We start from the raw sequence: 43,359 nt of genomic DNA on the forward strand, positions 1-43,359 counted from the left end.
CCGTCCTTGATGAAGGCCGCTTCCCCGAGCACGGAGCCGTACGAGATGACCAGGTCGCGATCGTCGCGCAACCGGTCCTCGAGGTCCTTCTTCGGGCGCTTTTCCATCAGGACGAAACGCAGGAAGTCGCGGTCATCCGCCAGGGGCAGCACGAACTTCTCGTTGACGCCGAAGGCCGCGGTGAACATCACGCCCTGCGTCGCGTCCACCATCCGGTTCGCGTACCACTGCAGCATCCCCGCCGTGTGCCGCGGCGAGAACACCGGCGTGATCGAACCTTCCTTCGGCTCCTCGACCGGATGGGGGCTCACCTTGGTCGACGCCTCCTTCGACGGGAAGGACTTCGGATTCTTCGAGATCGCCTCCCAGTATTCCAGGAATTTCGCGGCCAGCTTCGGGTGGCGGTTGATCCGGTGGCCGACGTTCGACTGGCCGAGGAAGCCGGACGAGGTGATGTTGGTCGAGCCGGTCCAGATCGACTGCGGCTGGCCCCGCTTGTCGAGGCGCACCATGAACTTGTTGTGCGGGATCTTCGGCACCGTGCGCTCGAAGAGGACCTGCACGTTGCCCACCTTCTTGCGCAGCTCGGCGGCCGCCACCGCCTTGCGGTTGACTTCGGTGCCATGGAAGCAGATGCGCACATCGACGCCGCGGTCGATCGCCGCCTTGAGGGCGTTGAGAACCGGCTTGTACGTGAACTCGTACAGGCAGCACCGGAGCCCCTCGCCCTCGGGAATCTCGTTGATGAAGTCGAGGCATGCCTCGGCCAGCCCGCGCGAGAGCCACTTCGTCACGGGCTGGGTGAGGTCCTCCAGCTGCTGCGAGCTCGGCTCCACGTCGCCGAACTCCCTGGCGAAATGCTGGCTCGCGATCGCGCCGCGATTGAACCAGACGCCATGGCCTCGCGGGTCGTTCTCGAGTTCGGTCGTGACGGAGATCGTGATCTCGTCGTCCGCCTCGTGCCTCAGCGCTCCGGGCCGGCCGTACGCCGGCACGATCCGGAATTCGTAGGTCGCGCCCGGCTCCGCCGTGTAGTCGCCCCAGAGGAAACTCTGAACCGGATGGTCCGCTGTGGTGAAGACCGGCGGCCGACCGTTGACCTTCTTCCTCGGATTCGGCACGAGCGACTTGAATACCTTCTGCGAGCGCAGCCACTTGCCGGAGTTGGCGGCTCCCTGGCGCGCGCGGTAGAAGGAGAAACCAAGCAGCCCCTCACGCCGCGCCTCGTCGCAGTCCAGCGCCATCAACACGGTCCGCGTGCCGGCGACCACCTTCAGGCGGAACTGGCCATTGTTCGAAGCAGCTGTCTGTCGCATGCGTGCCTCCTCGTCGAGCCCCGGCGCAAGGGAGACACCAGTGCGGCGACGCCGCCGGCTGCGGCCGCACTTCCCGAGCGGGCGCAGGATAGCGCTTCGCCTCCTGCGTGTAAACGGGCGGCCGCATGGCGGCTCCGGCGTCGCGGCGCCGTCGGCCGGGCAGGGCCCCCCGCATCGGCCCGCGCTGGCGCGCAGGAACGCGCCGGCCCGTTGTGGCTTGCGGGGTTCGGGCGCGCTCAGGTCGCGCTGATGCCCTTCTCCCTGACCACCTTGCTCCAGCGCGCGTGGTCGGCGACCAGCCGCTTCTGCATCGCGTCCCCGGGCTGGTACGCCGCGATCGCGCCGGCCGAGAGCAGCTTGGCCTGGATCTCCTTGTCCTCGGCCAGGATGGCCGCCACTTCCTTGCTCACCCGCGCGACCACGGCCGCGGGGGTGCCCGCCGGCGCGATCAAGCCGCCCCAGGAGTCGAAGTCGAAGCTCGGGAAGCCCTGCTCGGAAACGGTCTTCACGCCCGGCAGCATGGCCGCGGCCTTCGGCGAGCTCAAGGCGATGGCGCGCAACTTGCCGGCCTTGATGTGCGGCAGCGCCGCGACCAGGTCGGCGAACATGACGCCCACCTGGCCGCCCAGCAGGTCCGCCACGGCGGGCGCGCTGCCGCGGTACGGCACGTGCTGCATCTCGAAGCTGCCCAGGTCCTTGAGCTGCTCCATCGCCAGGTGCCCAAAGCTGCCGGCGCCGGAGCTGGTGTAGTTCATGGGCACCTTGGATGCCTTGGCGCGCGCCACCAGTGCCTTGAGGGAGTCCACCTCTGGCAGCAGCGAGGGGTTGACCACGATGCCCATGGGCAGGTCGTACACGGTGGCAACGCTCTCGCTCTGGAAGTCCTTCGTCGGATCGTAGGCCGTCGTCTTGTAGAGGATGGGCGCGAGCAAGGCGGGCATGCCGAACATCGACAAGGTGTAACCATCCGCGGGCGACTTGATGAAAGCCGCGGTGCCGATCGAGCCGGAAGCGCCGGGCTTGTTCTCCACAACGATCGAGACGCCGAGACGCTCGGCGAGCTTCTGCGACACGATGCGGGCCGCGGTGTCGGTGGGGCCGCCGGCGGGGAAGGCCACCACCATCTTGATGACGCGGCTCGGCCAGGCGTCGGCGAACGCGGGCAGGCCCAGCGTGGACAGGATGCCGGCGCTGCCGGCGGCGAGACAGTGGCGGCGGGTGATGCGAGTTTGGGTCATGCGGTACTCCGGAGGAATCGTCGGGGGCCGGAGTCTACAGGGCCGGCCCCGCCGGAGGCATTCCGTCGGGGGCCAGGCGCGGGCACGGTCAGACCGTGCCGCGATACGCATCACAGCGTCAGAACACCACGCGGGCCATCGCCAGCCCCGTGGCCACCGCGACGCCGGTGGCGACGATGCCGGGAACCATGAAGGAGTGGTTCAGCACGTACTTGCCGATGCGTGTCGTCCCCGAGAGGTCGAAGTTGATGGCGGCGATCAGCGAGCCGTAGGTGGGGATGAAGAAGTAGCCGTTGACCGCCGGGAACATGCCGATCAGGAACTGAGGCGGCAGGCCAAGCGCCACGCCCAGCGGCATCAGCGCACGGGTGGTCGCTGCCTGGCTGTACAGCAGCACCGACGCGAAGAACAGGCCCAGGGCGAAGGTCCATGGCGCGACCTTCGCCCACTCGCCGATGGCGGGCACGATGACTTCCTTGTTGGCGGCGATGAAGCTGTCGCCCAGCCAGGCCAGGCCGAAGATGCCGATCGTCGCCACGACGCCCGCGCGCAGCGTCGCCGTCTTCGGCACCTCGTCCACCGCCACCCGGCTGGCCAGCAGCATCACGGCGGCGACCGACAGCATCACCAGTTCGATCACGATCGGCATCGCCAGCGCCGACTTGGCGCCCGGCAGCGTGCGCAGCGACGGGAAGAAGCCGAGCAGCACGACCAGCGCCACGCCGGCCAGGAAGATCAGTGCGGAGCGCTTGGCGGCCGGCTTGAGCGGCGCGCGCGCCCCGGGCGCCTGCGGCGGCGGGATGAGGCCGGCCTTCAGGCGGTCCTGGTAGACCAGGTCGTTCTTCAGGTCCTTGCCCATGAACATCGAGACGATGGCGGCGACCACCACCCCGGCCAGGGTCGACGGGACACAGATCATCAGGATCTGCGCCAGGCCCCAGTCCGTCATGCCCTTCTCGGCGAACAGGCCGATCATCGCGGCGGTGGCAGCTGCCACCGGGCTGGCCGTGATCGCCTGCTGCGACGCGATGGTTGCCACGGCCATCGGGCGCTCGGGCCGGATGCCGTTCTGGTGCGCCGTCTCGTAGATCACCGGCAGCAGCGGATAGACGATGTGGCCGGTGCCCGCGAGGAACGTGAAGGTCCACGTGGTCAGCGGCGCCACGATGGTCACGTACTTCGGGTTCGCGCGGATGATGCGTTCGGCGACGCGCACCAGGAAGTCGATGCCGCCGGCGGCGTCCATCACCGAGGCGGCCATGATCACCGCGAGGATGATCAGCATCACGTCGACCGGCGGCGAGGTCGGGTTGACGCCGAAGGTCACGACCAGCACCAGCAGGCCGACCGCGCCCCACAGGCCGAGGCCGACGCCGGCCGAGCGGGCGCCGAGCCAGATGGCGCCCAGCACGACGGCGAATTGAAGAAGGATGGCGAGTGTCATTGTTCCGCTCCTGTCTTCACTTCGCGAATGCGGGTCTGATCAGGTTGTCGAAGGAAAAGACCTGGTCCCACTCCGCTTGTGTGAGCAGCCGGCGCTCGCTCACCACGATGTCGTGCAGCGACTTGCCGGTGTTGAAGCCTTCGCGGGCGATCTCGGCGCACAGCTTGTAGCCGAGCCTGGGCTTCAGGACGGTCACGATGCCCAGCGAGTTGAGCACCATGTCGCGCGTGCGCTCGGCGTTGGCGGTGATGCCTTCGACGCAGTTCAGGCGCAAGCTGTTGACCGCGTTCTCCATCGTCGAGATCGACGTGAAGAGGGCGTAGGTGATCACCGGCTCCATCACGTTGAGCTGCAACTGGCCGGCCGAGGCGGCCAGGGTCACCGTCAGGTCGAGGCCGATCACGAGGAAGCCCACCTGGTTGACCACTTCGGGGATCACCGGGTTGACCTTGCCCGGCATGATCGAGGAGCCCGGCTGCATCTGCGGCAGGTTGATCTCGTTGAACCCGCACCGCGGGCCCGAGGCCAGCAGGCGCAGGTCGTTGCAGATCTTGGTGAGCTTGGAGGAGGTGCGCTTGAGCACGCCGGACAGCAGCACGTAGGCGCCCGTGTCCGAGGTGGCCTCGACCAGGTCGCCCGCCAGGATGAATTTCAGGCCAGTGAGTTCGGACAGGTAGCGGGTGGCCAGTTCCGGATAGCCCGGCGCGGCGGTGACCATGGTGCCGATCGCAGTAGCCCCCAGGTTGATCTCGTGCAGCAGCTGCCGCACTTCCGCGATCCGCTGCACCTCCTCGCCGAGGGTGGTGCCCCAGCCGTGGAATTCCTGGCCGAGCGACATCGGCACGGCGTCCTGCAGGTGCGTGCGCCCCATCTTCAGCACCCGCTCGAATTCCGTGGCCTTGGCGAAGAATGCCTGCTGCAGGCGCGTCAGCGCGTCCGTGTAGCTCGCCAGCCTCAGGATCAGCGCGAGGCGGAATGCGGTCGGGTACACGTCGTTGGTCGACTGGCCGAAGTTGACGTGGTCGTTCGGGCTGACGAACTGGTACTGGCCCTTTTCGTGGCCCAGGTGTTCCAGCGCCAAGTTGGCGATGACCTCGTTGGCGTTCATGTTGGTCGAGGTGCCGGCCCCGCCCTGGATGAAGTCGGTCAGGAACTGATCGCGCATCTCGCCGGCGATGAGACGGTCGCAGCCCGCCACGATCGCGTCGGCGATGGCGGGTTCGAGCGCGCCCAGATCGCGGTTGGCGAGCGCCGCCGCCTTCTTGACATAGCCGAAGGCGCGCACGAATTCGGGTTCGGCCGACATCGGCACGCCGGTGATGCGGAAGTTGTCCATGCCGCGCTGCGTCTGCACGCCGTAGTAGGCGCCCCCGGGAATTGCGCGCTCGCCCAGGAAGTCTCGTTCGGTCCTCACGTTGCCCTTTCGTTGTGTCCTTGTCCTGATTCTTGGAGGGCTGGTTTGCTGGCCGTTTGCTTTGCCTCAAGCGCCCAAACGCTGCGCGCAGCCGGTTCGGCATGGCCCGATGTTTTCTGCGCATGCCGGCGCGGGCTCACCGCAGCGATCCACCCGTCTCACCGGCGGTCCGGCTCCGGCAGGAAAGGCAGCGCGCCGGCCGCGACCGCTTTGGCTGGCGAGGACCGGGAGCCCGCCGGCGAGCCCCGAGAGCGCGTGACCGAGAACAGCCGCGGTGCGCTACTCGAACCAGCCCGCCGCCGTCATCCGCTGCATGGCGAACCGGGCGTAGAGCCGGTAGCCCAGCGGCGACGGATGGACCTCATCGGCATACAGGTAGCCGCTGGTGTCCCCGGTCACCGTGCTGTCCTTCGTGCATCCGAGCGATGAGTTCCCCAACGGATTTCTTGGGGACGTGATGCACGCCGGCGTCGTGGCATTGGCAATGCCGTACTTCGCGGGGTTGGCCGCCTGGTCGCGGCTCTGCGCGAAGGCGTCGAGCACGAGCACCGGCGTGCCTGCCAGGCCGGCCTGCAACTCGGTATTGAACGCCGTCACCAGCGCGGCAACGAGTTGCCGCGTGCCGGCATCGGTGGCCATGGCGAATGGCGTCTGCGCGGCGTCGCCCAGGTTCAGCACCAGGACGTAGCGCGCGCCCTTGTCGAGAACCTGCGTCCTGATGAGCGATGCCAGTTCGGCCCCGGTCCGCCCCATCGCGGCGAAAGCGGCGGCAGTGGCGGCCTGCACCGCGGCTGGCCCGCCGGCGGCGACGGCCGCCTGCACCGGCTGGTCCCAGCCAGCAGCGATCGCCGCGCCGGCGGCCGCCGAACCGCCGCTGGCCGCGGCCGCGATGCCGTAGAAATTCATGAACAGGTCGTTGCCGCCCACGGTGAGGGTGACCAGTTCCGAGCCGCGGTAGGCGCCGCCGGCCCTGGCCAGATGCGTTTGCATCTGGGTGCTGACGGGCGTGGCGAGCAGGCCGATGTTGACCTGGTTGAAGGGCGGCGCCTGGAGCGCGGCGGCACTGGGACTGCCGAACGGGTTGCTCACGCGGGCGCTGCCCTGCGCGTAGTTGGTGCACTCGCCGTGATTGCTGACGGGCGCTCCCGCGAAACCGGGCACGTTCGGCAGCAGGCCGGTTTGCGCCGGACAAGGAGCGGCGATGCCGCTCTCGGCGGCCACGATTTCGGTCCAGATCCTGGCATCCGGGCCGTTCACGGTCCACTTGCCGCCGCCGGCGGCCGCAATCGTGCCCACCTGGTAGGTCCCGACGTCGCTGAGGCTGTCGCCGAAGGACACGATCGAGTCGAAGACACGGCCCGAGTCGCCGCCACCGCAGGCGACCAGCACCAAGGCGGCGCCGAGGGCGGCAAGTTGGAACTTCATCGATTTCATGTTGAGTTTCCCCACGGTCTGCATGAGCCTGGCACTGACGCGCCCTTCCCCTATAGGACGCGCGCCGCGCAGCGCCATGACGCCGGTCAAAGGGACGGCCCGGTCCGGCTCGGCCTCCTGTCGTCCCGTAAGAGTCGTCACAAAGGTCGCCGGCCTCGTCGCTTCCTGACACACATCATGCGGTGCGCGCGCGACTGGTGGACAGTGGGCGGGCACCGGAGGTCACGCCATGGCCAATCGTCGCATCTTCCTCCAATCCGCCGCCGCGGTCGGCGCGGCGTTTCTCGCCGGCGTGCCGCGCCGCGTGCGGGCGTCCGAGGGCGTACGCCTCGCGAAGTTCGTGCAAGCGCTGCGCGAATTCGGCGCCGCCGGCGGCATTCCGCTGGCCGCCAGCGACGGGCTGCGCCGCTGGGGCGGCGCGCCGGTGCAGCACTATGCGATCGCACTGGAGCAGTTCGAGGACCAGTTGCATCCGCAACTGCCCGCCGCCACGCGCCTGTGGGGATACCGGCCGGCCAATGTCGCCGCCGGCGGCAATCTGCACCTGGCCGGCGCGATCGTGGCCGAGCGCGGCACCGCCGTGCAGATCACGGTGACGAACAACCTGCCGGCCCGTCACATCCTGCCCGTCGACGCCAGCGTGCTGGGCGCGGAGCGGGGCCAGGGCGCGAACCACGCGTCGCTGCACCTGCACGGCGGGCTGACGCCGTGGATCAGCGATGGCGGGCCGCATGCGTGGTTCGATCCGGCCGGCCGCTACGGTGACAGCGCCACCGATCCCGCGACCGGCGCCGCCATCTTCCGCGTCCTCAACCCGGCGCTGCGCCCCGGGCAGGCCGAGTACTTCTACCCGAACCAGCAGGGGGCGCGGATGCTGTGGTACCACGATCACGCGCTGGGCATCACGCGTCTGAACGCGTATGCGGGGCTGGCCTCCGCCTACGTGATCACCGACGACTACGAGCGCGACACCATGGGCGTCGGGTACCGGTTGCCGGGCCCGCTCGATCCGCGCACCAAATACCTGGTGTTCCAGGACAAGAGCTTCGTCTCGACCCGCACCGGCAGCGACGATCCCGCGTGGAGCGCGCTGCTGCCCGCCTCGCGGCCGGGCGACCTCTGGTATGCGCACGAGGCCGAAGTCGAACCGGTCCGCGGCCTCGCCTGGCCCGCCCCGCCGCAGCCCTCGTGCGTTCCCGAATTCTTCGGCGGCACGATCCTCGTGAACGGCACGGTCGCACCGTTCCTGGCCGTGGAACAGCGTCAATACCGGCTGCGGATGCTCAATGCGTGCAACGCGCGTTTCCTGAATCCCCGGCTGGTGTATGCGATGGGCACGAGCGGCATCGAGGCCACGGAGCCGCGCGCCGGCCGGGACGGGCCGGCCTTCGTGCAGATCGGCACCGAGGGCGGCTTCCTGCCCGCGCCGGTGATGCTGGGCGGACCGCGCCAGCCGCGGTTGCTGCTCGCGCCGGCCGAACGCGCGGATCTCATCGTCGACTTCCGTGACGTTCCCGCCGGTTCGGTGCTGATCCTCTACAACGACGCACCGGCGCCTTTCCCCCACGGCAGTGCCGAAGAGGACTACCACCCGGGCAACCCGCGCACGCCCGACTCGGTGCCGGGCGCCGCGCCCAACACCCGCACGCTCCTGCAGATCCGCGTCGCCGCCCGCCGCGGCAGCGCCGACGCGCCGATCGCGCTGCCGCCCGGGGGCATGCACAACCCGCTGGACGGACCGTTCCTGGTCGTGCAGCAACCCGGCGTGCCCACGTCCGTGCCGCCCGGCGTGCCGGTGCGGCGGCTGACGCTCAACGAAGGCATCGATGGATTCGGGCGACTGGTGCAAACGATCGGCACCGCCGACCCGGCAAGCCTTGCCGGCAAGCACCAGGCGATGTTCGGGCGCGCCTACGCCGATGCACCGACCGAGGTGGTCGACAACGGCATGGTCGAGGTCTGGGAGATCCTCAATCTCACCGCCGACACCCATCCCGTCCACTTCCACCTCGCCAACGTCCAGCTGCTGTCGCGCCAGGCGTTCAACGTGAATGGCTACGCGGGCGGCGCGCCGCGCTGGGAAGGCCTGCCGACGGCGCCCGATGCCAACGAACTGGGCTGGAAGGACACGGTGCGGATGAACCCGGGCGAGGCCACCCGCGTGATCATGCGGCTGGAATTGCCGCAGGCGCCCTTCGTCGTGCCGCCGAGTCCGCGCACGGGCGGCAACGAATACGTATGGCATTGCCACATCCTCGAGCACGAGGAGCACGACATGATGCGGCCGCTGGTCGTGCGCTGACAGCGCGTCCGCGCAGCCGCGCGCTGCACAATGACGGCATGAACCCGCTGGCACTCCGGATTCCGCCGCTCGCCGTCGTGGCGGTCGCGGCGCTCGCCATCATCGGCGCGGCGCGAGCGGCGCCGGCACTCGCCTTCCGCGTCCCGGGGCAGCCTGTCGCCGCGGCGATCCTGGTGCTGGCGGGCGGTGCCGTCGCGGCCGCCGGCGTGGCGAGCTTCCGGCATCTGCGCACCACCGTGAATCCGATGAGCCCGGAGCGTGCGTCGGCGCTGGCGACCGGCGGCATCTACCGGTATTCGCGCAACCCGATGTACCTGGGCCTGCTCGCCGCGCTCGCGGGGCTGGCGCTGTGGGTGGGTAACGCGCTGTCGCTGGCCGTGCTGCCGGCCTTCGTGGCGTACATGAACCAGTTCCAGATCAAGCCGGAGGAGACGGCCCTCCTGTCGCGCTTCGGCGAGCCCTATGCGCGCTATCGCGCCAGCGTGCGCCGCTGGATCTGACGCGGTCCGGGCCCGGCCGCCGGCGCGCGGTCGGCGGGCGCCGCGAAGCGCGGCTGGCATCGCACGAGAACCTCTTTCTGCATGGCAACCTCCGACAGCGTCGTGGGCGCTTCGCCGACCGCCGTCCCGCTCGAGCGGGAGCACAGTGGCGGCTCCAAAGCGAAAGGATGTTTTCATGAAGCAGAGCAAGACCCGTCTCCTGTGGCCGGCACTGGCCGTCGCCGTTTCCGCGCTGGCGGTGCAAGCCCAGGCGCAGACCAGCAGCGCCGAACGTGACCGCGGCGTTCCCGGCGTCAATGTCGACGTCGGCAAGAATGCCTCGGACAAGGGCCTGCCCGGCGTGGAAGCGGACGTCGGCAAGGACGGTGACCAGAAGAACCTGCCCCGGGCCGACGTCGATACCGGCAAGAATGCCCGCACCGCCCGCGGAGCCGACGTCGACACCCGCGCCTCCGGTGCCTCCGGCACGGGCACGATGCGCAGCGCGCGCGCGGACCGCAACTGATTCCGCTGCCCCGGGGCGCCTGTCCACGGCGCCGCCCGCGCGCCATCTGTGAGAGTGCGGCCCGCACCGGGGCGGGGGCACCTGCCATCCTGCCCCGGCCGCGGTTCGCGCGCCGGCCACCCGCGGTGGCCGGCTGCTTCACTTCCCTGGCCGGCCCCGGCGGGACCCTTTCGTCGGCCTGGCCGGGCTGGGGGCCGAGAGCTCGCGGGCGCCATCGAGCCACTGCAAGGATTCCACCTGGGACAGGAACCGCCTCAAGTAGTCGGGCGACAGCTCGCGCATCAGGTCCAGCGACTGCAGCACCAAGGTGTGGGAGTTGAGCGGGCCGGCATTGGCCGGGCGGCGGGCGGCCGCCAGGTCCACCTGCTGCCGGGCGCGGTGGCGCGACCAGGTTTGCCTGAAGCGGCGCGCGCTCGCCAGCTCGACCCGCTCCGGCGCCGCGCCGTCATAGGCGGTCGCGCCGTCATAGGCGGTCGCGGCGGCACCGCGGATGGACTGATTCAGCAGCGCCAGCGGCGGGCAGGTCGCGGCCGCGCGGGTCGCTGCGAGGCGGTGCACGCCGCGCAGGTCGCCCGCGTCCTGCAGACGTTGCAGCTCGCGGGCCAGTCCGGGCCGCTCGGCGGCCAGGCGCGCCGCCGCCGCGGCCGCCGCCTGCCGGGCGTCGGCCAGGCGCCCGGCGTAGTCGGCCAGCGCGGCCTGCAGCTTGGCGTGCAGCAGCCGGCGCACAGCAAGCGGCTGACCCGGCAGGCGCCGCGCCAGCGCCTCCATGGTGTGGAAGCGCGCCGGGTCCAGCCGCCAGCCGCCGTCGCTGCGCCAGCCTTCGAGCTGTGTCCGCAGCGGCTGCGGGTCGTCCGGCGGCGGGGAGTGCTCGCTCATGGCCGCTTGGGCGCGCCGGCGGACTTGGGACCGGCCGAGCGAGGGACGGGCGCCATCTCCACCCGCCGGTTCAGCGCGCGCCCGCTTTCGCTGGCATTGGAGGCCACCGGCTGCTCGGCGCCGAAGGCGGCGGCGAACACCTGGGACGAGGCCATGCCCTCCTCGATCAGCGCCCGCGTCACCGTCAGGGCCCGCTGCGCCGACAGCTCCAGGTTGTCGGCGAAGCGCTGGTTGCCCTCCTGGATGCGCTTGTCGTCAGTGAAGCCGCTGACCATCAGCATCTCGTTGCGCTCGCCCAGGTAGACCCGCAGCGGATGCACCAGGCTTCGCAGCAGTTGCCGGCCTTCGGGCCGCAGCTGGTCCGAGTTGACCGGAAACAGCACGCTGCCGCTGATGCCGATGCGGCCGTCGTTCAACGTGACCCGGCCCGACGCCAGCGGGACGGCCAGCGCCTGCTCCAGGGCCATGCGCCGCTTTTCCTCGATCTGGCGCTTCTCGACTTCGGCCTGCAGGCTGGCGACCAGATCCATCTGCGCCACCAGCACGCCCAGCAGGATCAGCACGAACGCGCCGAGCAGTCCTGACATCAGGTCGGCGAAGACGGCCCACACCGGCGCGACCTGCTGGCCGGCCGCGTCGCCGTCGTCCAGATCGATCATCCGCGGGCCCCCTCGGCCAGCGCCGGCGCCCGGTCCTGCAGTTGCCGCATGTTCTCGACCAGGCCGTGCTGCGAGGCGATGCTCAGGTCGATGACCTCGCGCGCCTGGGCCACGTAGTAGGCCAGTTGCTCGTCGCTGCGGGCGGTGGACCGGGTGAGCGAGGCCTCGATCCGCTGCAGGCATTCCATCAGCTGCCCGTTGGCGGCCTGGAACAGCTGCACGCCCTGGCCGAAGGCCTCGCCCAGGCTCGACAGCTCCAGCGCGCTGGCCGTCACCTGGGTCGCCATGTCGGCGGCCTGGCCGGCGTGCTCTTGCACCACCTGGCCGAACTGCCCGCCGGCCTCTTTCAGCATCGAGGAGGCGGCGTCCACCAGGGCCTCGATCGCCGCGCGCTGTTCGCCCGCGGCGAGGTTCACGCCCTGCAGCAGGGCCCCGAGTTGTTCCAGCAGCACGCTGCGCTCTTGCAGGGCCAGGTTGTCCCGCTCGGCGATCCGGCTCATTTCCTGCCGCAGCTGGGCGATCACGCCGGCCGCGGCCTGGGGCACCTCGGAAGCGGTGTCCAGCAGACGGGTGATGGGCGCCTCGAGCGCCGCGCCCAGCGTCGCCAGGTGCTGCGCCACGGCCGCCTGCAGTTCGCCCAACCGCTGGACGGCCGCGTCGCCCCGCTGGGTTTCGTCCTGCCGCAGGGCGGCCAGTTCCGTGCGCCACAGGCCCGCCAGTTCGTCCATGCGCTGGCGGTGCTGGCCGACCCACTGCAGCTCGGTGTGGAGCCGCGACTGGACCAGCGCCTCGGACCGGGCGACCAGCCGCGCCACTTCGTCCAGCGTGCGTCCCGCCTGGGCACCGGTGCGTGCCGCCACTTGGCCGGCGCTGTCCTCCAGCGCCAGGCACACCGCCCGTTGCTGCGCGACGGTCTGCTCGCCCACGCGCCTCCACTCGCCCTGCAGCTCGGCGGCCATGGCCTGCAGCGCCTGCGTCCAGGCCTGCAGCCGCTCCTGCTCGGCCGCGGCCTGCGCCGTCTGCGACCGGCCCAGTTGCTCGTGGACCGTGGCCAGCAACGAGCTGCTGCGCTGCTCGAAGCTGTCGGTGAAGGAGGCGAGGCTGCGCCGCAGGTCGCCGCTCAAGGCTTGGTTGGTGCGCGCGTGGTCGTCGAGGGCGGCGGCCCAGGTGTCGGCGACGCGGCGGGCGGTGGCGCCGAACTGCGCCGACAGCGCGTCCACCTGCGCCTGCGCCGCCTCCCCCAGGCGCTCGCGCAGGTGCTGGGACTCCTGCACCACCTGGGCCATCGCGGACGCCACCACCGGCGCGATGCCCTCGCCGGCCGCCTTCGCGCCGGCCGCCAGGCTGTCCTGCAGCGAAGCGCCGACGGTGTGCGCCAGGCCGGTGTAGGCCCGCGTCATTTCGTCATGGAACCGGGCCTGCCGTCCCAGCAGCTGCTCGTCGAGCCGGCGGCTGCGTTCGTCGATCCGCGCCAGCAGCGCGTCGAGCTTGTCGACCACGACCGGCAGCGCGTGGGCCTGCAGCTGGAGCGCCTTGAAGGTTTCCTGGCGCTGGTGGACGAGCGAGAACGGCCGCAAGACCGAGGCGATGCGCCCGTCCAGCTGGCGCGCCAGCTCCAGCCGCTCGCGGCGGGCGATGGCCGACATCAGGCCCAGCATGGCGGAGGCGGCCACGCCGGCGACGGAGGTGCCGAACGCCAGGCCCAGTCCCTTGATGGGTTCGGCCAGCGCCGAGCGGATGGCCTGCAAGTCGGCCGAACCTTCCAGCGCGAACACCGCGCCCTTGAAGGTGACGACCATGCCCAGGAAGGTTCCCAGCATGCCCAGCATGACCAGCAGCCCCACCAGGTAGGGCGTGAGCGCGGGGCCGGGCAGGCCGCCGCCGGCGCCTTCGACGCGCGAGCGCACCGCATCGCGCAGCGTCGGCGGCACCCGGGCCAGCCACTGGTCCAGGCTGGCCCCAGACTGGGGGCTGTCCGCCAGCGCCGCCGCGAGGGCGGCGTTGGCCAGCCGGAACTGCCGCAGCTCGAATGCGCCGAACAGGTAGACCGCCGCGATCACCGCCGTCATGGCCAGCGCCAGCCAGCTCGAACCGGCAAAGCCCAGGCCGACCCAGGCCGGGACCGCCAGGCCGACGGCGAAGGCCGCCGCGAAAAAACGCTTGCTCATGGTCGATGCTTCATTTCGTTGCCCAGGGCCTCGATCAGGCCCACCACCGGCTCCAGGCGCAGGTCCAGCTCGGCCCGCAGCGCGCCGCGCCAATCCGCTTCGAAAGCCGCGCGCCAGCCGCCGGCCTGCTGCCGGGCCGGCGCCTGCTGCGGCGGCCCGGCCGCCTCGGCTTCCTGCCCATGGGCCAGCCGCAGCTGCTGGAAGCGCCGCTCCAGCAGGGCGCCGATGGCCGGCAGCACCCGCTGCTCGCGTGGGCCGAGCAGGTGTTCGTACACGGCATCGAGCGTCGCGAGCTGCCGCAGCCGTGGCGACACGGCACGCAGCGCGCGGCGGACCTGCTCGCGCAGCGGACCGATCATCTGTTCCATGCGCCGCTGCAGTTCCTGGTGGCGCTGCTGGTACGCGGCATAGCCATCCGGCGCAGCGGCCGGCTCGGCGGGGCCACGCGGCACGACGGCCTGCGCGATGGCACTGGCGAGCGCACCGCGCACCTGCTCGACATCGCGTTCGAGCGCCTGCGCCAGGGCGGGCCCCCGGTCCGCGGGCCGACCCGGCGCCGCCGCCGTGATCGACCGGATCGACTGGTGCGCCGCCTGCAATCCGATGGCGTCGAACGCGTTGAGCCACAGGCTCAGACGTTCGGCGAAGTCCATCGCCGGCGCCTGTGCCTCCATGGGGGCCCACTCGCCGAGCATGCGAACGAGCGCTGAGCTGCTGAAAGTGCTGCGCAAAAAACAATCCTCTGCACCGCGCCGGTGCAATCCAGGTCTTTCGTCAGGGGTGGGACGGTGACGGCCGTCGCGCGCTGTCCGGCGGAGCACTGCACGGGCCCATCGCGGGCAACCGCAGGGCATGGCGGCCCTGCCAGCCGCTCGAATGCGCCCGGCGCGCAGTGGACAGGTGGTGCCGGCAGCGGATGCGGCCGGCGCCCTGGTCACGACCGCTATTAGAAACGATCCGAAGGACGATCCCGGACCGCGTCGCCCGCCGCGGAGGCTGGCGCGCGGGGCAGTTGCGCGGGCGCAGCGCGCTCGCCACTTATTCGACGGTTGCCCGCCGCGGGGACCGGGCCCGCTGCAGCGTGTCCTTCGGCCGGCGGCGCGGCGGGTTCAGCCGGCCCGGGCGTGCGCGGCGCGCAGGTCCGCCATCACGCGCGAGTCCGAGAGTGCGAGTTCCCACATGATCCGGTCCTGCACGGCGCGGGCGTGGGCTTCGGCCCAGCGCCGGGTCGCGGCAGCCAGCACCAGCGACAGCCTTTCCACCGGCTTGGCCAGCAGCACGATGCTGGCGAAGGCGATGGCCCACATCAGGATCGAGGCAACCACGTGATCGCCGGTCAGGCGCTCGATGAGCGCGTGCCCGACCAGCACGAACGCGGAGACGATGGCCGCCAGGAGCACCGTGGCCTTGGTGCGATTGGCGTCGAACAGGCGCGGCTGCAGCGCGCCACCGTGCAGGGCGGAGTGGAGGGTCGGCTGGTCCGCGCGGGCGAGGGTGCTCATGATGTTCCCGGTCTGCGCACCGGAACTGACGAGTGCGCACCTCGAATCCTAGGGTTTGCACTGATATTTGACGAATCAATTTTGCTGATTTCATCCATTCACGTTGGTGATGTATTGGCGCGTCACCCGGAGGGCCGGCCCGGCGAGCCGCGCGAACGCCGCCGGCGCAAGCTCGGCCGGTGGCGGGCAGCCGCATCCGGCGCGCCATTGCCACCGATGAGCACTCCGGCGCTTACCATCTCGCGTTCGATTTCCCCATGCGCGCCCTGCCTGTTCCCGAACACAGCGACCCCGACCGGCCGCACCCCGTGCGGCGCGATTGGACCGGCTCGCACCTGTGGCCGGTGGCGGTGCTGGCCCTGGCGCTGGCCGCGACCCTGGCGGCCACGCTGGGCGTGAACCGGCTGCTGCAAGCGCGCCATGCCGGCGCGGTGGCGGCGGCGGTCGAGGACGAGACGGCCCAGGTGGAAGGACGGCTGGGCACCTACCTGGCGCTGCTGCGGGCGACGCGCGCCTTCGTCACCGCCGAGGGCGCGGCGCTGTCGCGCGAATCGTTCCGCGCTTTCGTGACCGGCATCGAGGTGGCGCGCCACTATCCGGGCATCCAGGGCATCGGCTACAGCCCGCGGGTCGATCCGCAGGGCGTTGGTGCCTTCGAGGAAGCGGCCCGGCGCGGCGGGGCGGCCGGCTTCCATCTCTTCCCGCCCGGGCCGCGCGAGCCGATGTTCAGCATCCTGTATCTGGAGCCGCTGGACGAGCGCAATCGCGCCGCGCTCGGCTTCGACATGTTTTCGGAGCCGGTGCGGGCGCAGGCGATGGCGGCGGCGCGCGACCAGGGCGCGGCGGCGATGACCAGCCGCGTCATCCTCAAGCAGGAGATCGACGAGCACAAGGCGGCCGGCTTCCTGTTGTACGTGCCGTATTACGGCGCCGGCCCGGAGCCGCGCACGGTGGCCGAGCGCCGCCAGCGGCTGGTCGCCTTCCTGTACGCGCCGTTCCGCGCGCCCGACTTCTTCGGCAGCGCGCCGCGGCGGGGCGCCGCCTTGGCGAGCCTGCAGCGCGTCTATGCGGCGCCCGCCCCGCAGCGCGAGCTGCTGCTGTACGAGGCGCCGGGGGCGCGCCCCGACACCTCGCGGCTGTTGCGGACGTTGGCCGTGCCCGGCCAGACCTGGACGCTGGAATTCGCCGCCCAGCGGTTGCCGCGCGGCGAGCGGATCCAGGTGCTGGCGACCGCGGCCAGCGGGCTCGTGATCAGCCTGCTGCTGTTTTTCTTCGTGCGCTCGCTGCGGCGGGCCCGCGCGGCGACCGAGCAGCAGGCGCGTGCCGAGCGGGGCCAGCGCGAACTGGCCGAATCGCTGCTCGCCAGCGAACGGGCAGCCCGCCAGAGCGCCGAGGAGCAGCACGCGCTGATGGGCCGGCAGGTCCAGTTCGGCGAGATGCTGGTGGGCATCGTCTCGCACGATCTGCGCAATCCGCTCAACGTGATCATGCTCAACGCCGAAGTGCTCAGGCGCCATTCCCTGCCGGGGCCGCTGGCGCGCTCGGTGGAGCGCATCCAGGAGGGCTGCCGGATGTCGCTGGCGCTGATCCGCGACCTGCTCGATTTCACGCAGGCGCGGCTCGGCTCGGGCATCCCGGTGACGCGGGTCGCTGCCGACGTGACCGCGATCGTCGAACGGGCGGTGGACCAGCTGCGGACGATGCATCCGGACCGCACGCTGCTGCTGCACACCAGCGGCAGCGGCGAGGGCGAGTGGGACGCCGATCGGCTGACGCAGGTGGTGGTCAACCTCGTGACCAACGCCCTGGTGTATGGCCGGCCCGACATGCCCGTGACCGTCGCCGTCTCGGGAACGGCGCAGCGCGTGGCGATCACGGTGCACAACGACGGCGAGCCGATTCCGCCGGAACTGCAGTCCGCGATCTTCGAGCCGCTGCGCCAGGGCGGCGGCCGCCAGGGCGCCAATGCGCGCAACATCGGTCTGGGCCTGTACATCGTGCGCCAGGTGGTGCAGGCGCACGGCGGCGCGGTGGGGGTGGTGTCGAGCGCCGACGGCGGCACGACCTTCCGGATGGAGCTGCCGCGCAGCGACGCGGCGCGCCGGGCCGCAGACGGCGCCTGAAGCCGCGCGGCGCTTCAGGCGACCAGGTCCTCGATCAGCGGCAGCGCCTGGGTGGCCGCGCGTTCGCCTTCGGCAATGGCGTTGGCCCCGCGGTGATAGTCCATCGCGGCGATCCCGGCCAGCCGCGGCCGGATCATGACGTCGGCCGGCTCGCCGGCCAGGCGGCTCTGGGTGATGCGCACCTGCATGATGTTGAGGCTGGTGGTGAGCACGTCCAGCATCGACGGCATGGCCGCGCCGCCGGGGATGCCTGGCGCGCGCAGCCGGGCCAGCATCGCCTCGACGAGGCCGCCGCCGGCACCGCTGGCCGTCGTCTTGACGTCCTCGGCGGCCTGCTTGCGCCGGCCCATCAGGTCCCAGTTGAGGTCCACCGCGATCACCAGTTCCGCCCCCATCGCCCGGCACAGCGACACCGGCACCGGGTTCACCAGCCCGCCGTCGACCAGCAGGCGACCGTCGCGCGGCACCGGGGTGAGCAGGCCGGGCAGGGCGATCGAGGCGCGCACGGCATCGATCACGGAGCCTTCGCGCAGCCACACCTCGCGCCCGCTGACGAGGTCGGTCGCCACGCACCCGTAGGCTTTCGCCAGGCGGGCGATGCCTTCGTCGGCATGGTGCGCCCGGAAGAACTCGACCAGCCTGGCGCCCTCGATCAAGCCGCCGCTCACGCGCACGTCGAGCAGGCCCACCACTGCCTGCCAGGTCAGTCCCCTGACCCAGGGTTCGAAACGATCGAGCGCGCCGGCGGCGTAGGCCGCGCCGACCAGCGCACCGACCGACGTGCCGCAGACGATTTCGGGGGCGATGCCGGCGCGCTCCAGCGCCCGGATCACCCCGATGTGCGCCCAGCCGCGCGCCGAGCCGCTGCCCAGCGCCAGGCCGATCCGCGGACGCCGCTGTGCCACCGCTCGCTCCTCGCAAAGATGAGCACCCACCATACCACCGCTGGCCCGCGGCGGCGAGGTGGCGCGGCCGCGGCGTCGCCGGTCCACAGGCGGGGCGCGTCGTGTTCGAGCCGTGCGGCTATGCTGCGCTGCCGATGCCCACCATCCCCATGTCACCGCTGCGAATCCTGCACCTCGATGGCGATCTGGTGGCCATCGACAAGCCGCCGGGGCTGCTGGTCCATCCCAGCCGGCTGGACGCGCATGAAGCGCAGACGGCGCTGGGGCTGCTGCGCGACCAGCTGGGCGAGCGGCTGTGGCCGTTGCACCGCCTCGACAAGGCCACCAGCGGCGTGCTGCTGTTCGCGCGCCACGCCGACGCCGCGCGCAGCCTCGGCATCGCCTTCGAGACCGGGCAGGTGCGCAAGGGCTATCTGGCCCTGGTGCGCGGCTGGACCGCCGCGGCCGGCACGATCGACTACCCGCTGGCGCGCGACCCGGAACTGCCGTCGGCCGGCCAGCCACGGGTGGCCGCCAGCACCAGCTACGAGCGGCTGGCGCTGTTCGAATGGCCGATGCGGGTTGACCCCAGGCACGAGACCAGCCGCTACGCGCTGGTGGCGGTGCAGCCGCTGACCGGCCGGCGGCACCAGATCCGGCGCCACTTCAAGCACCTCGCGCATCCGCTGATCGGCGACACGACCCACGGCAAGGGCGCGCACAACCGCGCGGTGGCGGCCTGGCTCGGCGTCGAGCGGCTGTGGCTGCATGCGCACTGGATCGAGCTGCCCGCCGGGGCCGGCAACCGGCGCATCGGCGCGCCGCCCGGCGCCGAATGGGGCGCGCTGATCGGCGCCCTGCCTGCGGGTCATAAGGAACATGCCTAGCCGGCGATAGGAGGATTGCCAGTCCGCGCCGCGCGGCGCCGTGATGTGATCGGTGAGGGATCAAGCAGTACCCTGGGGACGGAAGATGAGCGCGGTTTCTGGTCTGGGCGCATTGGCTTCGGCCGCCGGCGGCAGTTCGCAGGCGGACGCGGCAGGGGTGCATCCGGCCGGTGTGGACGGGCCCCGCCATCGCATGTGCGTGGCCGGGGAGAAGTTGCGCCAGGCCGCGCGCTGCCGCGCCCAGCCGCTGGGGATGCTGGTCGTCCAGATCCATGACCTGCGCGAACTGGAGCTGCTGTTCGGCAGCGGCGCGGGCGCCGAAGCGGCCCGTCTCGCGCTCGCCGAGCTCACGCGGCTGGGCGGTCGCACCGGGCTCGCGCTGCGCACCGCCGCCGACACCTTCACCCTGCTGATGCCCGATGCCTGTGCCGAGGACCTGGTGGAGGCGATCGAGGCGCGGCTGGGGAAGGTCTATGCCATCGAGTTCGAGCTCGGCGCCCACGAGATCATCCTGGTGCCGGACGTGCTCGCGCGCCGCGTCCGCTCGACCGAGAGCGTGGCCGAGGCCTACGCCACGCTCTGCAGCGACATCGTGCAGGCCCGGTCCTGCGAGCAGCGACGCCAGGAATTCCTGCGCCGCGAGCGCGAGTCGCACAGCATGCCGGCCTCGCTCACGGCCGCCGTTGCGCCGCGCCTTCAGCCCGCCTGAGCTTTCCGAGGCGCGCCGCACGCCGAGCGCCCGCGTGATTGAATAGCGCGATGGGGATCATCGAACCGAAATGCTTCGCCGGCGAGCAGCCGGGCACCCGGCTGATCGTGCTGGGCGCCGTCCACGGCAACGAGACCTGCGGCACCCGCGCGATCGAGCGGGTGACCGCCGAGCTGGCCGGCGGCCAGTTGCGCATCGTCCGCGGGCGCGCCACCTTCGTGCCGGTCACCAACCGCCTGGCCTACCAACGCGGCACCCGCGGTGGCGACCGCAACCTCAACCGGCATCTGGCGCCGACGGCAGCGCCGGCGGACAACGAGGACCGCATCGCCAACGCGCTGTGCCCGCTGCTGGCGGACCACGACGTGCTGCTGGACCTGCATTCCTTCCGCTCCGCGGGCTCGCCGTTCGTGATGGTCGGGCCCGAAGACAACGCCGGCGACCTGCAGCCGTTCTCGCAGGCGGCGCGCGAGCGGGCGCTGGCGCTGCGGCTGGGCGTAGCCCGCGCGCTGGACGGCTGGCTCGACACCTACGCCGCGGGCGCGGCCCGGCGCGGCGGCAGCGCGGCGTATGGGGTGGGCACCACGGAATACATGCGGGCGGCCGGCGGCTGCGCCCTGACCCTGGAGTGCGGGCAGCACGAGGACCCGCAGGCGCCGCAGGTGGCCTACCGCGCCATCCTCCGCACGCTGGCCCACCTGCGCCTGATCGATGCGCCCGATCCACCGCCGGCCGCGCGGATGGAGGGGCTGCGGCTGCGCGAAGTGGTCGACCGCGCGCATCCGGACGACCGCTTCGAGCGCGCCTGGACCAGCTTCGACCCGGTGCGCCGCGGCCAGCGCATCGGCGTCCGGCACGACGGCGCGGCGGTGCTGGCGCCGTTCGACGGCGCGGTGGTGTTCCCGGACGCGACCGCGGCGCCCGGCGCCGAATGGTTCTACTGCGCGCAGCCCCACCCGCGGCTCAGCCGCTGAGCCGCGCCGCCCGCGTCAGCCGGCGCGGCGGCCGGCCGTCGCCTGCGCGATCTCGGGCGGCAGGAACTTGAGCAGCCAGCGGATGGCGAGCGGCACCAGCACCAGGTCGTCGACGACGCCGATCACCGGCAGCACGTCCGGGATGATGTCCAGCGGCGAGATCACGTAGAGGGCCAGCAGGGCGGTGCCGAGCTTCAGCCAGACCGGCGCGCCCGGATGGCGCAGCGCGAACCACAGCTGCCGCGCGTCGCCGCGCACCAGGGTCCAGAGCAAGGTCACACGTTTCCACATGGGCTTTCCTGCGAAGCGGCCCGCCATCGGGCCGTCCGCCGTACATGGCGGCCGCGGCGCTCAGCACAAGAGTCGCTCGCGCAACGTTACATTCCCCGCCCGCAGCGCTGCCGTTTATGCTCGCGCCATGTCGTCCAAGCCGGCCACTGTGCTCCTGAACCTCGGCCACGCCGTGGATCACATGTTCCTGCTGATCTTCGCGACGGCCGTCGCCCCGATCGCCGCCGAGTTCGGGCTGGCGCGCTGGGAAGACCTGATGCCCTACGGCGCGGGCGCCTTCCTGATGTTCGGCCTGGGCGCGCTGCCGGCGGGCCGGCTGGGCGACGTCTGGGGCCGCCGTTCCATGATGGTGCTGTTCTTCTTCGGCATGGGCGTGTCGTCGCTGCTGTGCGCCGCGACGCGCTCGCCCTGGGAGCTGGCCGGCGCGCTGGCCCTGATCGGCGCCTTTGCCTCGATCTACCATCCGGTGGGCATCCCGATGCTGCTGCAGCACGCGCGGCGGCCCGGCGCCACCATCGGCCTGAACGGCCTGTCGGGCAACCTGGGGATCGCCGTGGCCGCGCTGCTGACCGGCCTGCTCACCAACTGGCTGGGCTGGCGCGCGGCCTTCGCCGTGCCCGGACTGGCCTGCATCGCCCTGGGGCTGGCGTTCGCATGGGCCGTGCCGCCCGAGCCCGAGGCGCCGGCGCGGCGCAAGACCGGCGCCGCCAGCGTGCGCCTGACTCCGGCCCTGCTGGCGCGCGCACTGGCGGTCATGACCGCGGCGTCGATCACCGGCAGCATGCTGTTCAACTTCACGACCAACGGCAACGCGCAGCTGCTGGCCGAGCGCTTCCGCGGGATCGTGGAGGAGCCGGCCCTGCTCGGCGCGCTGCTGGCGGCGGTCTACGCCACCGCCTCGCTCGCGCAGGTGGTCGTCGGAGCGCTGATCGACCGCTTCGCGCTCAAGCCGCTGTATCTGGCGGTCACCGCGGCGCAGGTGCCGGTGCTGCTGCTGGCCGCGCACGCCCAGGGCTGGACCTTCTACGCGCTGCTGCTCGGCGCGATGATCTTCATCTTCGGCGCCATCCCGTTCACCGACTCCATGATCGTGCGTTACGTCGACGATCGCATGCGTTCCAGCGTCGCCGGCATGCGCTTCACCATTTCGCTGGGCGTGAGCTCGCTGGCGGTGTGGCTCCTCGGTCCGGTGGTCAAGGGCAGCGGATTCGGCACACTGTTCACCGGCATGGCCGTGATCGCGCTGTGCACCTCCTGCTCGGTGCTGCTGCTGCCCTCGGACCGGCCGCGCGCGGCGAAGAGCGAACCCGCCCGGGCGGCCGGCGCCGCTGCCGAGTGAGCGGCCGCGGCCGGGGCGGTCAGCGGCGCGGCAGGACGCGCGCCGGCGGCGCCCGCCGGTGGCGCGTCCCCTGCTCGTAGGACCAGGCGAGCTGCAGCAGCTTGCCCTCGGACCACGCCGTGCCGACGAACGAAATCCCCACCGGCAAGCCGTGGGCGGCGCCCATCGTCACCGTGATGCTGGGATAACCGGCCACCGCCGCCGGGGATGAACTCGAGCCCTGGTACGCGTCGCCGTTGACGAGATCGGTGAGCCAGGCCGGGCCGCCGGTCGGCGCCACGATGGCGTCGAGCCGATGCCGGGCCAGCACGTCGTCGATGCCGGCGCGCGCCAGCCGGCGCGCCGTCTCGGCCGCCCGCGCGTAGGCCGCGTCGGTGAGCGGCCCGCGCGCCTGCGCCTTGAACAACAGGTCCTGGCCGAACCAGCGCAATTCCCGCGGCGCATGGGCCCGGTTGAACGCGATGACGTCGTCCAGCGACCGCACCGCCACGCCGCCGCGGCGCGCCAGGTAGCTGTTCAGCCCCGCCTTGAACTCGTACAGCAGCACCTCGAGTTCGTCGTCGTCGTACTCGCCGAGCGAGCCGAAGTCCGCCGGATCGACGAGCTCGGCGCCGAGTCTTCGGAGGTCGGCCAGGGCCTGCTCGAACAAGGCATCGGTGTGCGGGTTGTAGCCGGTGACCTTTTTGCGCGCCACCCCGATGCGGGTGCCGCGAAGACCGCCGGGCGTGAGGAAAGCCGTGTAGTCGGCAGCGACATGGCCCTCGGCCGGCAGCGTCGCCGGGTCCTGCGGGTCGACGCCCGCAATGGCCGAAAGCACCGCCGCCGCATCGGCCACGCCACGGGCCATCGGACCCGCGCTGTCCTGCGAATGGGCGATCGGGATGATGCCGGCGCGGCTGACCAGGCCGACGGTGGGCTTGATGCCGACCAGGCCGGCCACGCTGCTGGGACACATGATCGAGCCGTCGGTCTCGGTGCCCAGCCCGACGACGGCGAAGCTGGCCGCGATCGCGGCGCCGGTGCCGGAACTGGAGCCGCACGGGTTGCGGCCGGGGCCGTACGGATTCCTGGTCTGCCCGCCGCGCGCGCTCCAGCCACTGGTGGACTTGCTCGAACGGAAGTTGGCCCACTCCGAAAGGTTGGTCTTGCCGATGATCACGGCGCCGGCGGCACGCAGCCGCTGCACGACGAACGCGTCCCGCGGCGCCGGCGCTCCGGCCAGGGCGAGCGAGCCGGCGGTGGTGAGCATCCGGTCGCCGGTGTCGATGTTGTCCTTGATCAGCACCGGAATCCCGTGCAGCGGGCCGCGCAGGTGGCCGGCGCGCCGCTCGCGGTCGAGCGCGGCGGCGATCGCCGGCGCGTCGGGGTTGAGCTCGATGACCGCATGGAGGCCCGCGCCACCGCGGTCCAAGCGGCGGATCCGCGCCAGGCTGGCATGCGTGAGCGACTGCGCCGTCGCGCGACCGGACGCCATGGCCTGCTGCAGCCCGGCGACCGAAGCCTCGACGATCGCCGGCCGGCCGGCGGCTGCCTGTGCCTGCGCGCCCGACGCCGCGAGCAGCGCGAGCGCGACCAGCGGTCGGCGCGTGAACCATCCCATGCAGCACTCCTGCGGCGCCCCGGTGCGCGGCGGTCAGGGATTATCGGCGAGCGCGCGCCGGCTGCACTTCACGGATCCGGCGCCAGTGAGGCACCGGCTGTATGGACGGCACAACATCGGGCCGCTCAAATGGCTGAGCTGGTCGGCACTTCGCTCAAAATCGAAAGCACACCATGAGAACAGTGGAGAGCCAGGAGTGACGATCGAGCAGGGCGCGGGGCGCCGCGGGGCATCCGGGGAACGGACATGAACGGCGCGCCGGGTTTCGTGCGCACCTCGCAGGCCTGGTACGCCGCGACGGCGCTGGGGCCGTGCGTCGAGCGCGTCTGCATTTCGATGGACGGCGGCCAGCAGCCGGCGCGGCGCGGCGAACTGGTGCTGGAGTGGCGCGCCGCCGGCGAGCGCCCCGAATTGCGCGTCGGCCAGGACGGCTGGGACCTGCTGGCCAGGGATTTCTCGGGACTGCTGCGGCACATGCTGCGCCTGGACGGCGGCGTCTCGCCCGACGAGTTCTGCGCGCTGCTGCTGCGCCTGGGATTCGCCGACCGCACGGTGGAAAGCAAGCCGGCCAACGTCGAGCGCCTGCCGCTCGGGCGCTGAACGGCCGTGCCGCGGCGGGTGCTGCGCCCGCCGGCTGCCCGTGGATGCGGTCGCTGCTGACACGCGGGCGCCCAGGCGCCGTGTATCTTGCGGCATGGCCCTCGACTTCGCCCGCATCCGCGCGCTGTGCTTCGACGTGGATGGCACCATCGCCGATACCGACGACCACCTGGTGGCGCAGCTGTCCGCGGTGCTCGATCGGGTGCCGCTGGTGAGCGGCCGGCGCGCCGAGCGGCTGGCACGGCAGACCGTGATGGGGGCCGAAACGCCCGTCAACAATGCCTACGCGCTGCTCGACCGGCTGGGCCTGGACGTTCCGCTCGCGCGGCTGCGCGCCCGCATCCGCGAGACGCGCCGGCGCCTGGCGGATCCGGCCGACACGCGCAACCCGCAGGCGGTCGACGAAGTGCCGCACGAGATGATGGCCGGCGTGCAGGAGATGATCGGCATGTTGGCCGGGCGCTATCCGATGTCGACGATCTCGACCGGCACGGCGCTGCGGGTCGAGCGCTTCCTGAAGCACTACGACGTGTTCGAATGCTTCGCGGCCGTGGTCGGCTCGGAGACGACGCCGCGCATGAAGCCGCATCCGGACCCGCTGGTGTTCGCCGCCACGACGATGGGGGTCGATCCGGCCGCCTGCCTGATGATCGGCGACACCACGGTGGACATCCGCACCGGCGTGGCCGCCGGCGCACAGACGGTCGGTGTGCTGTGCGGCTTCGGCACCGAAGACGAACTGCGCGCGGCCGGGGCCGACCTGATCCTGGCGACCACCTCCGACCTGCTGGCCCTGCTGGCGCCGGCGCAGGACACGCTGGGCCGCACGGCCAGCCCCCGCCCCACCGGCGACAGGTAGCCCGGCACGCCGGCCGCGCCGCCGTGGCCTTCCGCTGATGCGCGTCAACGACGGGCGCCGTCGAACGCAAGAAGATGGTCCGGCGCGCCTTGCGCTGGAGTTCGAACGGAATGCGGATCACGGTCGAGATGCACGGCGAACTGCAGCGGTTCGGTCCGGCCGGCGGGCGACCCGCCCGGCTGGAAGTCGCGCCCGGCGCGACCGTGCGCGACGTGCTCGTGCGCCTGGGCATGGACCTGGACGAACCGTGGAACGCGGCGCTGGACGGCCGGCTGGCCGCGGCCGACGACGAAGTCCGTGACGGCTCGCGGCTGATCGTCTTCGCGCCGATTGCCGGCGGTTGAGACGACGGTGCTTCCTTTTTTTCTGGAGCAACGAGATGGTGCAAGGCCTGGCGAACAAGGTGCTGCGGGTCGATCTGAGCGACGGCCGGATCTGGACCGAGCAACCGGACGAGCGCTTCTATCGCCGCTACCTGGGCGGCGCCGGCTTCGTCGGCTACTACCTGCTCAAGGAAGTGCCGGCGGGCACCGACCCGCTGGCGCCGGAAAACCGGCTGGTGTTTGCCGCCGGGCCGATCACGGGAACGCCGATGCCAGGTGGTTCGCGCCTGTGCGTCGGCGCCAAATCGCCCCTGAGCGGCGGGATCGCGAAGTGCGAGGCGGGCGGGCACTTCGGCTACGAGCTCAAGCGCGCCGGCTTCGATGCGCTGGTGGTGCAGGGCAGGGCCGCGCGGCCGGTGTACCTGTGGATCCAGGACGGCGAGGCGCAGTTGAAGGACGCCGGCGCGCTGTGGGGCAGGACGGTGCTCGAGACCCACGAGGCGGTCGAGGGCGAGCTGGGCGAGCGGCGGGTGCGCACCGCGGCGATCGGCCCGGCCGGCGAACGGCTGGCGGCGATCTCCTGCGTGATGACGGACGTGCGCAACGCGGCCGGCCGCGGCGGCCTGGGCGCGGTGATGGGCTCCAAGAACCTGAAGTGCGTGGCCGTGAAGGGATCGACCATTCCGCAGGCCGCCGATCGCGAGCGCTACCGCGAGCTCGCGCGCTGGATGAACAACAACTACCAGACGCTGGGCAACGCGGCCGCCTTCCACGCGCTGGGCACCGGCGCCGGCATGGTCGGCGGCCACGCGATCGGCAACCTGCCGGTGCGCAACTGGAGCGACGGCAGCTTCGACGGCGTCGAGCAGATCACGGCCGACGCGGTGCGCGACAGCTGCCGGGTCGCGATGGATGGTTGTCCCGGCTGCCAGATCCGCTGCAAGAAGGTCGTGGAACTGGAAAACGAGCGGTTCCGCGTCGACCGCCGCAACGGCGGACCCGAATACGAGACGCTGGCTTCGTTCGGCTCGTTCATGGGCATCGCCGACCTGGCGGCGATCTGCCGCGCCAACGAGCTGTGTTCCCTGTACTCCCTCGACACGATTTCCACCGGGGGCACGATCGCGTTCGCGATGGAGTGCTTCGAGCGGGGGATCCTGACGGCGGCCGACACCGGCGGGATCGAACTGCGCTTCGGCAACGCCGAGGCCATGCTGCGCACGATCGAGCTGATCGCCAGGCGCGAGGGACTGGGCGACCTGCTGGCCGATGGCAGCCGTGCGGCCGCGCGGCGGCTCGGCCGGGGCGCGCAGGCGCTGGCGATGCAGGTGAAGGGGGTCGAATTCGGCATGCACGAGCCGCGCCTGAAACAGGGGCTGGGCCTCGTCTACGCCATCGCGGCCAATGGCGCCGACCACATGGCCGGGGCGCACGACACCTCCTTCATGCACGAGGGTCGCGCCATGGAGGCGGTGCGCAGTCTCGACAGCCCGGCGCCGCTGCCGGCGAGCGACCTCGGGGCCGAGAAGGTCGACCGGGTCAGGAACCAGCACCTGTGGCGCAATTTCAGCGATTCGATGGTGATGTGCCACTTCGTGCCGTGGACCCTGCGCCAGCAGGTGGACCTGCTGCGGGCGCAGACCGGCTGGGACTACACCGATTTCGAGGCCGTGCGGCAGGGCGAGCGCGTCGCGACGATGGCCCGGGTGTTCAACCTGCGCGAGGGCCTCACGGCGGCCGACGACTGCCTGCCCGCGCGGTTCCATGCACCGACGCCGCGCGGCGCGTTGCAGCACACGGCGATCGATCCGGCCGCGTTCGCGCAGGCCAAGCGCCACTTCTACAGCCTGATGGGATGGGATCCGGTCACCGGCGTCCCCGAGCCGGTGCGGCTGGAGGCGCTGGGGCTCGGCTGGGCCGCGGCGACCACCTGAGCGCCGGATCGCTTCCCAGCGCCGAAGCCTCGCTACCTGGGATGTTCGCCAGCGGCCCGCGCCGTGCGCCGCGGCTGCTTCGGCTTGGCCGCTCGGGGCGGTGTCCGGGTCGCGGTCGCGACCGGGCCGTCGGTCCGCAGCGCCGAGGTGCGGATCAGGCGGTCGGCCATCGCCGGCGCCATCGCGAAGGCGTGCAGGATCGAGTCGACGTTCTCCTGCACCTGGACCGTGTACTGGCGGCGCGCCGGCGACGCGGCGGCCGCCAGGCTGAGCTCGAGGAACCGCTGGGTCCCATGGACGAACATGCCGAGCGTGCCCCGCATGACGCTCAGCTGCAGCTGCAGCAGGTGGCCAGGATCGTAGGCGGGGCCGGCACGTTCGTTCATCGTTGCTCCTGAGGGTCGGCGGCCAGGCGAGGCCGGGGCCGCAATGTACCGCCCGGACCGGCCGCGGGATTGGCGGCCGTCAAATCGCGCAACGAATTCGACTGCCTCCTACGGGTCCGTGAGCATCCGTCCTACAGGGGTGGCACCCGCCATGCGGCGCCCGCGCCCGCGCTCCCGCGCGAGCACAATCAGACGCAATGGAGAGACCGCCATGAGGTTGCTGCATTGCTGCCTGGCACTGTCCCTGGCATGGCCCGCGCTGGCCGGCGCCGAGTCGCTGCGCTGCGAGGGCGGCACCGTGAGCGAGGGCGACTCGCGGCTGTCGCTGGCGTACAAGTGCGGCGAGCCCAAGCTGCGGGACGCCTACTGCTCGCCGGTGTACTACCCGGGCACGCTCGAAGTGATGCCCGACAGCTACGCGCTGCGGGTGGTGCCCTGCCTGGAGGTCGAGGAGTGGCTGTACGAGCGCGGCCCGGGACGGCTGGTGGTGACGGTCGTCCTGCGCTCGGGCGTCGTCCGGGCCATCAGCTACGGGCGCGTGCCGCAGTAGCGGCGCGCCGCAGCTTCACTGCTTGCCGGCGACGTTCTCGCCCGGCGCGACCCAGGTGCCGCCGGTCAGGACCCATTTGCCGTCGGCGCGCTGCACCCACTTGTGCTGGCGGTATTCCATGCCCGGCTTGCTCAGGACCCATTCGCCCGCCTTCCAGGCGTAGCGGCCGTCCTTCCATTCGTAGTAGCCGGCCGACCAGACGTAGCCTTCGGCGGGCGGCGGCGTGGCTTCCCAGCTGCCCGATGGCGGCGGCACGTCCACCGCGGTCTCCACCGCGGGCTTGGCCTGGGCCTTGGCCGGGGCCGGCTTCTTCGCGTTCGCGTCGACGGCCAGCGTGGCGGCCGTCGCGATCGCCAACGCCAGCGCGATCTTGCGTTTCATGGGGTGACTCCTTCGTCCAGCCGAGCCTCGGCGAAGGGCAGCGGCGGCGCTGCCGGACGGCGGCGCGAGCGCGCGTCGGACGCGTCCGGCCAAGGGCGTTGGCGCCGCCGGTCAGGCGATTTCGACCGCGACCGGTTGGTGGTCTGACACCTTGGTCGCGCTGTCGATGCGCAGCTCGCGGACCTTGTCCTTGAGTCCGTCGCTGACGAACACGAAATCGCACGCCACCGGCTCCGGCCCGTAGGTGCGGTCGTAGAGCCGGAAGGTGGGCGGATGCGGCTGCGAGCCGTGGCGCAGCCGCCAGCTGTCCCAGAGCTGCCCGTGGGCGAAGGGCTGGGTGAGCTGCGCGTATTCCGGCTCGCAGGCTTCCAGGTTGAAGTCGCCGCACAGGATGGCGTTGGGCGTGTGGACCTTGGTCTGGAACGGCGAGCCGTCGTCGCTCGGCTGCGGTGGCGCGGCGGCCTGCGCGCAGGCCTGCGCATGCAGCTCGCGCAACGCGATCGCCTGCGCCATGCGCTGGCGCTTCGAATAGAACTCCAGGTGCGTGGTCATCACCCGCAGCGGACCCAGCACCGGATCGAGCAGGGTCACCACCGTGCACACCCGCGGCATGCTGCGCACGCCGCCATCGGCGGGGTAGGGCAGCAGATGGTGCTGCACCTGGGTCACCGGCAGCCGGGTGGCGATCAGGTTGCCGAACCGGCGATGCTCGCCGTCCGACCACTCGTCCACGGCGGCGCCGAAGAACACCTGGAAGCCGGGCAGCAGCCGGCGCAGGCGGGCCGGCTGGTCATGGCCGGCATGGCCCGCCAGGCCCGGGTAATTGACGGCGATCTCCTGCAGGCACAGGACGTCGAAGTCGGCCAGGGCGCGCGCGCCGTCGACGATGCGTCGGGGGCTGACGACGCCGTCGAGGCCGCAGCACCACTGGGTGTTCCAGGTGACGAGTCTCATGGGTTCACTTGATGCCGGCGCGCATGAAGCTCTGCACGAACTGGCGCTGGAACAGCAGGAAGCCGACCAGCAGCGGCGCCGCCGTCATCAGCGTCGCCGCCGTGATCACCGACCAGTCGACGCCCTGGTCGACCGACGAGAACACCTGCAGGCCGACGGTGAGCGGGCGCGCCTTGACGCTGTTGGTGATGATCAGCGGCCACAGGAAGTTGTTCCAGTGGAAGCTCACCGAGACCAGCGCGAAAGCGGTGTAGACCGGCCGCGCCAGCGGCACGTACACGCGCCACAGCACCTGCATGGCGCTGGCGCCCTCCACCCGCGCCGCCTCGTCGAGTTCCTTCGGGATGCCCATGAAGGTCTGGCGCAGCAGGAAGATGGCGAAGGCCGATGCGAAGTAGGGCAGGCCGATCGCCACCAGCGTGTCGACCAGCCCCAGCTGCGACATCGTCTTGTAGTTCTCCACCAGCAGGATGTCCGGCATGATCATCAGCTGCACCAGCACCAGGGCGAAGGCCAGGTTCTTGCCGCGGAACGCGAACCGCGCGAACGCATAGGCGGCCAGCGTCGCCAGCACCAGCTGCACCGCGAGGATCATCGCCACCAGCAGCGCCGTGTTGAGGAAGTAGCGGGCGAACGGCGCCGCGTCCCAGGCCCGCCGGAAGTTGTCGAGCGTGAGCGGCGCCAGCAGCACGAAGCGCGTGGAGAACTCGCCCGGATGGAAGGCGGTCCAGACGGCGTACAGCAGCGGCAGGATCCACAGCAGCGCGAGCAGCCAGGCGGCGGCGGCGTCGAGCCAGGTGGGGTCGTTGTAGGCGAGGCGGCGGGCGCGCTCGGCCGGGCGGGAGGCGACGGTCATTTGTAATGCACCCGCCTGTCGAGCACGAAGAACTGGAACAGCGCGACGCTGGCCAGCACCACGACCAGCACCACCGTGATGGCAGAGGCGTAGGCCGTGTCCCAGAACTTGAAACCCACTTCGTACAGGTGGTACAGCAAGAGCGTGGACGCGTTGTCCGGTCCGCCGCGCGTGAGCACGAAGACGTGGTCGACCATGCGAAAACCGTTGATCACGGCGTTGACCAGCACGAACAGCGTGGTCGGCATCAGCAGCGGCCACTGCACGCGGCGGAAGAAGTACCAGCGGCTCGCGCCTTCGATGGCTGCGGCTTCGCGCAGGCTCGGATTGAGTGTCTGCAGCGCCGCCAGGTAGAAGATCATGAAGAAGCCGGCTTCCTTCCAGACCGCGACCACGGTGATGCAGGCCAGCGCCGTGCGCTGGTCGCCGAGCCAGTTGTGCGAGGGCAGGCCGAGCAGGCCGGTGAACTGCTCCAGCAGTCCGTACTGCGGCGTGTAGAAGAACAGCCAGATGTTGGCCACCGCGATCATCGGCAGCACCGTGGGCGTGAAGTAGGCCATGCGCAGGAAGGTGCGCCCGGCGATCCGCTCGTTGACCCACAGCGCCATCACCAGCGCCAGGCCGATCGACAGCGGAATCGTGGCTCCGGCGAACCAGAGGTTGTTGCGCACCGCCTGCCAGAACACCGGGTCGTCGACCATCGCCTGGTAGTTCTCCAGTCCGACCCACACCCCGGGGCGGCTGCCCTTGGGCGTCGAGTGGAAGCTGTCGATGAAGGTCGAGACCGCCGGCCAGTGCGTGAACGCCACCAGCAGCGCCAGGGCCGGCAGCAACAGCAGCCAGGCGTGAACGGCCGTGCGGCCGTCCGCCACGGCCGCTGTACCGACGGAACGGGTCACTTGGCCGAACGCAACAGCCGGTCCGCCTCGCGCTGGGCGTCCTTCATCGCCTGCGCCGGCGTCTTGGTGCCGGTCAGCGCCGCCTGCAGGCCGTCGTTCAGGGCCTTGGTGACGCGCTGGTTGTCGTGCGTCGAGAACTCCGCCACCGAGACCGGCAGCTGGTCGCGCGCGACCAGGGCGGCCGGGAAGTCGCGGCCGTACTTGCGCAAGGCGTCGGTGGCGTAGGCGGCCTCGGACACCGCGACGTAGCCGGTGTCCATGCTCCACAGCGCGGCGCGCTCGGGCTGCGTGACCCACTTGATGAACTTGAACGCGGCTTCCTGCTGCGCCGGGCTCGACTTCTTGAAGATGTAGAAGTTGCCGCCGCCGGTCGGCGAGCCCTTGCGCTTGTTGGCCGGGATCATCGCCACGCCGAAGTCGAACTTCGCGTTCGCCTTCACGTTGGTCAGGTTGCCGGTGGTGGTGTACATGATCGCGACCTTCTTCTCGAAGAAGTCCTTCGGCGTGGTGCCCCACTCGACGACGCCGGGCGGATGGACGCCGGCCTTGCCCAGGTCGACCCAGTACTGCAGCGCCTCGACGACCTTCGGGTCGTCGAACTTCACCGCGTTGCCCGCTTCGTTGGCGAGGATCGCGTCGTTGGTCGTCGTCAGCGTCTGGAACAGCCAGTACGGGAAGCCGCTCGACGGGATCTGCACGCCCCACTGCGTCACCTTGCCGCCGGCGTCCTTCTTCGTCAGCTTGGTGGCGGCCTGTTTCAGCTCGGCCCAGGTCGTCGGCGGCTTGTTCGGGTCGAGCCCGGCTTCCTTGAACAGTTCCTTGTTGTAGTACATGACGACGGTGGAACGCTGGAACGGCACGCCCCAGGTCTTGCCGCCGGTCTGGCTGTTCATCATGAACGCCTTGTAGAAGCCGTTCAGCCAGGCCTTGTCGTCGGCGGTCTTCACGAAGTTGTCGATCGGCACGATCGCGTCCTCGTCGATCAGCGTGAACATGTCGGTGGACAGCAGCACCGAGGTCACCGGCGCCTGCCCCGCCTTGTGGGCGGTCAGCGCCTTGACCAGCGTTTCCTGGTACGTGCCCGCGTAGATCGGGTTCACCTTGATGCCGGGATTGGCCTTGGCGAAGTCGCTGGCGAAGCCGTCGATGATCTTGGCGATCGGGCCGCCCACGGCGACCGGATAAAAGAACGAGATCTCGGTTGTCTGCGCCTGCGCCGGGCCCCAGCCCAGGGCCGCGGCGCCGGCCGCGGCGAGCAGGAATCGGTGGAAGGTCTTGCGTTGCATGTCGTCGGTGCTCCTCGTTGTGGTCAGTGAATCCGCCGGCCTTCGGCGTCGAAGTAATGCAAGGCCGTGTCCGGCCAGTCCAGCAGGACTTCGCTGCCGGTGGCCAGTTCGGCCTGGCCGCCGGTGCGGACGGTGAGCGATTCGCTGCCCACGCCGCAATGAAGGATCAGGTCCGCGCCCAGGTATTCGACGCTGCGCACGCGCGCCGGCACGCGCCCGCCCAGCGTCACCGACTCGGGGCGCAAGCCCAGCCAGTCGGCGGTGCGTCCGGCGGCCACGTCGCTGCCGGCGATCCGGCCGTCGGCGACGCGCAGCAGGTTCATCGCCGGGGTGCCGATGAAACTGGCGGCAAACGTCGTTGCCGGCGCGGCATAGAGCGAGCGCGGCGTCGCGGCCTGCTCGACGCGGCCGCGATTGAGCAGCACCACCTGGTCGGCCATGCTCATCGCCTCGGCCTGGTCGTGCGTCACGTACACCACCGTCAGGCCCAGGCGCTGCTGCAGCTGGCGCAACTCGGCGCGCATCTCCTGGCGCAGCTGCGCGTCGAGGTTCGACAGCGGCTCGTCCATCAGGCAGACCTTCGCCTGCGCCACCAGCGCCCGCGCCAGCGCGACGCGCTGCTGCTGGCCGCCCGACAGCTGCGACGGCTTGCGGGCGAGCAGGGCGGTCAGACCCAGGAGTTCGGCCGTTTCGGCCAGCCGCTTCGACGCCTCCGCGGCTGCCATCCTGCGCACCGACAGGCCGAAGGTGATGTTGTCGGCCACGGTGAGGTGCGGGAACAGCGCGTAGTTCTGGAACACCATCGCGATGCCGCGCTCGGCCGGCGGCAGGTCGGTGACGTCGCGGCCGTCGATCAGGACCCGGCCGCTGCTGGCCGTCTCGAGGCCCGCGATGATGCGCAACGTGGTGGACTTGCCGCAGCCGGAGGGTCCCAGCAGCACGCAGAAGCTGCCGGACGCGATCTCCAGGTCGATCCCCTCCAGCGCCGTGGTGCTGTCCCAGCGCTTGGCCACGTCAACAAGCTGAATTGATGACATCGGGCGAGTATATGGAGCGGCCGTTGCGGTCCGCCCTCCCGGGCCAGGCAATCTCTTCGGTGTTTCTCCCGTGGTGGCGCGCCGCGCCGCGGGTTAGCGTGTCTTGCAGCCGGCGGCCGACGCGCGGCGCCGTGTCGGTCCAGCGCCTGCGTGCTGCCGCGCGAGCGGGCAACGCGATGCGGCCCGCGCCGCGCCTGCGGTCGCAGCCGGCGTCCCATCGCTTATCCACAGCCTTCTCCACCGTTGTTGGGGATATCTCGACGCCGGCGTCCGGCCCTCGGAATCTGGCGCGCGTTTGCGCTGGCACAAATTTCACCTCCGCCCCAGCCGATAGGCTCGCCCTTTCTTCAGGAGGCGCTCGAGATGAGTCTGTTCGTCTGGGATGCGAAGTACACGCTGAACATCGCGGAGATCGACGCGCAGCACCAGCGGCTGTTCGCGCTGTTCAACGAACTGTACGACGCGATGCAGCAAGGCCGCGGCAACGACATCGTCGGCCAGGTGCTGGCGGACGTGGTGGACTACACCGGCTACCACTTCGCGACCGAGGAGCGGCTGCTGCGCCAGTACGGCTATCCGGAAGCGGCGTCGCACCATGTCGAGCACGCCAGCCTGTCCGAGCAGGCCAACGGGCTGCGCAAGAAGCTCGACGGCAGCCAGGGCGAGGTGGCGCTGGCCACGCTCAAGTTCCTGTGCGACTGGCTCAATCGCCACATCCTGGGCTCGGACAAGAAGTTCGCGCCGTTCCTGATCGACCGCGGCGCGCGCTGAGCGTCCGCGCGGCGCGGGCGACGCGGCTCACGGGACGCTGACGGCGTCGCTGCGCTGGTCGCCAGCCGGCGCACCGGCGGCGTCGACCGGCAGTTCGAACAGGCGGAACGGCGGCTGGTCGGGCCGGCTGCGTTGCAGCAGCGGCCGGGCCACGTTGAACACCGGCACGCCGCTGATGGTCCTGGCTTCGAGCGTGCCGCGGTGCGCATGGCCGTGGAACACCGCGTCCACCGGATAGCGCAGCAGGGGCTCCTCGAGGCGGCTGCTGCCCAGGAACGGAAAGATCTCCGCCGGCTCGCCGGCCACCGTGCCGGCAATCGGCGAGTAGTGCAGCAGCGCGATCCGGCGCGGCGTGCGCAGCTTGGCCAGCGCCGATTCGAGCTTCATCGCTTCGTGCTGCGCTTCCTGCACGAACAGCTTGATCGCCGGCTCGCCCCAGGCGCCCAGCGACCCGCGGCCGAAGCCGCCGGCGAAGCCTTTCGCGCCGGCGATGCCCACCCCGCCGATCTCGCAGGCGTCGCCGTCGAGCACGCGCACGCCGGCGTGGGCCAGGATGTCGCTGACGACCTGCGGCGTGCCGGACTCGAAGTCGTGGTTGCCGAGCACCGCCACGATCGGCACCGACACGGCGCCGAGCTCGTTGGCCAGGATCTGCGCTTCCTCGGCCGTGCCGTAGTCGGTCAGGTCGCCGCACAGCAGCAGCGCGTCCGCGGCCTCGGAGGCCTGGGCGAAGAAGGCGCGCAGGGTGCCGGCGGAATCCTTGGTCACGTGCAGGTCGCCGACGGCGGCGAAGCGGACGCTGATGGACTGGCCCATTGGTCTTCAGGCCTGGCGGGCGTCGTTGCGCAGGGCCGGGACGGCCGGGCGGTTGGCGTGGGGCATGGAACAGCGATCGTCGAGATGAGATGGCCTCCATGCTGCCGCCCGGCGCGGCCGCCAACCATGTCCATCCGCCGTCGCGGGTTGTAGGCGCAGGCTGACGCTTGATGAGGTCGCTGACCCCAGTGCCGTGGCTGCGCCTCCGATTAGGCTGGAGCCGTCGTACCAACCTACTTTCGCAGCCGCATGTCGTCCGTCCCGCTTGCCCCATCCCTCGAGGAGGAGGTCGCGCCCGAGACCGCCGCCTTCTACCGGCGCGCGCTCGGGACCCTGGCCGGCGCCGGGGTGTCGTTCCTGGTCGGCGGCGCCTTCGCCCACGCCTGCTTCACCGGCATCCGCCGCTCGACCAAGGACCTGGACCTGTTCATCCGGCGCGAGGACTACGAGCGCGTGGCGGCGCTGATGCAGGCGCAGGGTTGGCGGACCGAGCTCACCTACCCGCACTGGCTGGCGAAGGTGTACGCGGGCGACGATTTCATCGACCTCATCTTCAACTCCGGCAACGGCGTCACGCCGGTCGACGAGCAGTGGTTCCGCGACAACCCCGAGGCCGAGGTGCTGGGGGTGCCGGTGCGCATCGCCAACATCGAGGACGGCCTGCTCTCGAAGGCCTTCATCATGGAGCGCGAGCGCTACGACGGCGCCGACGTGGCGCACCTGCTGCAAGCCAACGCGGAGCGACTCGACTGGGCCGGGCTGCTGAGGCGCTTCGGCCCGCATTGGCGGGTGCTGCTGGCCCATCTCACGCTCTTCGGCTACATCTACCCGGGCGAGCGGCACCGGATTCCGGCCTGGGTGATGGAGCAGCTGACGGCGCGGCTCGCGGCGGAGAGCGCCGGCGCGCCGGGCCAGGACGCGCGCGTCTGCGCCGGCACGCTGCTGTCGCGCGAGCAGTACCTGCACGACGTCGAGCAGCTCGGGTACGTGGACGGCCGCCTCACGCCGGCCAGCACGATGACGCCGGGCGACGTCGCGACCTGGACCGAGGCGATCCCGGCCCGGCAGGCCGAGCCGGCGCTGCCGCGCGCCGGTGCCCTCGAGCCGTGCCATCAGGCAGACCCGCTGCCCGCGACCAGGCCGACGCCGGCGGCGTAGCGGCGCTGCGCGTCGGCCCTGCGCGACAATGGGCGGGCGAGGAATACGAGACCATGCCGTCCATCCGCACCCACGTGGCATTCACGGCCGCCGCCGCGGCGGCGCTGCGCTCGGCGCTGGGCGCCGGGGGCGACCGGCCGCGCCCGATGTTCACGCTCGATCCGCTGCACTCCATCGGCAAGCTGCCGTGCGCGGGCGACCTCGTGGCCGACCTGCGGCTGGCCGCGCGTGTCTGGCGCGTCGAGCAGCGTTCGCTGCTGGTGGACCCGGACGCCAATGCCGTCATCTCGCTGCTGGTCGGCGAAGCGCCGACGGCGCGGCTTGCGTGCGACCCGGACGCCGATCGGGTGCAGCTGACCGAGGGCGCGCAGGCGGCGCTCTTCGCCGAGCACGTCGGCCGCGACCAGCCGTCGGCGTGCCGCCTGCTGATGGCCGCCCTGGCCGCCATGCCCGATCTCCGGCCGGGCGACGTGGTGCGCGACAGCAGCTGCTCGCGCCACATGTTCTTCGTCGAGGAGCGGCTGTTCCTGTGGACGCCGGCCAACGAGGTGCGGGTGCGCTACCTGCTGGACGTCGGCATGAAGGCCGGCGAGTGGCAGCAGTTGCGCGCCTAGGGCTTCCTGCGTCTTCGCCGCGCGGCGCAGTGCCGCGGGTGGGGCCAGGCGCGCGCCGCGCCAGAATGCAGGCATGGACGAGATCGAGGCGATCGAACGGGCGACGCTGGCCGCCGTGCCGCCGCAGCGGCAGGAGCGCTGGGGCGGCTGGCTGCTGGCGTTCGACGACGGCACCGTGGGCCGCTGCCACAGCGCGGCGCCGCTGCGACACGACACGCCGCGGGCCGACTGCCTGGGCGAGATCGAGCGGCGCTACGCCGAGGCGCGCCTGCCGCCGGTGCTGCGCGTGCCGGACCTGCCGGCGTTCGCCGGGCTGGTCCTGCAGCTGCAGGCACGCGGCTATGCCCGCTCCAAGCCGACGCTGGTGCAGACCTCGCTGGTGACCGGGCTGGCCGCGGGCGGCGCCGGCGCCGTCCCGGTCGAAGTGGCGGACCGTCCCGGCCCGGACTGGGAGCAGGTGTTCCTCGGCGAGGGATTCGACCCGCGCGACGGCGCCAGCCGCCTCGCCATCCTGCGGCGCGGCCGCGATTCGGTATTCGCCAGCGTGCACGAGGCCGGGCGCACCATCGCCGTCGGCTCGGCCTGCTTCAGCGGCGGCTGGTGCGGCGTGCACGGCATGCGCACGCTGCCCGCGCATCGCGGCCGCGGCCTGGCCGGGGGCGTGTTGTCTGCGCTGGCCGAGGCCGCGCGCCGCCGCGGCGTGGAACGCTGCTTCCTGCAGGTGGAGCAGGGCAACGCGGTCGCGCGTTCCTTGTATGCCGGCCGCGGTTTCTCCACCGCGTGGAGCTACGGCTACTGGAAGCAGCAGCTGCCCGCCTGATCAGTGGCGCGCGCGCCGTGCCGATGCCTGCCGCAGCGCTCGTGTCAGCGGCAGCCGCAGTGGCCGGCGCAGCGGTTGGCCATGACGCAGTCGATCGGCGTGATGCAAGGCTTTTCTTCCTTGCGTTCGCCCTGGAGCACCTCGGGCGGCACGCGCAGCGGCGGACCGTACTTGTCGCCGGCGCCAGCACTGGAACCACCGCCGGCGCCGCTGCCTGCCACTGAACCTGATCGGGGATCGTGTTTCATGATGGTTCTTTCTACGGGCTGGCGTTCTAGTCGGGTTTGATCTCGCTCAGGATGAGGCTGCACGGGGCGCCCGCCGCGGCGCGGGCCCTGGGTTTGCGAGGGGTCGCGCGGCCGGCCATCATGGCAAGGTTCCGACCGCCCCCCGTCCATCCTTCACCGGAGTTCCGACATGACCGATTCCCCGACGAACGCCCTGGCCACCGGCGCCAGCGACCTGGTCGCCACCCTCGAGGACGGCATCCTGACGCTGACCCTCAACCGGCCGCAGGCGCGCAACGCGATGTCGCGTGCGATGAACGAAGCCTTGCAGCAGCAGCTGGCGCAGGCCGAACTCGATCCGGCCGTGAAATGCATCGTGCTCACCGGCGCCGGCAACGCCTTCTGCGCCGGCGGCGACGTCAAGGGCATGGCCGCCGCCGGCGACGGGACGGTCGGCGCCATGACGATCGACCAGGCGATCCACCGCCAGCGACTCAATCAGCGCGGCACCGCCGGCCGGCTGTTCCAGATGCCCAAGCCGACCCTCGCGTCGCTGCCCGGCGCGGCGGCGGGCGCGGGCCTGTCGCTGGCGCTCGCGTGCGACCTGCGCGTGATGGCGAGCACCGCGTTCCTCACGACGGCCTTCGCCCGGGTCGGCTTCTCCGGCGACTATGGCGGCAGCTACTTCCTCACCCAGCTGGTCGGCTCCGCCAAGGCGCGGGAGCTGTATTTCCTGTCCGAGCGCGTCAGCGCCGACGAGGCGCTGCGGCTGGGCCTCGCCAACTGGGTCTGCGAGGGCCAGACGCTGGCGGCCAGAACCCGCGAGATCGCGCTGCGGCTGGCGCAGGGGCCGACGGTGGCGTACCGCTACATGAAGGAGAACCTGAATCGTGCGCTGGCCGGCGCGCTCGACGAGTGCCTCGACCTCGAAGCCACCCACCACATCCACTGCGGCCAGACCGAGGACCACCGCGAGGCCGCGCGGGCCTTCGTCGAGAAGCGCGAGCCGGTGTTCCAGGGGCGTTGACGCGCCGTCGCCCGGGGATCTGGCCGTCAGAGCTCGGTCTCGGGCGCCACGCGCGTGTAGCGGATGCGGTTGCCGTGGATGTGGTCGACGCCCACGAATTCGTTGCGGGACACGAACTCGACCTGGAAGGTGGCGAACGGCAGGTTCAGTCGCGACGGGGGCCGGCCTCGCATCAGCGTGTATTTGCGCTTGAGGTTGGTTCCGTCGTAGAGCCACGTTCCTTCGTGGACGAAGTCGCTCGCGACGCCGGCAGCATCGGTCACCCGCACCGTCTCCCGGAAGCTTCCGTCGGGCTCGAGGATGAGGAGGTGGCGCGACCTGACGCCGCGCTCGGTCCGCTCACGCAGCCAGGTGCCTGCCAGCCGGTCCTGCAGGTCGTCCTGGACCGCCGCGGCCACCGGCGGCCCGGCGCCGCTGCCGGGCGCGGCACTGTCGCAGGCGTATGCCAGCGCGCACAGGGCCAGCACCGCAGGCAGGCAGCATCGTCGCAGGCGCGGGGAGACCACCACCACGACCTCAGCCCGGCGCGCTGCCGGCGCGCGTGATCAGTGGCATTCGCCGTCTTCACCCGGCGCGAAAGCGCGCTCGCCGGCGCCTTGCGGCGGCGCCGATGGCGCGCCGGACTTTCCCTGCCGAGCCGCCGCCTCGCCGGCGCGCTGCTTCGGATCGTGCGGCGCCGGCTGGGCCTTCGGATTCGTGACCTGACTGCGATCCTCGTTGCGGCTGTGTTCCATGGCGATCATCCCCGGGGCCGGGACCTGGGCGCGGGCTGCTGGCCCCGACCCGAGCCCGCGCGCCGCCGCGACACGCGGCTCGCGCCAGTCTTGCGCCGCGGCGGCTCCGTGGTCGTCATTTTTTGCAACGGAGCGGCGCCGCCGCTGCCTCGCGGCGCCGGCACCGGCAGCGGCGAAGGAGGGCAGGGCGATCGCCGGGCGCCGGCGGCGTCGCCGCAGCTGGTACGCTGCGCGACAACCATGACCTACCGACTGAAGCTGTATGAAGCAGACGCTCCCGCGCACGAGCTGCGCGCCGCGGAACGGCGCTTTCGCGAGGCCCTCGAGGCATCCATAGGCGGGCCCGAGCTGGTGCTGCCGGTCTACGCCGCCTACCAGCGGATCGTGGCCAGCCACGGGGAAGAACCCGCGGCGGACGATCTGAGCGACGCCCAGCGGACGGTCTTCGAGCAGTGGCGGGCGGCCGCAACCGCCGCCGTCGCCGCGGCGTTCGGGCCGAACCGCTACATGGGCGACGCCCATTACGAGATCGAGCCCTAGCCGACCGCGCGCGGCCGCAGCGCTGGGCTGGAGCGCCGTCAGGCCGCGGCCATCAGCTCCTGCCGGCGTTCGGCCATTCGCGCGCCCAGCGCCACCAGGTCGAGCCCGGCCTTCTTCGCCTTCGGGAACATCTCGGTTTCTTCTTCCTTCACGTGGTGTTCGATGAGCTCGCCCATCACGTGGACCTTGGCGTCGTACTCGTCGCCGCCGGCGCGGGCGCCTTCCAGCTGGGCGATGAGGTCCTTGACCGAGCCGTGCTCCACGTTGGCTTCCGGCACCAGTTCATGGTCGTGCAATGCCGCCTGCACCGCGGGATAGAAGATCTCCTCTTCGAGCTGCATGTGGACGGTGAGCTCCTTGCAGATCTCTTCGGCCAGTTCCGCCTTGTCGGCGTCGGACCGGAGCTTTTCGAAGGCCTTGAACATGCCGGTCACTTTCTGGTGGTCGGCCACGAGTTGGGCAATGGCATCCTGGCCGTTGGGTACGGTCGTTGTGTTTTTCACTGGAATATCCTTGGCTGGTGGGTCCGCCGGGGCCGGCGGCGTTGCTGCTGAGGTCGCCTGCAACAGGCGTCGTGCCCCACATTTGAGGTGCAGCGCGAGGGCGGGGCCGTCGGCGGGCTGGGCGTGTGGGCGTAGGACCGCGCCGGGGGCAGCAGGGGTGTCGCCGGCCTCGCATGGATCCGGCGCCGCACCGCGCGAGGGCTGCCCGCCGCCGATCAGCGCGCGCTCGCGCCGGCAGCCGTTCGCGTCGGCGACCCGGCCGGCGCCACCAGCAGCGCGCGGGCCGCACGACGCCGGTTCGAGGCGGCGCCTATGCCTGCGTCTGGCCTTGGCTGGCCGGTGCCAGCCGGCGGCCGATGGCCCGCGCTCGTTCCGCGGCGGCGCTCCATTCGGCGCACGCCTTCACGTGTTCGTTCACGTCGACCGGGGGCTGGTCGAGCCGCTTCCACGCCAGTCGCTCCTCGAGCAACGCGGCTTCATAGGCCGACTCGACGAATTGATGGCTCGTGCTCATGGCTTGCACTCCTGTTTGACTGCAGGCGGGCGCCGGCCCTCCGAGGGTGGGCGCGCGGTCGCTACGCTCCATGATAGGTCGCGCCGGCCCCGGGGCAAAGACAGACGCCGGCCAGCGGTCGGGGTGCTTCCCGCGATGCCGCGCATCGCGTCGGGTGGCGCCCGATTGACGCTGTGTCGAGCTTGCCTGTAGTCTCTCGCAGCCCCGCGCTGCCGCGGCTCGCGCGGGCACCGACGCAGTCACATCAGGAAGGAGCGTTCATGCGTTTGCTGCACACTCTGGTCGCGGCCATCGCGCTGCTCGGCAGCGTTTTCGCGCTGCCCGCCAGCGCCCAGTCCGACTACCCCAACAAGCCGATCAAGTGGATCGTGCCCTATCCCCCCGGTGGCACGACCGATCTGCTGGCGCGCATCATGGGGCAATGGCTCTCGCAGCGGCTGGGACAGCAGGTCATCATCGAGAACCGGGCCGGCGGCGGCAACAACATCGGCACCGAAATGGCGGCACGGGCGCCGGCCGACGGGTACACCATCCACCTGGTCAATCCGGCCAACGCGATCAACGCGACGCTCTATCCCAAGCTGCCGTTCAACTACCTCGAGGACATGGTGCCCATCGGCGGCATCGTCCGCGTGCCCAACGTGATGACGGTGACCAAGAACTTTCCGGCCAAGACGGTCGCCGAATTCATCGACTACGGCAAGAAGCACCCGGGCAAGATCAACATGGCCTCGTCCGGGGCCGGCACGTCGGTGCACCTGTCGGGCGAACTCTTCAAGTTCATGACCGGCATCGACATGAAGCACATTCCCTACAAGGGCGCCGGCCCGGCGATCACCGACCTGATCAGCGGCCAGGTCGACGTGCTGTTCGACAACATGCCGTCGATCATCGGCCACATCCGCGCCGGTTCGGTGCGCGCCCTGGGCGTGACGACAGCGCAGCGTTCGCCGGCGCTGCCCGACGTGCCGGCCGTCGCCGAGACGGTGCCGGGCTATGAGGCCAGCGCCTGGTTCGGCGCGGCCGCGCCCAAGGGGACGCCCGCCGCCGCGATCGAGCGCCTCAATCGCGAGTTCAATGCGGCGCTCGCCGATCCCGGGATGAAGGCCAAGCTCGCCGACCTGGGCGGCGTGCCGATCCCCGGGACGCCGGAGCAGTTCTGGGACATCCACCGCATGGAGACGGAGAAGTGGGCGAAGATCGTCAAGTTCTCCGGCGCACGCGTCGACTGAGACGAGGCTGACATGACCAGTCCCTGGAAAGCCGCCCGACCGGGCGATCCGCTGGCGAGCGTCGACACGCCCGCCCTCGTGCTCGACCTCGACGCGTTCGAGCGCAACCTGCAACGCATGGCGAGCGCCGTCGCCGGCCGCAACGTTCGGCTGCGCCCCCACGGCAAGAGCCA

Annotated in this window: 45 protein-coding genes; 20 read left to right on the forward strand and 25 right to left on the reverse strand. The window is 71.3% G+C overall.

The genetic code is table 11. The features are described from left to right. From VNT59_RS08020 to VNT59_RS08040, 5 genes are all read right to left on the reverse strand, one after another. Positions 1 to 1,316, reverse strand: a 1,316-nt coding sequence (locus VNT59_RS08020) for a phospholipase D-like domain-containing protein (RefSeq protein ID WP_325497800.1), incomplete at its 3' end; no start/stop codon positions are given. Positions 1,317 to 1,552: 236 nt separating this feature from the next. Then, complete coding sequence (locus VNT59_RS08025) at positions 1,553 to 2,554, reverse strand: tripartite tricarboxylate transporter substrate binding protein (protein ID WP_325497801.1); 1,002 nt, start codon at positions 2,552 to 2,554, stop codon at positions 1,553 to 1,555. A gap of 118 nt (positions 2,555 to 2,672) precedes the next feature. Next, the gene (locus VNT59_RS08030; RefSeq protein ID WP_325497802.1) at positions 2,673 to 3,998 is read right to left on the reverse strand and encodes an anaerobic C4-dicarboxylate transporter; all 1,326 of its coding nucleotides are present in this window, start codon (positions 3,996 to 3,998) and stop codon (positions 2,673 to 2,675) included. A 16-nt stretch (positions 3,999 to 4,014) separates the two neighbouring features. Beyond that, the gene (locus VNT59_RS08035; protein ID WP_325497803.1) at positions 4,015 to 5,412 is read right to left on the reverse strand and encodes an aspartate ammonia-lyase; all 1,398 of its coding nucleotides are present in this window, start codon (positions 5,410 to 5,412) and stop codon (positions 4,015 to 4,017) included. A gap of 279 nt (positions 5,413 to 5,691) precedes the next feature. Next, on the reverse strand, positions 5,692 to 6,837 hold the full coding sequence (locus tag VNT59_RS08040; RefSeq protein WP_325497804.1) for an SGNH/GDSL hydrolase family protein: 1,146 nt from the start codon (positions 6,835 to 6,837) through the stop codon (positions 5,692 to 5,694). Between the two features lie 238 nt (positions 6,838 to 7,075). On the opposite strand from VNT59_RS08040, the gene VNT59_RS08045 reads away from it, so the two are divergent. The 3 genes from VNT59_RS08045 to VNT59_RS08055 all read left to right on the forward strand — a co-directional run bounded on the left by VNT59_RS08045 (position 7,076) and on the right by VNT59_RS08055 (position 10,153). Then, the gene (locus tag VNT59_RS08045) at positions 7,076 to 9,148 is read left to right on the forward strand and encodes a multicopper oxidase family protein (RefSeq protein WP_325497805.1); all 2,073 of its coding nucleotides are present in this window, start codon (positions 7,076 to 7,078) and stop codon (positions 9,146 to 9,148) included. Between the two features lie 38 nt (positions 9,149 to 9,186). Then, positions 9,187 to 9,648 (forward strand): isoprenylcysteine carboxylmethyltransferase family protein, encoded by a 462-nt coding sequence (locus VNT59_RS08050; protein WP_325497806.1) that lies wholly within the window; start codon positions 9,187 to 9,189, stop codon positions 9,646 to 9,648. A 175-nt stretch (positions 9,649 to 9,823) separates the two neighbouring features. Further along, positions 9,824 to 10,153: a hypothetical protein gene (locus VNT59_RS08055; protein WP_325497807.1), complete on the forward strand. Its 330-nt coding sequence runs from the start codon at positions 9,824 to 9,826 to the stop codon at positions 10,151 to 10,153. Positions 10,154 to 10,291: 138 nt separating this feature from the next. Here VNT59_RS08055 and VNT59_RS08060 read toward each other — a convergent pair whose 3' ends face one another. The 5 genes from VNT59_RS08060 to VNT59_RS08080 form a co-directional block, all read right to left on the reverse strand. Next, positions 10,292 to 11,029, reverse strand: a complete 738-nt coding sequence (locus tag VNT59_RS08060) for a DUF2894 domain-containing protein (protein ID WP_325497808.1) — start codon at positions 11,027 to 11,029, stop codon at positions 10,292 to 10,294. Further along, the gene (locus tag VNT59_RS08065) at positions 11,026 to 11,688 is read right to left on the reverse strand and encodes an OmpA family protein (RefSeq protein WP_325497809.1); all 663 of its coding nucleotides are present in this window, start codon (positions 11,686 to 11,688) and stop codon (positions 11,026 to 11,028) included. Before VNT59_RS08065 ends, VNT59_RS08060 begins: the two co-directional genes overlap by 4 nt. Further along, positions 11,685 to 13,856 carry a DUF802 domain-containing protein gene (locus VNT59_RS08070; RefSeq protein ID WP_325497810.1) on the reverse strand — a complete coding sequence of 724 codons (2,172 nt, stop codon included), beginning with the start codon at positions 13,854 to 13,856 and terminating at the stop codon, positions 11,685 to 11,687. Before VNT59_RS08070 ends, VNT59_RS08065 begins: the two co-directional genes overlap by 4 nt. Then, complete coding sequence (locus tag VNT59_RS08075) at positions 13,853 to 14,710, reverse strand: DUF3348 family protein (protein ID WP_325497844.1); 858 nt, start codon at positions 14,708 to 14,710, stop codon at positions 13,853 to 13,855. The genes VNT59_RS08070 and VNT59_RS08075 overlap by 4 nt, the downstream gene beginning before the upstream one ends. A gap of 255 nt (positions 14,711 to 14,965) precedes the next feature. Beyond that, on the reverse strand, positions 14,966 to 15,358 hold the full coding sequence (locus VNT59_RS08080) for a hypothetical protein (RefSeq protein WP_325497811.1): 393 nt from the start codon (positions 15,356 to 15,358) through the stop codon (positions 14,966 to 14,968). Positions 15,359 to 15,615: 257 nt separating this feature from the next. On the opposite strand from VNT59_RS08080, the gene VNT59_RS08085 reads away from it, so the two are divergent. Next, positions 15,616 to 17,481 (forward strand): CHASE domain-containing protein, encoded by a 1,866-nt coding sequence (locus VNT59_RS08085; protein WP_325497812.1) that lies wholly within the window; start codon positions 15,616 to 15,618, stop codon positions 17,479 to 17,481. Between the two features lie 14 nt (positions 17,482 to 17,495). On the opposite strand, the gene VNT59_RS08090 is transcribed toward VNT59_RS08085, so the two are convergent. Continuing rightward, positions 17,496 to 18,419, reverse strand: coding sequence for a patatin-like phospholipase family protein (locus tag VNT59_RS08090; protein WP_325497813.1), 924 nt, complete (start codon positions 18,417 to 18,419; stop codon positions 17,496 to 17,498). A gap of 116 nt (positions 18,420 to 18,535) precedes the next feature. On the opposite strand from VNT59_RS08090, the gene VNT59_RS08095 reads away from it, so the two are divergent. The 3 genes from VNT59_RS08095 (at position 18,536) to VNT59_RS08105 (ending at position 20,935) form a co-directional block, all read left to right on the forward strand. Further along, entirely contained in the window at positions 18,536 to 19,252 is a 717-nt protein-coding gene (locus tag VNT59_RS08095; RefSeq protein WP_325497814.1) for a pseudouridine synthase, read from the forward strand. Between the two features lie 85 nt (positions 19,253 to 19,337). Next, positions 19,338 to 19,961 carry a hypothetical protein gene (locus tag VNT59_RS08100; protein ID WP_325497815.1) on the forward strand — a complete coding sequence of 208 codons (624 nt, stop codon included), beginning with the start codon at positions 19,338 to 19,340 and terminating at the stop codon, positions 19,959 to 19,961. Positions 19,962 to 20,011: 50 nt separating this feature from the next. Continuing rightward, on the forward strand, positions 20,012 to 20,935 hold the full coding sequence (locus VNT59_RS08105; RefSeq protein WP_325497816.1) for a succinylglutamate desuccinylase/aspartoacylase domain-containing protein: 924 nt from the start codon (positions 20,012 to 20,014) through the stop codon (positions 20,933 to 20,935). Between the two features lie 15 nt (positions 20,936 to 20,950). Here the strand turns inward: VNT59_RS08105 and VNT59_RS08110 are convergent, their stop codons facing one another. Continuing rightward, the gene (locus VNT59_RS08110) at positions 20,951 to 21,226 is read right to left on the reverse strand and encodes a YkvA family protein (protein WP_325497817.1); all 276 of its coding nucleotides are present in this window, start codon (positions 21,224 to 21,226) and stop codon (positions 20,951 to 20,953) included. 127 nt (positions 21,227 to 21,353) lie between these two features. Here VNT59_RS08110 and VNT59_RS08115 point away from each other — a divergent pair, with 127 nt between their 5' ends. Continuing rightward, positions 21,354 to 22,565 carry an MFS transporter gene (locus tag VNT59_RS08115; RefSeq protein WP_325497818.1) on the forward strand — a complete coding sequence of 404 codons (1,212 nt, stop codon included), beginning with the start codon at positions 21,354 to 21,356 and terminating at the stop codon, positions 22,563 to 22,565. 19 nt (positions 22,566 to 22,584) lie between these two features. Here the strand turns inward: VNT59_RS08115 and VNT59_RS08120 are convergent, their stop codons facing one another. After that, positions 22,585 to 24,165 (reverse strand): amidase, encoded by a 1,581-nt coding sequence (locus VNT59_RS08120; protein ID WP_325497819.1) that lies wholly within the window; start codon positions 24,163 to 24,165, stop codon positions 22,585 to 22,587. Between the two features lie 246 nt (positions 24,166 to 24,411). Between VNT59_RS08120 and VNT59_RS08125 the strand changes: the two genes are divergently transcribed. From VNT59_RS08125 to VNT59_RS08140, 4 genes are all read left to right on the forward strand, one after another. After that, positions 24,412 to 24,765 carry a hypothetical protein gene (locus tag VNT59_RS08125; RefSeq protein ID WP_325497820.1) on the forward strand — a complete coding sequence of 118 codons (354 nt, stop codon included), beginning with the start codon at positions 24,412 to 24,414 and terminating at the stop codon, positions 24,763 to 24,765. Positions 24,766 to 24,859: 94 nt separating this feature from the next. Then, a complete protein-coding gene (locus VNT59_RS08130; protein ID WP_325497821.1) occupies positions 24,860 to 25,624 on the forward strand; it encodes an HAD family hydrolase in 765 nt (254 codons plus the stop codon). Positions 25,625 to 25,734: 110 nt separating this feature from the next. Then, complete coding sequence (locus tag VNT59_RS08135; RefSeq protein ID WP_325497822.1) at positions 25,735 to 25,968, forward strand: MoaD/ThiS family protein; 234 nt, start codon at positions 25,735 to 25,737, stop codon at positions 25,966 to 25,968. 35 nt (positions 25,969 to 26,003) lie between these two features. Further along, positions 26,004 to 27,881: an aldehyde ferredoxin oxidoreductase family protein gene (locus tag VNT59_RS08140; RefSeq protein ID WP_325497823.1), complete on the forward strand. Its 1,878-nt coding sequence runs from the start codon at positions 26,004 to 26,006 to the stop codon at positions 27,879 to 27,881. A 32-nt stretch (positions 27,882 to 27,913) separates the two neighbouring features. On the opposite strand, the gene VNT59_RS08145 is transcribed toward VNT59_RS08140, so the two are convergent. Beyond that, positions 27,914 to 28,267, reverse strand: coding sequence for a hypothetical protein (locus VNT59_RS08145; protein WP_325497824.1), 354 nt, complete (start codon positions 28,265 to 28,267; stop codon positions 27,914 to 27,916). A 211-nt stretch (positions 28,268 to 28,478) separates the two neighbouring features. Here VNT59_RS08145 and VNT59_RS08150 point away from each other — a divergent pair, with 211 nt between their 5' ends. Beyond that, a complete protein-coding gene (locus VNT59_RS08150; RefSeq protein WP_325497825.1) occupies positions 28,479 to 28,817 on the forward strand; it encodes a DUF2845 domain-containing protein in 339 nt (112 codons plus the stop codon). 15 nt (positions 28,818 to 28,832) lie between these two features. Here the strand turns inward: VNT59_RS08150 and VNT59_RS08155 are convergent, their stop codons facing one another. From VNT59_RS08155 to VNT59_RS08180, 6 genes are all read right to left on the reverse strand, one after another. Continuing rightward, a complete protein-coding gene (locus tag VNT59_RS08155) occupies positions 28,833 to 29,198 on the reverse strand; it encodes a hypothetical protein (RefSeq protein ID WP_325497826.1) in 366 nt (121 codons plus the stop codon). A gap of 111 nt (positions 29,199 to 29,309) precedes the next feature. Continuing rightward, positions 29,310 to 30,152, reverse strand: coding sequence for an endonuclease/exonuclease/phosphatase family protein (locus tag VNT59_RS08160; RefSeq protein WP_325497827.1), 843 nt, complete (start codon positions 30,150 to 30,152; stop codon positions 29,310 to 29,312). Positions 30,153 to 30,156: 4 nt separating this feature from the next. Then, positions 30,157 to 31,008, reverse strand: coding sequence for a carbohydrate ABC transporter permease (locus VNT59_RS08165; protein ID WP_325497828.1), 852 nt, complete (start codon positions 31,006 to 31,008; stop codon positions 30,157 to 30,159). Next, positions 31,005 to 31,907: a sugar ABC transporter permease gene (locus tag VNT59_RS08170; protein ID WP_325497829.1), complete on the reverse strand. Its 903-nt coding sequence runs from the start codon at positions 31,905 to 31,907 to the stop codon at positions 31,005 to 31,007. The genes VNT59_RS08165 and VNT59_RS08170 overlap by 4 nt, the downstream gene beginning before the upstream one ends. Further along, the gene (locus VNT59_RS08175; RefSeq protein ID WP_325497830.1) at positions 31,904 to 33,193 is read right to left on the reverse strand and encodes an ABC transporter substrate-binding protein; all 1,290 of its coding nucleotides are present in this window, start codon (positions 33,191 to 33,193) and stop codon (positions 31,904 to 31,906) included. Before VNT59_RS08175 ends, VNT59_RS08170 begins: the two co-directional genes overlap by 4 nt. Positions 33,194 to 33,216: 23 nt before the next feature. Next, complete coding sequence (locus tag VNT59_RS08180) at positions 33,217 to 34,230, reverse strand: ABC transporter ATP-binding protein (RefSeq protein WP_325497831.1); 1,014 nt, start codon at positions 34,228 to 34,230, stop codon at positions 33,217 to 33,219. Between the two features lie 363 nt (positions 34,231 to 34,593). On the opposite strand from VNT59_RS08180, the gene VNT59_RS08185 reads away from it, so the two are divergent. Further along, on the forward strand, positions 34,594 to 35,001 hold the full coding sequence (locus VNT59_RS08185; protein ID WP_325497832.1) for a bacteriohemerythrin: 408 nt from the start codon (positions 34,594 to 34,596) through the stop codon (positions 34,999 to 35,001). A gap of 27 nt (positions 35,002 to 35,028) precedes the next feature. Here VNT59_RS08185 and VNT59_RS08190 read toward each other — a convergent pair whose 3' ends face one another. Next, positions 35,029 to 35,817: a metallophosphoesterase gene (locus tag VNT59_RS08190; protein WP_325497833.1), complete on the reverse strand. Its 789-nt coding sequence runs from the start codon at positions 35,815 to 35,817 to the stop codon at positions 35,029 to 35,031. A gap of 249 nt (positions 35,818 to 36,066) precedes the next feature. Here VNT59_RS08190 and VNT59_RS08195 point away from each other — a divergent pair, with 249 nt between their 5' ends. The 3 genes from VNT59_RS08195 to VNT59_RS08205 all read left to right on the forward strand — a co-directional run bounded on the left by VNT59_RS08195 (position 36,067) and on the right by VNT59_RS08205 (position 38,409). Continuing rightward, a complete protein-coding gene (locus VNT59_RS08195; protein WP_325497834.1) occupies positions 36,067 to 36,975 on the forward strand; it encodes a nucleotidyltransferase in 909 nt (302 codons plus the stop codon). 53 nt (positions 36,976 to 37,028) lie between these two features. Beyond that, the gene (locus tag VNT59_RS08200) at positions 37,029 to 37,589 is read left to right on the forward strand and encodes a hypothetical protein (protein ID WP_325497835.1); all 561 of its coding nucleotides are present in this window, start codon (positions 37,029 to 37,031) and stop codon (positions 37,587 to 37,589) included. Positions 37,590 to 37,662: 73 nt separating this feature from the next. Further along, the gene (locus tag VNT59_RS08205) at positions 37,663 to 38,409 is read left to right on the forward strand and encodes a GNAT family N-acetyltransferase (protein WP_325497836.1); all 747 of its coding nucleotides are present in this window, start codon (positions 37,663 to 37,665) and stop codon (positions 38,407 to 38,409) included. Between the two features lie 44 nt (positions 38,410 to 38,453). Here VNT59_RS08205 and VNT59_RS08210 read toward each other — a convergent pair whose 3' ends face one another. After that, on the reverse strand, positions 38,454 to 38,657 hold the full coding sequence (locus VNT59_RS08210; protein WP_325497837.1) for a hypothetical protein: 204 nt from the start codon (positions 38,655 to 38,657) through the stop codon (positions 38,454 to 38,456). 169 nt (positions 38,658 to 38,826) lie between these two features. On the opposite strand from VNT59_RS08210, the gene VNT59_RS08215 reads away from it, so the two are divergent. Then, positions 38,827 to 39,663, forward strand: coding sequence for an enoyl-CoA hydratase (locus VNT59_RS08215; protein ID WP_325497838.1), 837 nt, complete (start codon positions 38,827 to 38,829; stop codon positions 39,661 to 39,663). A gap of 26 nt (positions 39,664 to 39,689) precedes the next feature. Here VNT59_RS08215 and VNT59_RS08220 read toward each other — a convergent pair whose 3' ends face one another. Then, complete coding sequence (locus VNT59_RS08220) at positions 39,690 to 40,172, reverse strand: hypothetical protein (protein WP_325497839.1); 483 nt, start codon at positions 40,170 to 40,172, stop codon at positions 39,690 to 39,692. 39 nt (positions 40,173 to 40,211) lie between these two features. Here VNT59_RS08220 and VNT59_RS08225 point away from each other — a divergent pair, with 39 nt between their 5' ends. After that, complete coding sequence (locus tag VNT59_RS08225) at positions 40,212 to 40,937, forward strand: hypothetical protein (protein ID WP_325497840.1); 726 nt, start codon at positions 40,212 to 40,214, stop codon at positions 40,935 to 40,937. A gap of 38 nt (positions 40,938 to 40,975) precedes the next feature. Here the strand turns inward: VNT59_RS08225 and VNT59_RS08230 are convergent, their stop codons facing one another. Beyond that, complete coding sequence (locus VNT59_RS08230; protein ID WP_325497841.1) at positions 40,976 to 41,440, reverse strand: hemerythrin domain-containing protein; 465 nt, start codon at positions 41,438 to 41,440, stop codon at positions 40,976 to 40,978. A 310-nt stretch (positions 41,441 to 41,750) separates the two neighbouring features. After that, a complete protein-coding gene (locus VNT59_RS08235; protein WP_325497842.1) occupies positions 41,751 to 41,954 on the reverse strand; it encodes a hypothetical protein in 204 nt (67 codons plus the stop codon). Positions 41,955 to 42,214: 260 nt separating this feature from the next. On the opposite strand from VNT59_RS08235, the gene VNT59_RS08240 reads away from it, so the two are divergent. Further along, positions 42,215 to 43,186: a tripartite tricarboxylate transporter substrate binding protein gene (locus VNT59_RS08240; RefSeq protein ID WP_325497843.1), complete on the forward strand. Its 972-nt coding sequence runs from the start codon at positions 42,215 to 42,217 to the stop codon at positions 43,184 to 43,186. Positions 43,187 to 43,359 lie beyond the last annotated feature (173 nt).

Source organism: Ramlibacter sp. (assembly GCF_035554825.1).
Classification (GTDB): Bacteria; Pseudomonadota; Gammaproteobacteria; order Burkholderiales; family Burkholderiaceae_C; genus Ramlibacter.

Excerpts from the sequence above, each read along its gene's own strand:
- VNT59_RS08025 (WP_325497801.1), bottom strand. The coding sequence starts at position 2,554 with ATGACCCAAACTCGCATCACCCGCCGCCACTGTCTCGCCGCCGGCAGC.
- VNT59_RS08030 (WP_325497802.1), bottom strand. The coding sequence starts at position 3,998 with ATGACACTCGCCATCCTTCTTCAATTCGCCGTCGTGCTGGGCGCCATC.
- VNT59_RS08040 (WP_325497804.1), bottom strand. The coding sequence starts at position 6,837 with ATGAAGTTCCAACTTGCCGCCCTCGGCGCCGCCTTGGTGCTGGTCGCC.
- VNT59_RS08045 (WP_325497805.1), top strand. The coding sequence starts at position 7,076 with ATGGCCAATCGTCGCATCTTCCTCCAATCCGCCGCCGCGGTCGGCGCG.
- VNT59_RS08050 (WP_325497806.1), top strand. The coding sequence starts at position 9,187 with ATGAACCCGCTGGCACTCCGGATTCCGCCGCTCGCCGTCGTGGCGGTC.
- VNT59_RS08055 (WP_325497807.1), top strand. The coding sequence starts at position 9,824 with ATGAAGCAGAGCAAGACCCGTCTCCTGTGGCCGGCACTGGCCGTCGCC.
- VNT59_RS08060 (WP_325497808.1), bottom strand. The coding sequence starts at position 11,029 with ATGAGCGAGCACTCCCCGCCGCCGGACGACCCGCAGCCGCTGCGGACA.
- VNT59_RS08065 (WP_325497809.1), bottom strand. The coding sequence starts at position 11,688 with ATGATCGATCTGGACGACGGCGACGCGGCCGGCCAGCAGGTCGCGCCG.
- VNT59_RS08070 (WP_325497810.1), bottom strand. The coding sequence starts at position 13,856 with ATGAGCAAGCGTTTTTTCGCGGCGGCCTTCGCCGTCGGCCTGGCGGTC.
- VNT59_RS08075 (WP_325497844.1), bottom strand. The coding sequence starts at position 14,710 with ATGCCCTGCGGTTGCCCGCGATGGGCCCGTGCAGTGCTCCGCCGGACA.
- VNT59_RS08080 (WP_325497811.1), bottom strand. The coding sequence starts at position 15,358 with ATGAGCACCCTCGCCCGCGCGGACCAGCCGACCCTCCACTCCGCCCTG.
- VNT59_RS08085 (WP_325497812.1), top strand. The coding sequence starts at position 15,616 with ATGCGCGCCCTGCCTGTTCCCGAACACAGCGACCCCGACCGGCCGCAC.
- VNT59_RS08090 (WP_325497813.1), bottom strand. The coding sequence starts at position 18,419 with ATGGTGGGTGCTCATCTTTGCGAGGAGCGAGCGGTGGCACAGCGGCGT.
- VNT59_RS08095 (WP_325497814.1), top strand. The coding sequence starts at position 18,536 with ATGTCACCGCTGCGAATCCTGCACCTCGATGGCGATCTGGTGGCCATC.
- VNT59_RS08100 (WP_325497815.1), top strand. The coding sequence starts at position 19,338 with ATGAGCGCGGTTTCTGGTCTGGGCGCATTGGCTTCGGCCGCCGGCGGC.
- VNT59_RS08105 (WP_325497816.1), top strand. The coding sequence starts at position 20,012 with ATGGGGATCATCGAACCGAAATGCTTCGCCGGCGAGCAGCCGGGCACC.
- VNT59_RS08110 (WP_325497817.1), bottom strand. The coding sequence starts at position 21,226 with ATGTGGAAACGTGTGACCTTGCTCTGGACCCTGGTGCGCGGCGACGCG.
- VNT59_RS08115 (WP_325497818.1), top strand. The coding sequence starts at position 21,354 with ATGTCGTCCAAGCCGGCCACTGTGCTCCTGAACCTCGGCCACGCCGTG.
- VNT59_RS08120 (WP_325497819.1), bottom strand. The coding sequence starts at position 24,165 with ATGGGATGGTTCACGCGCCGACCGCTGGTCGCGCTCGCGCTGCTCGCG.
- VNT59_RS08125 (WP_325497820.1), top strand. The coding sequence starts at position 24,412 with ATGAACGGCGCGCCGGGTTTCGTGCGCACCTCGCAGGCCTGGTACGCC.
- VNT59_RS08130 (WP_325497821.1), top strand. The coding sequence starts at position 24,860 with ATGGCCCTCGACTTCGCCCGCATCCGCGCGCTGTGCTTCGACGTGGAT.
- VNT59_RS08135 (WP_325497822.1), top strand. The coding sequence starts at position 25,735 with ATGCGGATCACGGTCGAGATGCACGGCGAACTGCAGCGGTTCGGTCCG.
- VNT59_RS08140 (WP_325497823.1), top strand. The coding sequence starts at position 26,004 with ATGGTGCAAGGCCTGGCGAACAAGGTGCTGCGGGTCGATCTGAGCGAC.
- VNT59_RS08145 (WP_325497824.1), bottom strand. The coding sequence starts at position 28,267 with ATGAACGAACGTGCCGGCCCCGCCTACGATCCTGGCCACCTGCTGCAG.
- VNT59_RS08150 (WP_325497825.1), top strand. The coding sequence starts at position 28,479 with ATGAGGTTGCTGCATTGCTGCCTGGCACTGTCCCTGGCATGGCCCGCG.
- VNT59_RS08155 (WP_325497826.1), bottom strand. The coding sequence starts at position 29,198 with ATGAAACGCAAGATCGCGCTGGCGTTGGCGATCGCGACGGCCGCCACG.
- VNT59_RS08160 (WP_325497827.1), bottom strand. The coding sequence starts at position 30,152 with ATGAGACTCGTCACCTGGAACACCCAGTGGTGCTGCGGCCTCGACGGC.
- VNT59_RS08165 (WP_325497828.1), bottom strand. The coding sequence starts at position 31,008 with ATGACCGTCGCCTCCCGCCCGGCCGAGCGCGCCCGCCGCCTCGCCTAC.
- VNT59_RS08175 (WP_325497830.1), bottom strand. The coding sequence starts at position 33,193 with ATGCAACGCAAGACCTTCCACCGATTCCTGCTCGCCGCGGCCGGCGCC.
- VNT59_RS08180 (WP_325497831.1), bottom strand. The coding sequence starts at position 34,230 with ATGTCATCAATTCAGCTTGTTGACGTGGCCAAGCGCTGGGACAGCACC.
- VNT59_RS08185 (WP_325497832.1), top strand. The coding sequence starts at position 34,594 with ATGAGTCTGTTCGTCTGGGATGCGAAGTACACGCTGAACATCGCGGAG.
- VNT59_RS08190 (WP_325497833.1), bottom strand. The coding sequence starts at position 35,817 with ATGGGCCAGTCCATCAGCGTCCGCTTCGCCGCCGTCGGCGACCTGCAC.
- VNT59_RS08195 (WP_325497834.1), top strand. The coding sequence starts at position 36,067 with ATGTCGTCCGTCCCGCTTGCCCCATCCCTCGAGGAGGAGGTCGCGCCC.
- VNT59_RS08200 (WP_325497835.1), top strand. The coding sequence starts at position 37,029 with ATGCCGTCCATCCGCACCCACGTGGCATTCACGGCCGCCGCCGCGGCG.
- VNT59_RS08205 (WP_325497836.1), top strand. The coding sequence starts at position 37,663 with ATGGACGAGATCGAGGCGATCGAACGGGCGACGCTGGCCGCCGTGCCG.
- VNT59_RS08210 (WP_325497837.1), bottom strand. The coding sequence starts at position 38,657 with ATGAAACACGATCCCCGATCAGGTTCAGTGGCAGGCAGCGGCGCCGGC.
- VNT59_RS08215 (WP_325497838.1), top strand. The coding sequence starts at position 38,827 with ATGACCGATTCCCCGACGAACGCCCTGGCCACCGGCGCCAGCGACCTG.
- VNT59_RS08235 (WP_325497842.1), bottom strand. The coding sequence starts at position 41,954 with ATGAGCACGAGCCATCAATTCGTCGAGTCGGCCTATGAAGCCGCGTTG.
- VNT59_RS08240 (WP_325497843.1), top strand. The coding sequence starts at position 42,215 with ATGCGTTTGCTGCACACTCTGGTCGCGGCCATCGCGCTGCTCGGCAGC.